Annotated in this window: 55 protein-coding genes and 3 tRNA genes (1 of these 58 only partly in view); 33 read left to right on the top strand and 25 right to left on the bottom strand. The window is 74.4% G+C overall.

Going from position 1 to position 56931, the window contains the following annotated elements:
• Positions 1–4: the final stretch of a ribonuclease Z gene (locus ACI795_RS16555; RefSeq protein WP_457076636.1), read on the top strand. Its footprint begins 917 nt before the window's first position; the window shows 4 of its 921 coding nt (coding positions 918–921); its start codon lies beyond the left edge, outside the window; the stop codon is at positions 2–4.
• Position 5: 1 nt separating this feature from the next.
• Here the strand turns inward: ACI795_RS16555 and ACI795_RS16550 are convergent.
• Positions 6–78 (bottom strand) — tRNA-Arg (locus ACI795_RS16550).
• A 236-nt stretch (positions 79–314) separates the two neighbouring features.
• Here ACI795_RS16550 and ACI795_RS16545 point away from each other — a divergent pair.
• The 3 genes from ACI795_RS16545 to ACI795_RS16535 all read left to right on the top strand — a co-directional run bounded on the left by ACI795_RS16545 (position 315) and on the right by ACI795_RS16535 (position 3463).
• A complete protein-coding gene (locus tag ACI795_RS16545; protein ID WP_457076635.1) occupies positions 315–839 on the top strand; it encodes a single-stranded DNA-binding protein in 525 nt (174 codons plus the stop codon).
• A 113-nt stretch (positions 840–952) separates the two neighbouring features.
• Positions 953–2623, top strand: a complete 1671-nt coding sequence (gene ettA / locus ACI795_RS16540) for an energy-dependent translational throttle protein EttA (protein WP_457076634.1) — start codon at positions 953–955, stop codon at positions 2621–2623.
• 219 nt (positions 2624–2842) lie between these two features.
• Positions 2843–3463: a maleylpyruvate isomerase family mycothiol-dependent enzyme gene (locus ACI795_RS16535; RefSeq protein WP_457076644.1), complete on the top strand. Its 621-nt coding sequence runs from the start codon at positions 2843–2845 to the stop codon at positions 3461–3463.
• A gap of 21 nt (positions 3464–3484) precedes the next feature.
• Here ACI795_RS16535 and ACI795_RS16530 read toward each other — a convergent pair whose 3' ends face one another.
• Positions 3485–3919, bottom strand: coding sequence for a protein-tyrosine phosphatase family protein (locus ACI795_RS16530; RefSeq protein ID WP_457076633.1), 435 nt, complete (start codon positions 3917–3919; stop codon positions 3485–3487).
• Positions 3920–4001: 82 nt separating this feature from the next.
• On the opposite strand from ACI795_RS16530, the gene ACI795_RS16525 reads away from it, so the two are divergent.
• The gene (locus ACI795_RS16525) at positions 4002–4406 is read left to right on the top strand and encodes an acyl-CoA thioesterase (RefSeq protein WP_457076632.1); all 405 of its coding nucleotides are present in this window, start codon (positions 4002–4004) and stop codon (positions 4404–4406) included.
• A gap of 36 nt (positions 4407–4442) precedes the next feature.
• On the opposite strand, the gene ACI795_RS16520 is transcribed toward ACI795_RS16525, so the two are convergent.
• From ACI795_RS16520 to ACI795_RS16490, 7 genes are all read right to left on the bottom strand, one after another.
• Positions 4443–4970 carry an MOSC domain-containing protein gene (locus tag ACI795_RS16520; protein WP_457076631.1) on the bottom strand — a complete coding sequence of 176 codons (528 nt, stop codon included), beginning with the start codon at positions 4968–4970 and terminating at the stop codon, positions 4443–4445.
• An 83-nt stretch (positions 4971–5053) separates the two neighbouring features.
• Positions 5054–5653: a biotin transporter BioY gene (locus tag ACI795_RS16515; RefSeq protein WP_457076629.1), complete on the bottom strand. Its 600-nt coding sequence runs from the start codon at positions 5651–5653 to the stop codon at positions 5054–5056.
• 87 nt (positions 5654–5740) lie between these two features.
• Positions 5741–7252, bottom strand: a complete 1512-nt coding sequence (locus ACI795_RS16510; RefSeq protein ID WP_457076628.1) for a glycoside hydrolase family 13 protein — start codon at positions 7250–7252, stop codon at positions 5741–5743.
• A gap of 104 nt (positions 7253–7356) precedes the next feature.
• Positions 7357–7791, bottom strand: a complete 435-nt coding sequence (locus ACI795_RS16505) for a globin (protein ID WP_457076627.1) — start codon at positions 7789–7791, stop codon at positions 7357–7359.
• Complete coding sequence (locus ACI795_RS16500; protein WP_457076626.1) at positions 7788–9041, bottom strand: MFS transporter; 1254 nt, start codon at positions 9039–9041, stop codon at positions 7788–7790. The genes ACI795_RS16505 and ACI795_RS16500 overlap by 4 nt, the downstream gene beginning before the upstream one ends.
• A gap of 65 nt (positions 9042–9106) precedes the next feature.
• Positions 9107–10123: a mechanosensitive ion channel family protein gene (locus tag ACI795_RS16495; protein WP_457076625.1), complete on the bottom strand. Its 1017-nt coding sequence runs from the start codon at positions 10121–10123 to the stop codon at positions 9107–9109.
• 75 nt (positions 10124–10198) lie between these two features.
• Positions 10199–12292 carry a prolyl oligopeptidase family serine peptidase gene (locus tag ACI795_RS16490; RefSeq protein WP_457076624.1) on the bottom strand — a complete coding sequence of 698 codons (2094 nt, stop codon included), beginning with the start codon at positions 12290–12292 and terminating at the stop codon, positions 10199–10201.
• A 132-nt stretch (positions 12293–12424) separates the two neighbouring features.
• Here ACI795_RS16490 and ACI795_RS16485 point away from each other — a divergent pair, with 132 nt between their 5' ends.
• On the top strand, positions 12425–13036 hold the full coding sequence (locus ACI795_RS16485; RefSeq protein WP_457076623.1) for an HNH endonuclease: 612 nt from the start codon (positions 12425–12427) through the stop codon (positions 13034–13036).
• Positions 13029–13910: an SCO6745 family protein gene (locus ACI795_RS16480; protein ID WP_457076622.1), complete on the top strand. Its 882-nt coding sequence runs from the start codon at positions 13029–13031 to the stop codon at positions 13908–13910. Before ACI795_RS16485 ends, ACI795_RS16480 begins: the two co-directional genes overlap by 8 nt.
• Here ACI795_RS16480 and kynU read toward each other — a convergent pair.
• A complete protein-coding gene (kynU, locus tag ACI795_RS16475) occupies positions 13880–15145 on the bottom strand; it encodes a kynureninase (protein ID WP_457076621.1) in 1266 nt (421 codons plus the stop codon). The genes ACI795_RS16480 and kynU overlap by 31 nt on opposite strands.
• Before the next feature lie 94 nt (positions 15146–15239).
• Between kynU and ACI795_RS16470 the strand changes: the two genes are divergently transcribed.
• The 3 genes from ACI795_RS16470 (at position 15240) to ACI795_RS16460 (ending at position 17631) form a co-directional block, all read left to right on the top strand.
• Complete coding sequence (locus tag ACI795_RS16470) at positions 15240–16688, top strand: amidase (RefSeq protein WP_457076620.1); 1449 nt, start codon at positions 15240–15242, stop codon at positions 16686–16688.
• A gap of 48 nt (positions 16689–16736) precedes the next feature.
• Positions 16737–17078, top strand: a complete 342-nt coding sequence (ctaJ, locus tag ACI795_RS16465) for an aa3-type cytochrome oxidase subunit CtaJ (protein ID WP_457076619.1) — start codon at positions 16737–16739, stop codon at positions 17076–17078.
• A gap of 73 nt (positions 17079–17151) precedes the next feature.
• Positions 17152–17631, top strand: a complete 480-nt coding sequence (locus ACI795_RS16460) for a DUF5130 family protein (protein WP_457076618.1) — start codon at positions 17152–17154, stop codon at positions 17629–17631.
• A gap of 237 nt (positions 17632–17868) precedes the next feature.
• Here the strand turns inward: ACI795_RS16460 and pepN are convergent, their stop codons facing one another.
• Positions 17869–20418 (bottom strand): aminopeptidase N, encoded by a 2550-nt coding sequence (gene pepN, locus ACI795_RS16455; RefSeq protein WP_457076617.1) that lies wholly within the window; start codon positions 20416–20418, stop codon positions 17869–17871.
• Positions 20419–20557: 139 nt separating this feature from the next.
• Here pepN and ACI795_RS16450 point away from each other — a divergent pair, with 139 nt between their 5' ends.
• Positions 20558–21223, top strand: a complete 666-nt coding sequence (locus ACI795_RS16450; RefSeq protein WP_457076616.1) for a mycothiol-dependent nitroreductase Rv2466c family protein — start codon at positions 20558–20560, stop codon at positions 21221–21223.
• Between the two features lie 103 nt (positions 21224–21326).
• Positions 21327–22094 (top strand): SDR family oxidoreductase, encoded by a 768-nt coding sequence (locus tag ACI795_RS16445; protein ID WP_457076615.1) that lies wholly within the window; start codon positions 21327–21329, stop codon positions 22092–22094.
• Here ACI795_RS16445 and ACI795_RS16440 read toward each other — a convergent pair.
• From ACI795_RS16440 to ACI795_RS16430, 3 genes are all read right to left on the bottom strand, one after another.
• Positions 22091–22858: an MBL fold metallo-hydrolase gene (locus ACI795_RS16440; protein ID WP_457076614.1), complete on the bottom strand. Its 768-nt coding sequence runs from the start codon at positions 22856–22858 to the stop codon at positions 22091–22093. The two genes, ACI795_RS16445 and ACI795_RS16440, sit on opposite strands and share 4 nt — an antisense overlap.
• A gap of 9 nt (positions 22859–22867) precedes the next feature.
• Positions 22868–24568, bottom strand: a complete 1701-nt coding sequence (locus ACI795_RS16435; protein WP_457076613.1) for a SpoIIE family protein phosphatase — start codon at positions 24566–24568, stop codon at positions 22868–22870.
• Between the two features lie 85 nt (positions 24569–24653).
• Entirely contained in the window at positions 24654–25370 is a 717-nt protein-coding gene (locus tag ACI795_RS16430) for a DUF429 domain-containing protein (RefSeq protein WP_457076612.1), read from the bottom strand.
• Between ACI795_RS16430 and ACI795_RS16425 the strand changes: the two genes are divergently transcribed.
• Together ACI795_RS16425 and ACI795_RS16420 are read left to right on the top strand one after the other, a co-directional pair.
• Complete coding sequence (locus ACI795_RS16425; RefSeq protein ID WP_457076611.1) at positions 25369–25854, top strand: ribose-5-phosphate isomerase; 486 nt, start codon at positions 25369–25371, stop codon at positions 25852–25854. The two genes, ACI795_RS16430 and ACI795_RS16425, sit on opposite strands and share 2 nt — an antisense overlap.
• 10 nt (positions 25855–25864) lie before the next feature.
• A complete protein-coding gene (locus ACI795_RS16420; RefSeq protein WP_457076610.1) occupies positions 25865–26455 on the top strand; it encodes a hypothetical protein in 591 nt (196 codons plus the stop codon).
• Positions 26456–26528: 73 nt separating this feature from the next.
• On the opposite strand, the gene ACI795_RS16415 is transcribed toward ACI795_RS16420, so the two are convergent.
• Positions 26529–27773, bottom strand: a complete 1245-nt coding sequence (locus ACI795_RS16415) for a GNAT family N-acetyltransferase (RefSeq protein ID WP_457076609.1) — start codon at positions 27771–27773, stop codon at positions 26529–26531.
• 9 nt (positions 27774–27782) lie between these two features.
• Positions 27783–28079: an MMPL family transporter gene (locus ACI795_RS16410; RefSeq protein ID WP_457076608.1), complete on the bottom strand. Its 297-nt coding sequence runs from the start codon at positions 28077–28079 to the stop codon at positions 27783–27785.
• A 169-nt stretch (positions 28080–28248) separates the two neighbouring features.
• Between ACI795_RS16410 and ACI795_RS16405 the strand changes: the two genes are divergently transcribed.
• Positions 28249–28563 (top strand): hypothetical protein, encoded by a 315-nt coding sequence (locus ACI795_RS16405; RefSeq protein WP_457076607.1) that lies wholly within the window; start codon positions 28249–28251, stop codon positions 28561–28563.
• Between the two features lie 17 nt (positions 28564–28580).
• Here the strand turns inward: ACI795_RS16405 and ACI795_RS16400 are convergent, their stop codons facing one another.
• Together ACI795_RS16400 and ACI795_RS16395 are read right to left on the bottom strand one after the other, a co-directional pair.
• Entirely contained in the window at positions 28581–29237 is a 657-nt protein-coding gene (locus tag ACI795_RS16400; protein WP_457076606.1) for a response regulator, read from the bottom strand.
• Positions 29234–30550, bottom strand: a complete 1317-nt coding sequence (locus ACI795_RS16395; protein ID WP_457076605.1) for a sensor histidine kinase — start codon at positions 30548–30550, stop codon at positions 29234–29236. Before ACI795_RS16395 ends, ACI795_RS16400 begins: the two co-directional genes overlap by 4 nt.
• 254 nt (positions 30551–30804) lie before the next feature.
• Between ACI795_RS16395 and ACI795_RS16390 the strand changes: the two genes are divergently transcribed.
• Together ACI795_RS16390 and ACI795_RS16385 are read left to right on the top strand one after the other, a co-directional pair.
• A complete protein-coding gene (locus tag ACI795_RS16390) occupies positions 30805–32562 on the top strand; it encodes a hypothetical protein (protein WP_457076604.1) in 1758 nt (585 codons plus the stop codon).
• A gap of 76 nt (positions 32563–32638) precedes the next feature.
• Positions 32639–33655, top strand: a complete 1017-nt coding sequence (locus ACI795_RS16385) for a sigma-70 family RNA polymerase sigma factor (protein ID WP_457076603.1) — start codon at positions 32639–32641, stop codon at positions 33653–33655.
• 103 nt (positions 33656–33758) lie between these two features.
• On the opposite strand, the gene ACI795_RS16380 is transcribed toward ACI795_RS16385, so the two are convergent.
• On the bottom strand, positions 33759–35963 hold the full coding sequence (locus ACI795_RS16380; RefSeq protein WP_457076602.1) for an MMPL family transporter: 2205 nt from the start codon (positions 35961–35963) through the stop codon (positions 33759–33761).
• A 136-nt stretch (positions 35964–36099) separates the two neighbouring features.
• Between ACI795_RS16380 and ACI795_RS16375 the strand changes: the two genes are divergently transcribed.
• Positions 36100–36714: a TetR/AcrR family transcriptional regulator gene (locus tag ACI795_RS16375; protein ID WP_457076601.1), complete on the top strand. Its 615-nt coding sequence runs from the start codon at positions 36100–36102 to the stop codon at positions 36712–36714.
• Positions 36715–36721: 7 nt separating this feature from the next.
• Here ACI795_RS16375 and ACI795_RS16370 read toward each other — a convergent pair.
• Positions 36722–36795: transfer RNA gene (locus ACI795_RS16370), tRNA-Gly, on the bottom strand.
• Between the two features lie 63 nt (positions 36796–36858).
• Between ACI795_RS16370 and ACI795_RS16365 the strand changes: the two genes are divergently transcribed.
• The 6 genes from ACI795_RS16365 to ACI795_RS16340 all read left to right on the top strand — a co-directional run bounded on the left by ACI795_RS16365 (position 36859) and on the right by ACI795_RS16340 (position 42666).
• Positions 36859–36932: transfer RNA gene (locus ACI795_RS16365), tRNA-Pro, on the top strand.
• Positions 36933–37020: 88 nt separating this feature from the next.
• Positions 37021–38460: a trigger factor gene (tig, locus tag ACI795_RS16360; RefSeq protein ID WP_457076600.1), complete on the top strand. Its 1440-nt coding sequence runs from the start codon at positions 37021–37023 to the stop codon at positions 38458–38460.
• 270 nt (positions 38461–38730) lie between these two features.
• Positions 38731–39372: an ATP-dependent Clp protease proteolytic subunit gene (locus tag ACI795_RS16355; protein WP_457076599.1), complete on the top strand. Its 642-nt coding sequence runs from the start codon at positions 38731–38733 to the stop codon at positions 39370–39372.
• Positions 39373–39389: 17 nt separating this feature from the next.
• Positions 39390–40019, top strand: coding sequence for an ATP-dependent Clp protease proteolytic subunit (locus ACI795_RS16350; RefSeq protein ID WP_457076598.1), 630 nt, complete (start codon positions 39390–39392; stop codon positions 40017–40019).
• A 315-nt stretch (positions 40020–40334) separates the two neighbouring features.
• Positions 40335–41606: an ATP-dependent Clp protease ATP-binding subunit ClpX gene (gene clpX, locus ACI795_RS16345; RefSeq protein ID WP_457076597.1), complete on the top strand. Its 1272-nt coding sequence runs from the start codon at positions 40335–40337 to the stop codon at positions 41604–41606.
• A gap of 148 nt (positions 41607–41754) precedes the next feature.
• Entirely contained in the window at positions 41755–42666 is a 912-nt protein-coding gene (locus ACI795_RS16340) for a DUF559 domain-containing protein (RefSeq protein WP_457076596.1), read from the top strand.
• Between the two features lie 42 nt (positions 42667–42708).
• On the opposite strand, the gene valS is transcribed toward ACI795_RS16340, so the two are convergent.
• On the bottom strand, positions 42709–45297 hold the full coding sequence (gene valS / locus ACI795_RS16335) for a valine--tRNA ligase (protein WP_457076595.1): 2589 nt from the start codon (positions 45295–45297) through the stop codon (positions 42709–42711).
• Positions 45298–45316: 19 nt separating this feature from the next.
• Here valS and folC point away from each other — a divergent pair, with 19 nt between their 5' ends.
• The 3 genes from folC to ACI795_RS16320 all read left to right on the top strand — a co-directional run bounded on the left by folC (position 45317) and on the right by ACI795_RS16320 (position 47458).
• Entirely contained in the window at positions 45317–46693 is a 1377-nt protein-coding gene (folC, locus tag ACI795_RS16330; protein ID WP_457076594.1) for a bifunctional tetrahydrofolate synthase/dihydrofolate synthase, read from the top strand.
• Entirely contained in the window at positions 46690–47058 is a 369-nt protein-coding gene (locus ACI795_RS16325; RefSeq protein ID WP_457076593.1) for a DUF4233 domain-containing protein, read from the top strand. The genes folC and ACI795_RS16325 overlap by 4 nt, the downstream gene beginning before the upstream one ends.
• Before the next feature lie 121 nt (positions 47059–47179).
• Complete coding sequence (locus ACI795_RS16320) at positions 47180–47458, top strand: hypothetical protein (protein ID WP_457076592.1); 279 nt, start codon at positions 47180–47182, stop codon at positions 47456–47458.
• Positions 47459–47515: 57 nt separating this feature from the next.
• On the opposite strand, the gene ACI795_RS16315 is transcribed toward ACI795_RS16320, so the two are convergent.
• Both ACI795_RS16315 and ACI795_RS16310 read right to left on the bottom strand, forming a co-directional pair.
• Complete coding sequence (locus ACI795_RS16315; RefSeq protein ID WP_457076591.1) at positions 47516–48058, bottom strand: Clp protease N-terminal domain-containing protein; 543 nt, start codon at positions 48056–48058, stop codon at positions 47516–47518.
• 1 nt (position 48059) lies between these two features.
• Positions 48060–48278 (bottom strand): helix-turn-helix domain-containing protein, encoded by a 219-nt coding sequence (locus ACI795_RS16310; protein ID WP_457076590.1) that lies wholly within the window; start codon positions 48276–48278, stop codon positions 48060–48062.
• 73 nt (positions 48279–48351) lie between these two features.
• Here ACI795_RS16310 and ndk point away from each other — a divergent pair, with 73 nt between their 5' ends.
• Positions 48352–48774: a nucleoside-diphosphate kinase gene (ndk, locus tag ACI795_RS16305; protein WP_153360659.1), complete on the top strand. Its 423-nt coding sequence runs from the start codon at positions 48352–48354 to the stop codon at positions 48772–48774.
• 77 nt (positions 48775–48851) lie between these two features.
• Here the strand turns inward: ndk and ACI795_RS16300 are convergent, their stop codons facing one another.
• Together ACI795_RS16300 and ACI795_RS16295 are read right to left on the bottom strand one after the other, a co-directional pair.
• Positions 48852–49355 (bottom strand): hypothetical protein, encoded by a 504-nt coding sequence (locus ACI795_RS16300; RefSeq protein WP_457076589.1) that lies wholly within the window; start codon positions 49353–49355, stop codon positions 48852–48854.
• Positions 49352–49618, bottom strand: coding sequence for a helix-turn-helix transcriptional regulator (locus ACI795_RS16295; protein WP_457076588.1), 267 nt, complete (start codon positions 49616–49618; stop codon positions 49352–49354). Before ACI795_RS16295 ends, ACI795_RS16300 begins: the two co-directional genes overlap by 4 nt.
• A gap of 169 nt (positions 49619–49787) precedes the next feature.
• Here ACI795_RS16295 and ACI795_RS16290 point away from each other — a divergent pair, with 169 nt between their 5' ends.
• From ACI795_RS16290 to rpmA, 5 genes are all read left to right on the top strand, one after another.
• A complete protein-coding gene (locus ACI795_RS16290) occupies positions 49788–51713 on the top strand; it encodes a TIGR03960 family B12-binding radical SAM protein (RefSeq protein ID WP_457076587.1) in 1926 nt (641 codons plus the stop codon).
• Positions 51713–52480: a TIGR03936 family radical SAM-associated protein gene (locus tag ACI795_RS16285; protein WP_457076585.1), complete on the top strand. Its 768-nt coding sequence runs from the start codon at positions 51713–51715 to the stop codon at positions 52478–52480. Before ACI795_RS16290 ends, ACI795_RS16285 begins: the two co-directional genes overlap by 1 nt.
• 264 nt (positions 52481–52744) lie before the next feature.
• Positions 52745–55975, top strand: coding sequence for an Rne/Rng family ribonuclease (locus ACI795_RS16280; protein WP_457076584.1), 3231 nt, complete (start codon positions 52745–52747; stop codon positions 55973–55975).
• 241 nt (positions 55976–56216) lie between these two features.
• Positions 56217–56528: a 50S ribosomal protein L21 gene (rplU, locus tag ACI795_RS16275; RefSeq protein ID WP_457076583.1), complete on the top strand. Its 312-nt coding sequence runs from the start codon at positions 56217–56219 to the stop codon at positions 56526–56528.
• 7 nt (positions 56529–56535) lie between these two features.
• Positions 56536–56802 carry a 50S ribosomal protein L27 gene (gene rpmA, locus ACI795_RS16270; protein ID WP_457076582.1) on the top strand — a complete coding sequence of 89 codons (267 nt, stop codon included), beginning with the start codon at positions 56536–56538 and terminating at the stop codon, positions 56800–56802.
• The last annotated feature ends 129 nt before the right edge of the window (positions 56803–56931 follow it).

The raw sequence follows: 56931 nt of genomic DNA, 5'->3' as shown, positions 1-56931 counted from the left end.
CTGAGCGCGCCCGGCAGGGATCGAACCTGCGACCAAGTGCTTAGAAGGCACCTGCTCTGTCCACTGAGCTACGGGCGCTCGCGCCCGATCATGACATCGCGGGCGCAGGACGAGGTGGGAACGTCGCCCGGATGCACCGCGGCGCCGCCGTAGCCGACGGTGGTCCCGCCCGCCGGCGGGCGTCCACAGCGGGGGGACGCGTCCACATCCCGGCCGGGGCCCTGTCCTGGGCTCGGTGTCCCCGCGACGGTGGGTGCACGCCGGCGGACCGCCGGCCGCGCCGCCCCGGCGCCCCGCCTCGCCCGAGGAGCACCGTGAAGGAAACCGAGCTCACCGTCGTCGGCAACGTCGTCAACTCCCCCCAGCGCAGCCGGCTGGCCAGTGGCGCCAGCGTCACCAACTTCCGGCTGGCCTCCACCTCCCGCCGGTTCGACCGGGAGAGCCAGACGTGGACCGACCACCGCACCCTCTTCCTCGACGTCGAGTGCTGGGGCGAGCTGGGCGGCAACGTCTCGCACACCCTCAGCAAGGGCGACCCGGTGATCGTGGTCGGCGAGCTGTACACCCACCGCTGGGAGTCCGAGCAGGGCCCGCGCAGCCGCTCGCAGCTGCGCGCCGAGGCGGTCGGACCCGACCTCTCCCGCGGCGTGGCCGAGTACCGGCGGACCCCGCGCCCGGCCGCGCCGGCCGGAACGGTCGAGGAGCCGCCGGCCGATCCCTACGCCGCCCGGTCCACCGATTACGCGCCCGAGGACTACGACGGGGGGCCGGTGGCGTTGGACGATGAGAGCGCCGACGAGCTCGGCGACGGCCGCCCGCTGGTCCCGTCGCTGACGTGAGCCTCCCGAACTGGGAGGATCGGCGCTGAGAACGCAGGTGGTGGGGCGGGCGACGGAGACCCCGGTGCCCGCCCTGCTCCCGATCGCGACCTGACGGAAGGCTCGACAGCCCAGTGGCCCAGTACATCTACTCCATGGTCCGTGCGCGCAAGGCGCACGGCGACAAGGTCATCCTCGACGACGTGACCCTGGCGTTCCTGCCCGGCGCGAAGATCGGCGTGGTCGGCCCCAACGGCGCCGGCAAGTCCACGGTCCTGAAGATCATGGCCGGCATGGAGACCGCCTCCAACGGCGAGACGGTGCTCGCGCCCGGGGCGACGGTGGGCATCCTCCAGCAGGAGCCCCCGCTCAACGAGGAGCTCGACGTGCGCGGCAACGTCGAGGAGGCCGTGAAGGACCTTCGCCAGGCGCTGACCCGCTTCGAGGAGGTCAGTGCGGCGATGGGCGAGCCCGACGCCGACTTCGACGCGCTGATGGCCGAGCAGGGCGAGCTCATGGAGGTCATCGAGAACGCCGACGGCTGGGAGCTCGACAACCGCATCGAGCAGGCCATGGACGCGCTGCGCTGCCCGCCCGGCGACGCCGACGTGAAGGTCCTCTCCGGTGGTGAGCGCCGCCGCGTGGCGCTGTGCAAGCTGCTGCTGGAGGCCCCCGACCTGCTGCTGCTCGACGAGCCCACCAACCACCTGGACGCCGAGAGCGTGGCGTGGCTGGAGCAGCACCTGGAGAAGTACGCCGGCACCGTCGTCGCCGTCACCCACGACCGGTACTTCCTGGACAACGTGGCCCAGTGGATCCTCGAGCTCGACCGCGGTCGGGCCTACCCCTACGAGGGCAACTACTCCACCTACCTGGAGACCAAGGCCACCCGGCTCAAGGTCGAGGGGGCCAAGGACGCCAAGCGCGCCAAGCGGCTGGCCGACGAGCTGGAGTGGGTGCGCTCGGGCGCCAAGGCCCGCCAGGCGAAGAGCAAGGCCCGGCTGGCCCGGTACGAGGAGATGGCCGCGGAGGCCGACAAGTTCCGCAAGCTCGACTTCGAGGAGATCCAGATCCCGCCGGGCCCGCGGCTGGGCAACGTCGTCATCGAGACCAACAACCTCGTCAAGGGCTTCGGCGACCGGGTGCTCATCGACGGGCTGTCCTTCACGCTGCCGCGCAACGGCATCGTCGGGGTCGTCGGGCCCAACGGCGTCGGCAAGACCACGCTGTTCAAGATGCTGGTCGACCAGGACAAGCCCGACGACGGCGAGATCAAGGTCGGCGAGACCGTCAAGATCAGCTACGTCGAGCAGAGCCGCAGCGGCATCGACGCCAACAAGAGCCTGTGGGAGGTCGTCTCCGACGGCCTGGACCACATCAAGGTCGGCAACGTCGAGATGCCCTCCCGGGCCTACGTCTCCGCGTTCGGGTTCAAGGGCCCGGACCAGCAGAAGAAGGCCGGCGTGCTCTCCGGTGGCGAGCGCAACCGGCTGAACCTGGCCCTGACCCTCAAGCAGGGCGGCAACCTGCTGCTGCTCGACGAGCCCACCAACGACCTGGACACCGAGACGCTCACCAGCCTGGAGGGCGCGCTGCTGGAGTTCCCCGGCTGCGCCGTGGTGGTCAGCCACGACCGGTGGTTCCTCGACCGCGTGGCGACGCACATCCTCGCCTACGAGGGCGACTCGAAGTGGTTCTGGTTCGAGGGCAACTTCGCCGACTACGAGAAGAACAAGGTCGAGCGGCTGGGCCCCGACGCGGCGCGTCCGCACCGGGCCACCTACCGCAAGCTCACCCGCGACTGAAAGAGGACCCCGTCCTCCTCACCCCTCGCCAGCTCGGGGCGAGCCTCGGGACGGGGCCGGGGGCCGTTCCAGCACGTCACCCGGCCGGTCGGAGCTCCTGCTCCGGCCGGCCGTCGCGGCTCCGGGGCCACGGACCCGACCGGGCCGGGCTGCCCTAGGGTCCGCGGCACCGTGTCGCGCCCGGCGACCGCGATCCGCAGCGTTGCTCCCGTGGACCTGATGCCGTTCGCCCGCGCCGAGCGTGAGGACCTGCTCGCGCTCCTGGTCACCCTGACGCCGGAGCAGTGGCGCGCGCCCTCGCTGTGCGCGGGCTGGTCGGTGCGCGACGTCGTCGCCCACGTGCTGAGCTACGAGGAGCTCTCCACGCGCCAGCTGGCCGCACGGTTCGTTCGCGGGCGTCTCGCCTTCGACCGGGTGAACGCCCTCAGCCTGCGGGAGTGCTCCACCCGGACTCCCGACGAGCTGGTCGAGCTCCTGCGCCGCCACCTCACGCCCACCGGGCTGACCGCGGGGATGCAGGGGGCGATCGCCCTCACCGACGGGCTCATCCACCAGCAGGACATCCGGCGGCCGCTCGGCCTGCCCCGGGTGATCCCGCCCGAGCGGCTCGTGCCGGCGTTGCGCACGGCCCTGTTCGCGCCCACCCTGCTCGGGGCCTGGCGCGCCCGCGGGGTGCGGCTGGTCGCCACCGACGTCGACTGGGCCTCCGGTCGCGGGCCGGAGGTGCGCGGCCCGGGGGAGGCGCTGCTGATGACCGTGGCCGGCCGTCGCGCCGCCCTCGGGGAGCTGTCCGGCCCCGGCTACGACCGCCTCGCCCGGCGGGCCACCCGGCGGCGCTGACCCGGGTCCCGGGAGGGGCGGTCAGCCGCTGGTGCCGAAACGGGCGACGAACCGGGCCTGGCCGCGGGTCTCCACCGCGTGCCGCCGGTAGTGACCGCGCACGTAGGCCACCGCCCGGGCGGCGGGCAGCCCGTCCAGCACGGCGAGGCAGGCCAGCGCCGTCCCGGTGCGCCCGGTGCCGCCGGCGCACGCAACCTCCACCCGCTCCGTCGCCGCCCGCTCCCACACCTCGCGCAGCGCCTGCTGCAGGTCACCGGGGGCGGCGGGCAACCGGAAGTCCGGCCAGCGGACCCAGCGGGTCTCCCACGGCACCGGGCACGGCGGCCGGCCGAGCAGGTAGACGCCGAAGCCCGGGACCGGACCGGCGGGCAGCGGCTGCCGCAGACCACGCCCGCGCACTCGGCGTCCCGAGGGCAGCACCAGCACGCCGGGCTCGGTGTCGCCCCACGGGTCCATGACGGCACCGTAGGCGGGGAGAGCGTCCACGGGAACCGGGTCCGTGCCCGGCGCCCGCGGGCGATGAGGCAGGGTGACCGCCGTGAGGCACACCGTCGCCGTCCCGATGCGCTGGTCGGACATGGACGCTTACCAGCACATCAACAACGTGGCCTTCCTCGGCTACTTCGAGATGGCCCGGGTGGACCTGTTCTTCGACCAGCCGACGCACGACGAGAAGACCGGGCTGCGCCGTGGGATCGTCGTCGCCAGCCACCAGATCACCTACAAGCGCCCGGTGGTCTACGGCGCCGAGCCGCTGCAGGTGCAGGTCTGGGTCTCCGGTGTCCGCGCGGCCTCCTTCACCTGCCACTACGAGCTGTTCGACCACGGGCAGCTCGCCGTCACCGGCAGCACGGTGCTGGTGCCCTTCGACTTCGCCCTCAACCGCCCGCGCCGGCTCACCCCGGGGGAGAAGACCTTCCTGGCCGCCCACCACGACGACTGACGCAGGCGTGCTCTCGGCACGGAGAGCACCCCTGCCTCAGTCGGGCAGGGGGACGGTGCGGGGGACCGGTCGGTCCGCGCCGGTGGGCGCCCCGCGACGGGCGGCCTCGGCGTCGTCCACCGGCCGGACGGCGGCGCCCTCGGTGACCACCCCGCCGGAGAACAGCGCCGCGTTGATCCCGCCCCGCGGGGCCAGCGCCTTCACCAGCCGCATCCCGGTCAGCCGTTCCAGGTGCGCGCACGGCGGGCACCGCTTGGTGCCGAACAGCAGCACGTCCCCGACCAGGAACCACCGCCCCACGAGCGCCGGCAGGTCGACGCCCCGGGTGACCAGGTTGCGCCGGGTCTGGCCGGGGGAGAGGTCGACACCGGCCTCGGCCGCCACCACCGCGACGTCGTCGGCGTCGATCAGCGTCACCTGCTTCTCCTGCACCGGGTACTGCGCCCAGGTCCCGCCCCCGGCGGCGTAGCGGTCCCCGGTGAGCCCGACGCCGGGCACCGCCGCCACCGACGCGCGGCGCACCATCGGCGCCGCGGCCTCCGGCGCCGTCCAGATCTCCAGCACCCTGCCCGGGCCCCGGACAGCAGACCGCCCCGGGCCGGTGCCCGCAGGGGGCACCGACCCGGGGCGGTCGGGGGGTGGCTCGGTCAGCGGCCGCGGCCCGCGGCGAGCCAGGCGCCGCGGAACACGAGCGCGGCGACCCCGGCCTTGACCACGCCACCGAGGATGAACGGGTAGAAACCGGCCGCCAGCGCCTGGTCGGCGGTCAGCCCGGCGCTGACCGCCAGCCACGGCACACCGACGGCGAACACCACGAGCTGCCCGGCCGCGAACAGCGGCAGGGCCTGCCAGATCTTCCGGTCGGCCCCGCGGCGGGCGGCCAGCCCGATCAGGAACGCGGCCGGGAGGAAGCCGACGACGTAGCCGCCGGTGGCCCCGAACACGACGTCGAACCCGCCGCTGGCCTCGGAGTAGAAGGGCAGCCCGACCAGCGCGCACAGCATGTACAGCGCCTGCACCGCCACGCCCCGCACCGGGCCGAGCGCGCCGGCGGTGAGCACGACGGCCAGCGTCTGGCCGGTGATCGGCACCGGGGACCCGGGGACCGGGACCGACACCTGCGCGAGGGCCGCGGTCAGCAGCACCCCCAGTGCGACGAGGACGACGTTGCGGGCCCGGCTGGCGGGCAGGAGGTCGGCGAGGACCAACCGACGGGACGGCAGCGCGGGCATCGAGGCGGTGGCCACGGGACCTCCTGGTGCGGTGGGAGGGGCCTGATCGCCCCGGATCGGGACGTGAGTCTGCCTTACCGCCGGCGCCGTGCGCTCGCCCGGTCAGGCCTGCAGCCAGACCGCCCCGTCGTCCGGGACGGCGCCGTCCGCGACCGGGGCGCTCGCCAGCAGCACCTGCCCCTCCGGCAGCGGCACCGGCGCACCGGAGAGGTTCACCAGGCAGACCAGCCCGCCCGAGCGGCGGAACGCCAGGCAGCCCTCGGGAGCGGGCAGCCACTCCAGCCCGTCGCCGGTGAACGCCGGGGAGCCCTGCCGCAGCCGCAGCGCCACCCGGTACAGCGACAGCATCGAGTCCGGGTCCTGCTCCTGCGCCTCGGCGGTCAGCGGCCCCCAGCCCTCCGGCATCGGCAGCCAGGTGTCGGCGGTCGAGGAGAACCCGTAGGGGGGCCGGTCGCCGGACCAGGGCACCGGCACCCGGCAGCCGTCGCGCCCGCGCTCGGTGCGCCCGGAGCGCTCCCAGATCGGGTCCTGCAGCACCTCGTCGGGCAGGTTGACGTCGGGCATGCCGAGCTCGTCGCCGTTGTAGACGTAGGCGACCCCGGGGAGGGCCAGCTGCAGCAGCGCCGCCGCCCGCGCCCGCCGGGTGCCCACCTCGCCGCCGCCGTAGCGGGTGACGTGCCGCGGCCGGTCGTGGTTGGACAGCACCCAGCACGCCGGCGCCGGGGTGGTGGCCACGGTGGCCAGCGAGTGCTCGACGGCGCTGCGCAGCTCCTCGGCGTCCCACTCGGCGGTGAGCAGCCGGAAGTTGAACGCCAGGTGCAGCTCGTCCGGGCGCAGGTACTGGGCCAGCCGCTCGTCGTCGAAGACCCACACCTCGCCGACGGCCATCCGGTCGGGGTACTCGTCGAGGACCGCCCGCACCCGGCGGTGCAGCTCGTGCACCTGGTCCTGGTCGAAGCGGAGGTCGCCCGGGCCGTCGTCGGCGAACAGACCGGTGTCCTCGGCCGGCACCATGTCGGGCAGGTCGGCCGGCTTGGCCATGCCGTGGGCGACGTCGATCCGGAAGCCGTCGACCCCGCGGTCGAGCCAGAACCGCAGCGTCTCCTCCAGGTCGGCGACGACCTCGGGGTTGGCGTGGTCCAGGTCGGGCTGCTCCGGTGCGAACAGGTGCAGGTACCACTGCCCGTCGGGCACCCGGGTCCAGGCCGGCCCGCCGAACACCGACGGCCAGTTGTTCGGCGGCTCCGCGCCGCCGGGCCCCCGGCCGTCGCGGAAGAAGTACCGGGCGCGGGCGGGGGAGCCGGGCGGGGCGGCCAGCGCCTCGGTGAACCACTCGTGGTCGTGCGAGCTGTGGTTGGGGACCAGGTCGATGGTCACCCGGATGCCGCGGTCGTGGGCGTCGGCCAGCAGGGCGTCGAAGGCCGCGAGGTCGCCGAACACCGGCTCGACGTCGCGCGGGTCGGCGACGTCGTACCCGTGGTCGTGCATGGGCGAGGGGTAGAACGGCGTGATCCACAGTGCGTCGACGCCCAGCTCGGCCAGGTAGGGAAGCCGGGACCGGATGCCGGCCAGGTCGCCCACGCCGTCGCCGGTCTCGTCGGCGAAACTGCGCACGTAGACCTGGTAGAAGACCGCCTCGCGCCACCAGTCGGCGTCGGGACGGGGGGACGTCGGGTGCTGGCTCAGCGGAGGCTCCTGGAACGGAGAGCGGGCGGGGCTCAGACGGTGGAGAGCGTGCCGCCGGCCTCGTCGGGCCAGCGGTTCTGCATGCTCCGTGCCGCCATGACCAGATAACCCCACAACGTCGCATCCTGCTCGTCGGTGAGCTCCAGGGAGTCGACGGCGTCGCGCATGTGCCGCAGCCACGCGTCCCGGGCCGCCTCGTCGACGGCGAAGGGCGCGTGCCGCATCCGCAGCCGGGGGTGGCCGCGGTTCTCCGAGTACGTCGTCGGACCGCCCCAGTACTGCTCCAGGAACATCCGCAGCCGGGTCTCGGCGCCCGCCCAGTCGTCGGCGGGGTACATCGGCCGCAGCACCGGGTCCTCGCGCACCCCGGCGTAGAACCGGGCGACGAGCGCCCGGAAGGTGGGTTCGCCGCCGACCTCGTCGTAGAAGGTGCGCGCCGAGGGCAGCGACCGGCTGGTCTCGCTCATGGCGTCGATCGTCCCTCAGCCGGGTCCTCGTGGGCCACGCGGCCGGCGTCGTCCCCGTCACGTCCGGGCCGGGTGCGGTGCAGGCCCACCAGCGGGCCGGCCAGGGCGACCAGCCCGACGGCCCCGAGCAGCGCGACCACGGTGCCCGGCGCGAGCACCTCGGCGCCGAGCCCGGCCAGCACGACGCCCAGGCCCTGCACGCCCGACAGCCCCGCGACCGCGACGCCGAAGGCCCGCCCGCGGTAGGCGCTCGGCACCGCCTGCACGAACGCCACGTTCAGCGGGATGCTGCTGGCTCCACCGACCCCCGCGACGAACAGCAGCGCCAGGACCACGGCGTAGGCCGCGGAGCCGGTGCCCAGCCACAGCGGCGTCAGCCCGGCCAGCAGCACGCCGGTCAGCGACAGCACCAGCAGCGGCACGAGCAGCCGGTCGCGCACGTGCGGCGGGCAGAAGCGCCCCACCAGCAGGCCGCCGAGGGCGGTGCCGGCCGGGTTGGCGGCGAGCAGCAGCCCGGCGGCCGCCGCGGTGCCCTGCAGCTGCAGCGCCCACGGGGTGGCGATCCCCTCCGGGGCGTTGATGAACAGCGCCCCCACCCACAGCACGGTCACGATCGCGAGCAGCCGCGGCGAGCCGGCGATGAAGCGCAGCCCGCCGGCGGTGTCCTGCCAGATCGACCCCACCGGTTCGTCGGCGGCCGGCGCGGCCCGGCGCCGCAGGCCGCGGGTCAGCCAGACCGCGGAGAGGGCGAAGGTGGCGGCGTCGATCAGCAGCGCCGCCGACGGGGAGAGCGCGGTGATCAGTGCGCCGCCCAGCAGGAAGCCGATCAGCTGGCTGGCCTGCGAGGCCACACCGGTCAGCGAGGTGCCCACCGCGTACCGGTCGCCCTCCAGGACGTCGGCCATCAGCGCCGAGCGGGCCGCCTCGAACGGTGGGGCGCACAGCGCCACGACCAGCAGCAGGCCCAGCAGCACCGGCAGCGGTGTGCCCGGGATCGCCATCGCGGCGACCAGCACGGCGCGGACGACGTCGCTGGCGATGAGCACCCGGTGCCGGGGGAACCGGTCGGCCAGCGCGGCCAGCACCGGCCCCACCAGCACCCAGGGCAGGTAGCTGATGGCGAAGGTGATCGCCGAGAGCAGGGCGGAGTCGGTGCGCTGGTAGACCAGCACGGTCAGCGCGACCCGGGCGAGCTCGTCGCCGATCGTGGACAGGGTGTAGGACCCGAACAGCGGCCGGAACTCGGCCACCGCGAAGACCTGGCCGAAGGTGGCCGGCCGGTCGGCGGGGGTGTCCCGGCCGGGACGCCGGCGGTTCAGCGGGTGCCCGCGCCCGGGCCGGCGCTCAACCCCAGCAGGGGGAGCGGGGTGCGGATGCCCTCGGCGGCGAAGCGCTCCTTGAGCCGCTGGCGCAGCTCGCGGGCGACCTGCCACTGGACGGCGTTGGTGGTGCGCACCTGGACGCGCATCACGACGCCCTCGGTGGAGATCTGCTCGACGCCGAGGGACTCCGGCTCACCGAGGAAGACCTCGGCCCACTCCTCCTCGGCGGCCATCCCCTCGGCGACCTCCAGCATCACCGCGCGGCAGCGCTCGAGGTCGGTGTCGTGCGCGACCGGCATGTCGATGACCACCTGGGCGAAGCCCTGGCTGCGGTTGCCCACCCGCAGCACCTCGCCGTTGCGCACGTACCAGACCACGCCGTTGATGTCGCGCAGCCGGGTGATGCGCAGCCCGACCGCCTCGACCGTGCCGCTGGCCTCGCCCAGGTCGACGACGTCCCCGACGCCGTACTGGTCCTCCAGGATGATCCCGATCCCGGCGATGAAGTCCTTGACCAGGTTCTGCGCGCCGAAGCCGAGCGCGACGCCGATGACACCGGCGCTGGCCAGGATCGGCGCCAGGTTGACCCCCAGCTCACCGAGCACGAGGACGACGGCGACGCCGAGCACCGCGAACGACGCGCAGCTGCGCAGCACCGACCCGATCGCCTCGGCCCGCTGGGTGCGCCGCGCGGCGATCAGCTCGACGCCGTCGGGGTCGGCCTGCCGGGCGCGGTTGCGCCACGGCCGCAGGACGGTCGGGACGGCGCCGGTGGCGGTGCGGTCGGTGAGCCGGTGGATCGCCCGGTTGAGCAGCAGCCGGACGACCGCGGCCACCAGCACGATCAGCAGGATCCGCGCCGGCCGGCCGACGATCGTGTCGGCGTTGGCGGCCAGCCAGTCCAGCCCGGTCCACTCCCACAGGCGCGCGCAGAGCGACCCGGCGTCCGCCGCGCAGCCGGGCGCCGGTGCTCCTGCGTCGGCCGCGGTGACCGTGGGTGTCCCGTTCATCGCGGTCAGTCTCGCAGGCCGGTTGTGCCCCGTCGATCACCCGGACGACGTCGTTCCGTGTGTCGTCCCCGCTGGTCAGCCGCCGGTGGGCGGTTCGGCGACCGGGGAGAGCCCGGTGTGCGCGGCCAGGAAGGCCAGCTGGTCGGCGGCCAGCCCCACGGTGCGGCTCACCGCGCGGGCACCGTGCCCGACCGACAGCTCACGCCGCAGCACGATCGGCGCCTCGGCGCTGGTCGCGTGCTGCAGCGCCGCGGCCAGCTTGCGCGCGTGCAACGGGTCGACCCGGGTGTCGGACTCGAACGTCGTGAACAGCACCGCGGGGTAGGCGGTGCCCTCGACCACCCGGTGGTAGGGCGAGTACCCCAGCAGCCAGCCCAGCTCCTCGGGGTCGGCGGCGGTGCCGTACTCGTCGTTCCAGGTGCGGCCCAGCCCGAAGAGCTCGTACCGGACCATGTCCAGCAGCGGCGCGCTGCAGACCACCGCGGCGACCAGGTCCGGGTGCTGGGTGGTCATCGCGCCGACCAGCAGCCCGCCGTTCGAGCCGCCCATCACCGACAGCTGCGCGGGCGTCGTCCAGCCGGCGACGATCAGGTGCTGGGCCGCGGCGGCGAAGTCGTCGAACACGTTCTGCTTGCGCTCGCGCATCCCGGCCCGGTGCCACTCCTCGCCGTGCTCGGAGCCTCCGCGCAGGTTCGCCACCACCCACACCCCGCCGGCGGCGACCCAGGACAGCGCCTGCGCGCTGTAGGCGGGGGTGAGCGAGACGTTGAAGCCGCCGTAGCCGTAGAGCACGGTCGGCCGCGGGGTGTCCGGCATGCCGGAGGGCGAGAGCACGAACAGGTGCACCGGGGTGCCGTCGGCCGAGGTCGCGTGCGCCTCCACCACCTGCACGGCCGGCACCTCACCGGCCACCGGCGCCTGCTCGTGCGTCGTCAGTGCGGTCGGCTCGGCGGCGTCCCAGCGCAGCACCGAGGGCGGCGTCGCGAAGTCGGTGTAGCCCACCCACGCCGTCGTCCCACCCTCCGGGTGCGCGCTGACGCCGGAGACGGACCCCGGGCGCAGGTCGGTCACCTCGGTCAGCCGGCCCGAGCCGTCCGCGGCCCACAGCGAGAGCCGGTCGGTCGCGTCGACGGCGTGCACCGCGAGCACCCGCAGGTCGCCGTCCGGCCCGTCGACCAGCGCGACGTCGGAGAGCACGCCGTCGTCGGACTGCCCGATGACCTCCCGCCAGGCCTCCGGCGCCCAGCTGGCCGGGTCGGCCGGGTCGGCGACGGCGAGCCGGCTGCGCGGGGCGTCCCGGTCGGTGTGCAGCCACAGCCGGCCGTCGCGGGCCACCCAGGCGGTCAGCTGCGCGTCGACGCCCACCTGCAGCGGCCGCAGCTGCCCGTCCCCGGCCAGGTCGGCGAGCCAGACGTCGTCCCGGGGCGCGGTGCCCACCGACGCCGAGACCACCAGCCAGCGGCCGTCGGCGCTGGTGCGCGCGCCGAAGTAGGTCGAGGGGTCGCTGCCCTCGCCGTGCACGAGCACGTCGGTGGCGGGGTCGGCGCCCACGCGGTGGCGCCAGACCCGGCGGTGGAACTGCTCCTCGCCCGCGGGCACCAGCTCCGGGGCAAGCCGGCGCACGTAGAACAGCTCGTCCCCGCCGGGGAGCCAGCCGACGGGGGAGTAGCGGCAACGGTCGATCGGCCCGTCGACGACCTCGCCGGTGGCGACGTCGAGCACGTACAGCTGCGACTCCTCGTCGCCGCCCACCGAGACCTGGTACGCCAGCCGGTCGCCCTCCCAGGACGGCGACCAGGCGTCCAGCGTGGTGGTGCCGGCGGGGTCCAGCGCCGTCGGGTCGACCAGCACGCGCACGCTGCCGTCGGGCTCGGTGACCCGCAGCACCGCGTGCTCCTGGCCGGGGTCGCGCCGGGTGGAGAACGCCCGGCCGCGGCGCCACACGGGGATGCCGACCGCACCGGCGTGCACCAGCTGGGCGAGCCGCTCGGCGAAGAACGGGCGCGCGGGCAGGCCGCCGAGCAGCTCTGCGGCGAGCCCGTCCTGGGCGGCCGCCCAGGCGGCGGTGCGACCGTCGGCGGGGTCCTCCAGCCACCGGTAGGGATCGGCGACCCGGTGACCGTGCAGGTCCTCGACCAGGTCCAGGCGGGGGGCGTCGGGGTAGCGCACACGGCGACGGTATCCGCCCGGACGGCGGCGCCCGAGGGGCCGCCGTCCGTTATCACACGCCGACAGGGCACTATGAGGCGACCCAGGGACTCTCGAAGCCGTCGGGAGCCCGTGGGCCCTCGGAGGTGTCCCGTGTCGATCACCGCACTCGGGTCGTCGTCCGTGCCCGCGCACCAGGGCCCGGCCACCGACCCCCTCCCCGGTCCGCGCGCGCCCGTGCCGGCGCAGGTCACGACCACTGCCACGCTGCTGTTGAACGCCACCTACGAGCCGTTGTGCGTGGTCTCCAGCCGTCGCGCGATCGTGCTGGTGCTGGCGGCCAAGGCAGAGGCCGTGGACGTCACCGAGGACCTCGTCCACGCCGAGCGGGTGGCCGTCGCCGTCCCGGTCGTCGTCCGGCTGACCCGCTACGTCCGGGTGCCCTACCCGGTGCAGGTGCCGCTGTCCCGCCGTGCGGTCTTCACCCGCGACGGCTCGACCTGCGTCTACTGCGGCGGGTCGGCCACCAGCATCGACCACGTCGTGCCGCGCAGCCGGGGCGGCACCCACACCTGGGACAACGTGGTCGCCGCCTGCCGCCGGTGCAACCACACCAAGGCCGACCGGTCGCTGGCGGAGATGGGCTGGACGCTGCCCTACCCGCCCCGGGCGCCCAGCGGCGCGGCCTGGCGGCTGCTCGGGCACCGCACGGTCGACCCCCGCTGGCGCACCTGGCTGGGCATGGCCGAGTCCGTCAGTGCATGAGACGGCCCGCCGGCTGTGGGCGCTCGGCGAGCCGTTCCACGCGCTGACCTACTTCGCCGAGGAGGCTCGCACCGCCTTCGGCCGGGCCGGGCTGCGCGGCTTCTGGTCCGGGTACTTCGCCGGGCGGGCGGCGCCGCTCGGCCCGGCCGGCCCGGAGCTGGTGACGGCCACGTTCGCGTCCTTCGCCCCGGCGTTCGTCGCCCGCCGGGTGCCGGCGGTGTGGACGGCGGTCACCCCGGCCGACGCGCTGGGCGCCCGCCTCGCCGGGGTGGACGCCGCCGTGCAGCGCGTGCTGCCCGGCTGGGCCGGCTCGGCCGAGGCCCGGGAGGCGGCTGGGCTCGCGCGGCGGGCGGCCGAGGCGGTCGACGCCCCGGGCCGGCCGCTGGCCGCTGGCAACTCCGCGCTGCCGTGGCCGGACGAGCCGCACCTGGTGCTGTGGCAGGCGCTGACCACGCTGCGCGAGCACCGCGGCGACGGGCACCTCGCGGTGCTGCTGCACCGCGGGCTGCTCGGCCTGCCGGCGCTGGTGCTCTCCGCGGTGGCGGGGGCGACGACGGCGGAGTGGCTGCAGCGGGCGCGCGGCTGGTCGCCGGAGGAGTGGGCGGCCGCCGCCGCGGAGCTCACGGGGCAGGGGCTGCTGGCCGGCGGCGCGCTGACCCCCGCCGGACGCGCGCTGCGGGACGACGTGGAGGCCGACACCGACCGGCTCGCGGCCGGACCGTGGCGGGCCCTCGGGGACGACGGCGCGCAGCGGCTGGCGGGGCTGCTGGCGCCGGTGCGCCGCGCCGTCGTCGCGGCGGGGGACTGGCCGGCCGGCAACCCGATCGGCGTCCCCGACCCGGGTCAGGTCACCCGCGCGCGCTCGGTCGGGTAGCCGGTCCAGCTCTCCTCGGCCAGCACGGTGCGCAGCCGGTCCATCGCGTCCCAGACGTCGACGAACCGGGTGTAGAGCGGCGCCGGCCCCAGCCGCAACCGGTCCGGCGTCCGGAAGTCGGGGACGACGCCGCGGTCGATCAGCGCCTGGGTGAGCTGCCAGGCGGCAGGGTGGGTGAGGCTGACGTGCACGCCGCGGCGGGCGCCGTCGCGGGGGCTGGCGACCGCGACGCCGTGCTCGGTGAGCTCCGCGTCGGCCAGCGCGACCACCAGGTCGGTGAGGGCCCGGCCCTTCGCCGCGATCCGGTCCACGCCGGCCTCCGCGGTGATCCGGGCGCCCACCTCCACCGCGGCCATCGCGAGCACCGGCGGGGTGCCGACGGCGAACCGGTCGATGCCCTCGGCCGGGTCGTAGGCCGGGCCCATGGCGAACTGGTCGCGGGCCCCGAACCAGCCCCAGATCGGCTGGCGCAGCTGCTCCTGCAGCTCCCGGCGGACGTAGAGGAACGCCGGCGCGCCCGGTCCGCCGTTGAGGTGCTTGTAGGTGCAGCCGACGGCGAGGTCGGCACCGGCGGCGGTCAGCTCGGCGGGCACCGCCCCGGCCCCGTGGCTGAGGTCCCACAGCACCAGCGCGCCGGCGTCCCGGGCCAGCCGGGTGACCGCCGCGACGTCGACCAGCGCCCCGGAGCGGTACGCCACCTGGGACAGCACGACGACCGCGACCCGCTCGTCGAGCGCCGCGGCGAGCACGTCGACGTCCAGCCCCTCGTCGATGTGCGCCTCGACCTCGCGGACCGCCATCCCGCGCTGGGCGGCCACCCCGGCGACGACGTAGCGGTCGGTGGGGAAGTCGTCGGCGCAGCAGACCAGCACGTCCCGCCCCGGGCGCGCGTCGGCGGCGGCGACCAGCAGCTTGTAGAGGTCGACGCTGGTGGTGTCGGAGACGAGCACCTCGCCCGGCCGGGCCCCCAGCACGCCCTCCGCGAGCAGGTCGCCGATCCGGCGGGCGTGCCCGACCCAGTCCGCCCACGAGCCGACCAGGCCGGCGCCCCACTCCTGCTCGACCACCCGGGCGACGGCGGCCGGGGTCTCCCGCGGCAGGCGGCCCAGGGAGTTGCCGTCGAGGTACAGCAGCCGGTCGGGGCCCTCGTCGTCGGTGCCGGTGAAGCGGGCCCGGAAGCCGGCCAGGGGGTCGGCGGCGTCGGCTGCGACGGCCGCGGAGCGGGAGAGGTCCACGGCCCGATCCTGCCCGCCCGCCCCCCTCCCGGGGCTTTCGGTACGGAAAGCCCGGGGGCTTTCGGTACCGAAAGCCCGGGGCTAGCGTCCGGCCGTGACCTCCGCGCGCGGGACGCAGCTGCACGACCTCACCGCCCTGGAGCAGGCGGCCGCCGTCCGGGCCCGGGAGGTGAGCCCCACCGAGCTGGTCGACTCCGCGCTGGCGCGGGTGGCGGCGCTCGACCCGGGGCTCGGTGCCTTCATCACGGTCACCCCCGAGCGGGCCCGGGCCGCCGCGGCCGCCGCGGACCGCACGGTGCTGGCCGGTGCCGAGCTGCCCCCGCTGTTCGGCGTCCCCACCGCCATCAAGGACCTGGCCAACACCGCCGGCGTGCGCACCACCTTCGGCTCCGCCCTGCTGGCCGACTTCGTGCCCGACGTCGACGACGCGGTCGTCACCGCCCTGTCCGCGGCCGGCACCATCAGCCTCGGGAAGACCAGCACCCCGGAGTTCGGCTTCCCCTGCTACACCGACAACGACCTGGTCGGGCCGGCCCGCTCCCCGTGGGACCCCGCGCTCCTGGCCGGCGGCTCCAGCGGCGGGGCGGCGGTGGCCGTCGCAGCCGGCATGGTGCCGTTCGCGCACGGCTCCGACGGCGGGGGCTCGATCCGGATCCCCGCGGGCATCAACGGGCTGGTGGGGGTCAAGCCCAGCCGCGGCCGGGTCAGCAACGCCCCGCTGGGCAGCGAGGCGACCGGGCTGGGGGTGCAGGGGCCGCTGGCCCGGACCGTCCGCGACGCCGCAGCCGTCCTCGACGCGATCGCCGGGCCGGTGCCCGGCGACCCGTACTGGGCCCCGCCACTGCCGCCGGGGGAGACCTTCCTCGGCGCCGCGGAGCGCCCGCCGGGCCGGCTGCGGATCGGCCGGTACCTGGACTCCGGCATGCCGGGCGCGGACCTCGACCCGCAGGTGCGGGCGGCGTTCGAGGACGCCTCCGCGCTGCTGGCCGACCTCGGCCACGAGGTCGAGGACCTGCCGGCCCCGCCGCTGACCGAGGGCGTGTTCCCCGCTTTCGAGGTGGTGTGGGCGCTGTCGGCCACCACCCTGCCGGTGGCCGAGTCGCAGACGCACCGGCTGCGTCCCCTCACCCGCTTCCTGCGCGAGCGCGGGCTGGCGCTGTCGGCCCGGGACGCGATGCAGGCGATGTTCACCCTGCGCGTCTTCGCCCGCCGGTTCATCCAGGCGACCAGCGCCTACGACGTCCTGCTGGCCCCGGTCTGCACGCTGCCACCCCGGCCGGTGGGCTGGTTCGACGGCCCCGCCGACGGGCTGGGCCCCGGCGAGGCGGACTTCGAGCGGCAGAAGCGGTACGCCGCGTTCCCCGCCGTCTACAACGTCACCGGGCAGCCGGCGCTCAGCGTGCCGCTGTGGTGGACCCCCGAGGGGCTCCCCATCGGCACGATGCTCGTCGGCCGTCCGGCGGACGAGGCGACCCTCCTGTCGCTCGCCGCGCAGCTGGAGGAAGCCCGTCCCTGGGCGCACCGCCACCCCGCCGTCTGGTGACCGCGCGGCTGCCGGGCCGCTGCCCGGGGCTCCCGGTAGATTGCGCCCATGCCCTGGTACGAGACCGTGCTGATCTACGGCGTGATCCCGCTCGTCGTCGTCCTGCTGTTCGCGCTCGCCACGCTGATCCCCGGCCGCAGCAAGGACCGGACGCGGTACAAGCCCGGCCAGCCCTGGGCGCACCAGCCCGTCTGGTACGAGCCGCACCCGGACGTCCCCGGTGTCCCCGGTGGGCACGGCGACGACGACCCCGCCGACCACGGCAGCAGCGGTGACCACGGCCGGCGTGGCCTGGGGGCCACCGCCGCGGCCCTGGCCATCGGCCAGCACCCGCACGAGGACGCCACCTCGCACCGCACGGCTGCCGGCGGCGCCCGGGGCACCTGGTGACCCCGTCCGTGGCCCGCTCCCGCCGTTCCCCCCGCCCCACCCATCCCGCCCTGCCGACCGGAGGCACCCGCTGATGTCGACGCAGCACCTCGACGCCGGCCCCAGCGCCAGCCAGGACACGATCAACACCTCGGTGGCCGAGCCGGGCCCCGGCCCGTTCAGCTACTCGGACCTGGCCCGCCTGGACGAGGCGCTGACCATGTCCTCCCGGGAGACCGGGCTGCGGTTCACCCTCTACGTCGGCGACCTGGGTGGCGACACCCGCGCCACCGCCGAGGGCCTGCACGCCCGCTCCGGCGGCGACCCCTCGATCGGGGTGCTGGTCGCGCTCTCGCCCGGCCAGCGGGTCGTGGAGATCGTCACCGGGTCGGCCGCGGCTCGCCGGCTGCCCGACCGCGCCTGTGCGCTCGCCGTGCTGGCGATGACCAACCGGCTCGGCTCCGGCGACCTGACGGGCGCGATCGTCAACGGCCTGCGGCAGATGTCCGACGCCGCGGGCCACCCGCACCGCCGTGAGGACCACGTTCCGCGCGGGATCGCCACCGGTCACTGAAGAAGGACCCCGCTGCCCCCCACGCCTCGCAGGCTCGGCGCGGGCCCCTGCAGCGGGGCCGTTCCAGCAGCTCGGTTGCCGACGCCTCGCAGGCTCGGCGCGGGCCCCTGCAGCGGGGCCGTTCCACCACCTCACCGCCAGCGGCCCAGAACTCCTCGAGTTCTGGGCCGCTGGCGTCAGGCCCCGCCCCGAGGCCCGGCCCGAGCGTGCGGGGGCTGAGGAGGGCGGGGTCCGCTCTCAGCCGGCGGCGGCGTCCCGGGCGCGGGCCCGCAGGGCGCGGGCCACGCCGTCGCGGCCCTCACTGACCAGCCGGCGCAGCGCCGCCGGGTGGCCGGCGTCGGCGAGCCACCGGTCGGCCGCGGCGACGGTCTGCGCCTCGACCACCTTCGGGAACAGGTACTCCACGGCGTTCTTGGCGATCTCGCCGGGCCGGCGGTCCCAGACGCCCCGGATGTCGGCGAAGTACCGCTCGACGTAGGGGCGGGTCAGCTCCTGCTGGGCCGGGTGCCAGAAGCCGGCGACCATCGCCTCGTGCACGGCGTTGGGGATCGACTCGTCGGTGAACGCCCGCTCCCAGGTCTCCGCCTTGGACTCGGCCGTGGGCCGCAGCGCCCGGGCGGTGGCGGCCCGGCGGGCACCGGTGGCGGTCGCGTCGCGCGCGGCCTCGGCGTCGATCTCGGCGTCACCGGCGGCGCCCATCGCCACCAGCCCGTGCAGGAACGCCCAGCGGGCGTCGGCGTCGACGGCCAGGCCCTCGACCACCCGCGAGCCGTCGAGCAGCCCGCGCAGCGCGGTGGCGTGCTCCTCGGTGCGGGCGGCAGCGGCCAGCGTGCGCGACCACTGCAGCTGCGCGTCGCTGCCGGGAGCGGCGCTGGCCAGCGACGCCATCGCCTTGTCGCCCAGCCGGGCCCAGCCGGTCGGCGCCCAGGCCGGATCGGCGTAGGAGGCCAGCGCGGTCTGCACCCGCGCCAGCAGCGACTGCACGACGCTGATCTCGGTCTCGGCGTCGATCCCGGTCAGCACCAGCTGCACCCAGTCGCGCGCCGCGCTCTCCCCGTCCCGGGTCATGTCCCACGCCGCCGACCAGCACAGCGCACGGGCCAGCGGGTCCGGGATCGCGCCGATCTGCTCGCGCAGGGTGGCGAGTGAGCGCTCGTCCAGCCGGAGCTTGGCGTAGGTGAGGTCGTCGTCGTTGACCAGCACCAGGTCGGCGGCCGGGTGGCCGACGAGCTCGGGCACCTCGGTGCGGGCGCCGTCGACGTCGAGCTCGACCCGGTGCGAGCGGGTGAGCCCGTCGGGACCGCTGGTGTAGAGGCCGACCGCCAGGCGGTGCCGCCGCAGCACCGGGTGCTCGGGCACCGCGGTCTGCTCGATGGCGAACGCGGAGTACCGGCCGGAGTCGTCGAGGGTGGACACCGGGCGCAGGGTGTTCACCTGGCTGGTCTGCAGCCACTGCGCCGACCAGTCGGACAGGTCGCGGCCCGAGGCCTCGGAGAGCTCGCTGAGCAGGTCGTCGAGGGTGGTGTTGCCGTACTCGTGCTTGCGGAAGTAGCGGCGCACCCCGGCCAGGAAGTCGTCCTGGCCGACGTAGGCCACCAGCTGCTTGAGCACCGAGGCGCCCTTGGCGTAGGTGATGCCGTCGAAGTTCACCTCGACCGCGGCGACGTCGACCATGTCGGCGGCGATCGGGTGGGTCGAGGGCAGCTGGTCCTGTGCGTAGGCCCAGCTCTTCTCGGTGTTGGCGAACGTCGTCCACGCGGTCGTGTACTCGGTGGCCTCGGCCTGGCACAGCGTGGAGATGTAGGTGGCGAAGGACTCGTTGAGCCACAGGTCGTCCCACCAGCGCATCGTCACCAGGTCGCCGAACCACATGTGCGCCAGCTCGTGCAGGATCGTCTCGGCCCGCCGCTCGTAGCGGGCGCGGCTGGTCTTGGACCGGAAGACGTAGTCCTCCAGGAAGGTGACGCAGCCGGCGTTCTCCATCGCCCCGGCGTTGAACTCCGGCACGAACAGCTGGTCGTACTTGTCGAAGGGGTACGGGTAGTCGAACACCCGGTGGTAGAAGTCGAACCCGGCCTTGGTGACGGCGAAGATCGCGTCGGCGTCCAGGTGCTGCGCCAGCGAGGCGCGGCAGTAGACCCCGAGCGGGATCCCGTCGTGCAGGTCGGTGACCCGGGCGTAGGGGCCGGCGACCAGGGCCACCAGGTAGGTGGAGATCCGCTTGGTCGGGGTGAAGTGCACCAGCTGGGAGCCGCCCTCGCCGGCCTCGATGGTGCGGTCGCCGGTGTTGCTGATGACCTGCCAGTCGAACGGCGCGGTCACGTGCACGGTGAAGGTCGCCTTGAGGTCGGGCTGGTCGAAGCAGGTGAACATCCGCTTCGCCTCGGCCGGCTCGAAGTGCGAGTACAGGTAGACCTGGCCGTCCTCCGGGTCGACGAAGCGGTGCAGCCCCTCGCCGGAGCGGGAGTACCGGCAGTCGGCGTCGACGACCAGCTCGTTGGTCTCGGCCAGGCCGGGCAGCGGGAGCCCGCCCTCGGGGGTGTAGGTGCTCACGTCGAGCTCGACGCCGTTGAGGGTGGCGGAGCGCACCCGGTCGGCGACGAGGTCGACGAAGGTGTCGGCGCCGGGTGTCCGGGCGGAGAAGCGGATGGTGGTGACCGAGCGGAAGGTCTCCTCGCCTGGGCGGCCGGCGCCGTCGGTCACGTCGAGGGCCAGGTCGTAGCTGGAGACCGACAGCAGTGCGGCGCGGGCCGCGGCGTCGTCACGAGTCAGATTGGGAACTGCCACGCCCGGAGCTTCCCACGGGGCACCGACGGTTCGCGCCCGGGTGCCGGTGGGAACAACTCGACCGCGGCCGGACTTGCTGGCGCGCGGAGGACCCCGCCACCTGGCCGGGGTCGACAGACGACCGGAGGGACCCCCACCGATGACCGAGGCAGTGCAGAGCGCCCCCGTGAAGGCACGCGTCGACTTCTGGTTCGACCCGCTGTGCCCGTGGGCCTGGCTGACCAGCCGCTGGGTGCTGGAGGCGGCCAAGGTGCGTGACATCGACCTGCACTGGCACGTGATGAGCCTGTCGGTGCTCAACCGCGGCCGGGACCTGCCGGAGGAGTACCAGGAGATGATGGCCAAGGCGATCGGCCCGGTACGGGTCGCGGTCGCCGCCGCGCAGCAGCACGGTGACGACGTGCTCGGTGACCTCTACACGGCCATGGGCACGCTGCGGCACCACGACGGCCTGGAGATCGACGAGATCGTCGCCCCGGCGCTGGAGCGGGTCGGGCTGCCGGCCGAGCTGGCCGAGGCCGCCGGGTCCACCGCGTACGACGAGGCGCTGGAGAAGAGCCACCACGCGGGCATGGACCCGGTCGGTGACGACGTCGGCACCCCGGTCATGCACATCGACGGGGTCGCCTTCTTCGGTCCGGTCATCAGCAAGGTGCCCACCGGCGAGGACGCCGGCAAGGCCTTCGACGGCGCCGTCCTGCTGGCCAACCTGCCCGACTTCTGGGAGCTCAAGCGCACCCGCACCGCCGGCCCGGACATGTCCTCGGTGCCCGCCGACGCCCTGGAGCTGCGCGGCACCCACTGATGGAGGACCCCCGTCCAGAGGCTCATCCCGCGCACACTCGGGACGAGCCTCTGGACGGGGGCCGTTCCAGGCCGTCACGTGCGGGATGCGGCATCCTGGGCGGGTGCCGCACCCCGTCCGTCAGCGGATCCTCATCACCGGCGCCAGCGCGGGTCTCGGCCAGGGCATGGCCCGGGAGTTCGCGGCCCGGGGCCGGGACCTGGTGCTGGTCGCCCGCCGGCTCGACCGGCTCACCGAGCTGCGCGACGAGCTCGTCGCGCAGCACCGCGGCATCCGGGTGGTGGTCGGGGAGCTGGACGTCGACGACCCGGACGCCGTCGCCGACGTCGTGCCCCGGCTGGCCGCCGAGCTGGGCGGGATCGACCGGTTCATCGCCAACGCCGGCCTGGGCAAGGGCGTCCCGGTGGGCACCGGGGGCGCCCGGCCGAACCGCCAGGTGCTGGTCACCAACGTGCTCGGCACGCACGCCTGCTGCGAGGCCGCGGTGGCGCTCTTCCGCGCCCAGGGCGCCGGCCACCTCGTGGTGATCTCCTCGGTGGCCGGGGTCCGGGGCATGGGTGGCACCCGCACGGCGTACGCCACCTCCAAGGCCGCCGACGCCGTGCTGGCCGAGGGCATCCGCGCCGACCTGCTCGGGAACCGGCGGACCCGCCCGATCCGGGTCACGACCATCCACCCGGGCTTCATCGAGACCGACATCAACGTCGGCCGCCGCGGCCCGTTCACCGTCGACCTCGCCACCGGTGTCACCGCCCTGACCGCGGCGATCGAGCGCGAACCGGTACGCGCCTACGTTCCCGAGTGGCCGTGGCGTCCGATCGCGGGCCTGCTGCGCGTACTGCCCCTGCCGGTCGTCCGGAAGCTCGCCTAGAGCCGGGTGCGGGCGGTGTCCCGGGTGGCCTCGTCGAAGGGCGCATCGGCGGCCGGGTCGGTCAGCCAGCGGGCCAGCCGGGCCAGCTCGTCGCGCTGGCCGGCGACGAACCCGGCGTCGACGACGGCTCCGTGCCCGGGCACCACCGGGCCGCGGACCAGCCCCAGCAGTGCGTCCAGGGTGGCCGGCCACTCCAGCGGGAAGGCGTCCTCCATCGCCGGGGGCCCGCTCTCCTCGACCAGGTCCCCGGCGAACACCACGTCGGCGACGGCGACGACGAGGTCGCCGTCGGTGTGCCCGCGGCCCAGGTGCCGCAGCGTGACCGGCCGCCCGCCGACGTCGAGCACGGCGACGTCGTCCACCAGGTTGTCCGGGACGTCGATCGGGGCGATGGCCACCAGCTCGGCCGCCGGGTCGCCGTCCTCCCGGAGCCCGGCGACGACGGCGGCGCGCTGGGCCTCACCGGTCGACGCCAGCCCCTCGGCGCAGCGCCGGTGCCCCCACACGGCTGCCGGGCGGAACGCGGCGTTGCCGAAGCAGTGGTCGTAGTGGTCGTGGGTGTTGACCACCGTCCACGGGTGCGGGGTGACCGCCCGCACCGCTTCGGCGAGGGCGCGGCCCTCGCCCAGGTGGCAGCGGGTGTCGACCACCAGGCAGGCGCCGTCCCCGACGACCAGCCCGCAGTTCAGGTCGAGGTCGGCGTGCCGCCGGACGAACACGCCGTCCCCGACCTCCCGCCACCCCGCGGGCCCGGCTGCAGCCATGGCCGTCCCTCAGCGGGCCGTGACCGGGACGGCGGCGTCGGGGGAGCGGCCGGTCCAGCGGACGGCCACCAGCGCCACGTCGTCGTCGGGGCGGCCGGCGACGAGCCGGTCGAGGACGGCGTCGCACAGCTCCGGCAGCGGCCGCCCGGCGAACTCGGTCAACGCCGCCCGCAGCCGGGCCACGCCCGCGTCGAGGTCGGTGCGCCGGTCCTCGACCAGCCCGTCGGTGAAGAAGAAGACCGTGGACCCGCGCTCCAGCGTGAGCACCGACTCCCGGCGGGGGGTGTCGTCGTCGACGCCGAGCAGCAGGTCGGCCCGCCAGTCGCCGAGCACGACGACCGAACCGTCGGGGTGGATCGCCAGCGGGGGGAGGTGCCCGGCGTTCGACCACCGGAGCCGGACGATGCCCCGCTCCCGCTCCCCGTCGTCCTGCTCGAACCGGGCGACCGCCGCCGTCGCCAGGGTGCCCAGCCCCAGCACCGCCATGGCGCGGTCCAGGCCGGCCAGCACCTCGGCGGGGCCGCCGTCGCTGTGGGTGGCGATGCCGCGGAGCAGGCTGCGCAGCTGGCCCATCGCGGCGGCGGCCCGCACGTCGTGGCCGGCGACGTCGCCGATGACCAGCATGGTCGTCCCGCCGGGCTGGACGAACGCGTCGTACCAGTCGCCGCCGACCTGCGCCGCCTCCACGGCGGGCAGGTACCGGACGGCGATCTCGGCGTACTCCGGTTCCGGCGGATCGGTGAGCAGGCTGCGCTGCAGCCCCTCGGCCAGCTTGGCCTGCTCGGTGAAGAGCCGGGCGTTCTCCACGGCGGTGCCGGCCCTACCGGCCACGTCGGCGGCGGCGCTCAGCTCGCGCGCCGTCCAGCCCGGCCGGCCGGTGTCCCGGTAGAGGCTCAGCAGGCCGATCGCCCGGCCACCGGACACCAGCGGCACCGAGGCCACCCAGCCCGGAGCGAGCTCGGTCACCAGCCGGCGGGCGGTGGTGGTGGTGACCAGCCGGGCCACCAGTGCCGCGATCGACTCGGCGCGGCCGTCCCCGACGGTGATGACCTCCCCGGTGGCCAGGGCCTGGTGGGCCGGCGCGTCCGGCGCGATCGCGGCGGCCCGGTGCCGGGCGTACCGCGCCGCGACCTGCTCCAGTCGCGGGTCGCGGTGCGCGACCGCGAGGTCCTGCAGCTGCCCACCGGGGGTCCGCGAGCTGACGATGCACCAGTCGGCCAGCCGGGGGACCAGCAGCCGGGCCAGCCGGTGGACGGCCTCGTCGACGTCCAGGGTCGCGCTGAGCGCGGCGGAGGTCTCGGTGAGCAGGTCCAGCAGCGCCTGCGCCTCGTCGGCGGTGGCGGCCGGCTGCTCACCGCCGCGCCGCTTGCTCTCGGTCACGTCCGCGAACGCCACGTCGAGCCCGTCGGGAACCGGACCCACGTCCAGGCGGTACCACATGTCCTGCGGCGGGTAGTACTGCTCGAAGACCACCCGCTCGCCGGTGGACATGGCGTGCCGGTAGGCGCGCTCCAGCTCGGTGCCAGGGGTGGCCGGGAACACCTCCCACTGGGTGCGTCCCAGCAGCTGGCTCCGCGGCACCTCGACCAGCTTCTCCGCCGCGGCGTTCGCGTAGACGAAGCGGAAGTCGCGGTCGAAGCAGACCAGGGCGGTGTCCGTGGTCTCCACCCAGCGCTGGGCCCGGTTCACGTCCTCCTGCTCCGCTGCCACGCCCACCCCCGTTCCCGTCGCCAGCGCTGGACCGGTCCCGATCATGGCCGATGCCGGACCGGATCGGGGGGGAGGGCGCCCCCGGTCACCAGCAGATCCGCATCGGGCGAGCTCGTGCGTCCCGCGACCCGTCGCCCACGCACTCGGCGGTGCCGGCGGCGATCCGCCGGGCCGACCAGGCGGCGGCGCAGGCGTCCAGCGCGTCGACCACCGGGACGCCGGCCGGCGCGCCGGCCAGCGCCTCCTCGAGGTCCATCACCGCGCGCAGGGCCCGCAGCCGCTGGACCGTGCCACGCGCGGTGCCCTTGCGGTCGGTCACGCCGCCGAGGCCCAGCCGGAAGGCCAGCTCGGGGTGCACCTCGACCACCCGGTCGGTGGGCGGGTCGCCGAGGGCGTCGTCCAGGGCGCGGATGGAGCGGACCAGCATGAAGGTCTGCGCGGACGGGGCCCGCCGGTCATCGGTCGCTGCCCGGGACAGCCGCCGGGCCTCCGCGTAGTCGTCCGTGGCCAGGACCGCGCGGACAGGGGAGGGGAAGACGGAACTGGCCGCGCCGGTGGCCCGCAGCAGGTCGCGGGCCGCCAGGTCACAGGCCCGGACGCCGTCGTCGGAGAGCCCGATCGGCATGTCGATGGCCACCACCGCGACATCCGGCACGGCGAGCACCGCCGCCGCGTCGTCCAGCACCTGCAGCTCCACTCCGCGCCCCTCGAGCAGCGCGCCGACCCACTTCCCGCGCCAGCCGTCGACCCCGAGCACCGCCACCGGGCCAGCCTGCCAGCAGTGCTGAGAAGATCGGTGCATGCGCGTCTTCCTGGGCACCGACCACGCCGGTCTCGAACTGAAGTCCCACCTGATGCAGGTGCTGGCCGACGAGGGCTTCGAGCCCGTCGACTGCGGGGCCTTCGACTACGACCCGCAGGACGACTACCCGCCGTTCTGCTTCGAGGTGGGGGAGCGGGTCGTCACTGAGCCGGGCACGCTCGGCGTGGTGATCGGGGGCTCGGGCAACGGCGAGCAGATCGCGGCGAACAAGGTGCCCGGGGTCCGGGCGGCGCTGGTGTGGAACGACAGCACCGCGAAGCTCGCCCGTCAGCACAACGACGCCAACGTGGTCTCCGTCGGCGGCCGGCAGCACACCGTCGAGGAGGCCACCGCGCTGGTGCTGACCTTCCTGCGCGAGCCGTTCAGCGGCGAGGAGCGGCACGCGCGCCGGATCGCGCTGCTCGCGGACTACGAGCGGGACCGGCACCGCCCGGCCGGCGGGCTGCCCACCCACACCCCGTGACGGCGACCCGGTGACCGGCGACGACCTGCGGGCCGCGGGCGCCGCGGTCGGGGAGCTGTTCACCCGGGTGCCCGACGGTGCGGCTCCGGTGCCGACCCTGGGCACCGACGTGGTCGGGGTCGCCGCGCACATCACCTCGTGCCTGACCTGGTACGCCGCCGACCTGGTGGCCGGGACCGACGAGGCGACCGCCTTCGACCTGGTGCGCCGGCCGGACGCGGGGCTGGCCGACGTCCTCACCCAGCTGCGCGCCGCCACGGAGGTGCTGGCCCGGGTGGTGGACGCCGCCGGCCCGGGCGAGCGGGGCTTCCACGACTGGGGCCTGGCCGACGCCTCGGGCTTCGCGGGGATGGGCTGCGCGGAGCTGCTGCTGCACGCCGGTGACGTCGCCCTGGACCGGGGGCTGGCGTGGGCACCCCCGCCGGCGCTGGCCGCCGCGACCCGGGCCCGGCTGTTCCCCTGGGCCCCGGAGGACGCCGACCCGTGGGCGGCGCTGCTGTGGGCCACCGGCCGGGGCGAGCTGCCCGGCCGGGAGCCGGTCACCTCCTGGCGCTGGCACTGCGCCCCCCTCGACGAGTGGGACGGCACCCAGCCCCGGTGAGGGTCTGGAACGGCCACCTCTCAGGGGCCCGCGCGCCGAGCGTGCGAGGCGTGGGAGGAGAGGTGGTCCTCCATCAGAAGTGGTCGGGGCACCAGGGCGCGGTCGGCCAGCCGAACGCCGTCGAGGCGGCGACGACCGCGCCGGGGCTGATCTCGGTCACCCGGCCGGCGCCCTGCAGCGCGGCCAGCGAGACCCCGCCCAGGTATGCCGCGGAGAGCGCCTCGACGTCGATCACCAGGTCGGGGTCGCGGTCGGTGCGGTCGCAGAAGGCACCGGCGGGGTGGCCCCACAGGTGCCAGCGCCCGTCGTTCCAGTCGCAGAACGGATCGCGCACCTCCAGCACCAGGTCGATCCGCGCCGGGTAGCGGCGGGCCGACAGCGCCGCGCCGACGTCGACCAGCCGCACCCACAGCGCGTCGACCGGGCGGGCGTGCCAGGCGCGCGGGTCGACCAGCAGGTGGCGCAGCGGGTCGTCGGCCGAGGCGTCGGGCGCCTCGACGGTGCGCACCAGGTCGACCGAGAGCAGGTACCGCCACAGCGCGGCGTAGGCGCTCGGGGTGGCGGCCCGGACCTCGGTGACGGTCAGCGTGCCCTCCGGCTCCCCGGCCGCGCTCCAGGCGGCCCGGACCCGGTACGTCGCGTAGCCGGTGACGGTGCCGTCGCCCTCGACGTGCAGCACGTGCTGGCGCGGCGGGCCGCCCTTGGTGTCCTCGGGGCGCTCGACCAGCCGGCGGTCCCACCAGCGGTCGTCGCGGGCCATGTTGCCCGGCACCCACCGCCGCAGCGCGTCGTGCAGCGGGACGGCGGCGGCGCGGAACTCCGCCTCGTCGACCAGGCGCAGGGTGCCGGTGCCGCAGTCGACGTCCGGCCGCAGCCGCAGGCGCTCGGTGGCGCCGGACCACCCGCCCCGCCAGGTGGCCGGGGCGTAGCCGAACCGGCCGTAGATCGGCGCCTCGGCGGCCCACAGCGCGGCGACCGGCTCGCGGCCGGCGGCGTGCACCTCGTCGAGCTGCCGGCGCATGATCGCGTTCAGCACGCCGCGGCGGCGGTGGGTGGGGGAGACGGTGATCCAGGTGATGCCCGCCGTCGGCACCGCCGCCCCGCCCGGCACCGTCATCTCCAGGCTCAAGATGCCGGAGGTGGCGGCGACCCGGTCGCCGTCGAACAGCGCCAGCGACCGGTCCAGCTCGGCGACGGGCGAGGGCTCGTCCAGGTACGGACCGCTGTGCTCCTCGGCGAAGGTGGTGCGCATCGACCGGGCGAAACCCGGCCACTCGTCGGCGGTGATGGGTCGCAGCTGGTCGGCCAGATCGGTCACGGGAGCTGTCTACCGGGCCGGGGTGACGATCCGCCAACCAGTTCCGCCCGACCGTCGGTGCACCGGTGCCGGCAGCCAGCGCAGCCAGCGCGGCACCCACCAGGTCCGCTCGCCCAGCGCCGCCATCGTGGCCGGCAGCAGCACTCCGCGGACCAGCGCCGCGTCGACCAGGACGGCGACCGCCAGGCCGACCCCCAGCTGCTTGAACTCCAGCATCGACAGCGTGGCGAAGATGCTGAACACCGCCACCATCACCACCGCGGCGCTGGTGACCACGCCGGCGGAGCGGGAGACGCCGGTGGGCACCGCCAGCCGCAGCGGGATGCCGACCTCAGCACTCGGCCGACCTCACCGGCGGGCGGCTCCTGGTGGGGACGGAGTGCCCCGGGCCGCAGCTGATGTGGACCTCGTCGACCGACCTGACCCTCCGGGTGCCCGCGGGCCTGCCGGTGCCGGGGAGGTGGTGGTCGAGGGCGTGACCGGGGAGCTGGCGCTGCACAGCGGCGCGGGCCGGGTGTCGGCGACCGGCGTCGACGCCGACGTGGTGGTGGCCGAGAGCTCCGCGGGGTCGGTGACCGTGTCGGCCGTCGCGCCCGTGACGCGGCTGACCGCGACGTCGAGCGCAGGCGCGGTGACCGTCGTCCTGCCCGACGACGGCACCCGCTACGACGTCCGGCCGTCGACGTCCGCCGGCAGCGTGGCCGTCGAGGTGCCGCAGGACCCGGCGTCGCCGCGGGTCGTGGAGGCCCGCAGCAGCGCGGGGGCCGTGACCGTCCGCACGGCGGGCTGACCCGCCGTGCGGACGGCTCAGCTGCGCAGGTAGGCCAGCGTCGCCATCACCCGGCGGTGCTGGTCCTCGTCCTGGGCCAGGCCGAGCTTGGCGAAGATGTGCTGGGTGTGCTTCTCCACCGCACCCTGGGTGACGACCAGCCGGCGGGCGATCGCGGCGTTGGAGTGCCCCTCGGCGATCAGCCCCAGCACCTCCCGCTCCCGCGGGGACAGCGACTGCACGGGGTCGTCCCGCCGGCGGCGGGCGAACAGCTGGGCGACCACCTGGGGGTCGAGGACGGTGCCGCCGGAGACGACGTCGTCCAGCGCGGTGAGGAACTGCTCGACCTGGGCCACCCGGTCCTTGAGCAGGTAGCCCACCCCGCCCGCACCGTCGGCGAGCAGCTCGTCGGCGTAGGCGACCTCGACGTACTGGCTGAGCACCAGCACCGCCGTCGACGGGACGACGCGGCGCGCCTCGACCGCGGCGCGCAGGCCCTCGTCGGTGTGCGTCGGGGGCATCCGGACGTCGACGACGGCGACGTCGGGCCGGTGCCCGACGACCGCGCGCACCAGGCTGGGCCCGTCGGCGACGGCGGCGACGACCTCGGCGCCGGCCTCCTCGAGCAGCCGGATCAGACCTTCGCGGAGCAGCACCGAGTCCTCGGCGAGGACGACGCGGCGGGGAGTGGTCATGGACACGGGAGGTCTCCGATCAGCCGGGTGGGTCCGCCGCGGGGGCTGTCCACCGCGAGCACGCCGTCCACCGCGCGCAGCCGGTCGGCGAGCCCGGCCAGCCCGTGACCGGGGGCGAGGACGGCCCCGCCGCGGCCGTCGTCCTCCACCTCGACGCGCAGCCGGCCGGCCTGGCGCACCACGGTCACCCGGGCGACGGTGGCCTCGCTGTGCTTGGCGGCGTTGGCCAGCGCCTCGCTGACCAGGAAGTAGGCGGAGTTCTCGACGGCCGGGGCGAGTCGCTGCCCGGGCGCGAGGTCGACGGCGAGCTCGACCGGCACCGGGGAGCGGGCGGCGACGGCAGCGAGCGCTGCGGCCAGCCCGCGGTCGGCGAGCACCGGTGGGGCGATGCCGCGGGACAGCGCGCGGAGCTCCTCGAGCGTCTCCCGGGTCTGCTCAGCCGCCTCCCGCAGGGTGGTCCGGGCGCCCGCCGGGTCGCGCTCGAGCATCCGCTCGGCCCGGTGCAGGTCCATGCTCAGCCGCACCAGCCGCTGCTGGGGGCCGTCGTGGATGTCCCGCTCCAGGCGGCGCAGCGCCACCGCCTCGGCGGCGACCGCGGCGTCCCGGCCCTGGCTCAGCCGGCCGATCTCCGCCTGCGCCTCGCCCCGCCAGGTGAGCAGGCCGCGGCCCAGCTGCGCCTCGGCGAGCGCACAGCCGCGGACGACGAAGGGCAGGGTGAGGGCGAACACCACGCCGATCGCGGTGTAGAGCAGCACCCGGTTGGTGGAGGTGTCGGCCAGTCCGAGGAGCTCGGGCAGCGTGTAGTTCTCCGGTTGGTCCGCCCCGCCGTAGGGGATCGACCAGTCCCATGTCATGGAGGTCAGACCGGCCAGTGCGATCGCCCACCAGACGACCGTCACGACGAAGACCGGGATCGACACGGTCATGTGCAGCACGGCGTGCAGGACGTCGAGCCAGGACTGCGGGTCGCGCAGCGGCGCGATCAGCCGACGAATCAGCGAGGCGTCCGCCTGTGTGCGCCGGTAGACCGGTCGGGGCAGCTCCCTCCGCAGGACGTCGGGCAGTTGCCTCCGCTCCACCGCCGCGAAGCCGCGGGCGACCAGCAGGGCCAGCACCAGGACCGGGAGCCCGACCCAGATGCCCAGGGTGACCACCCCGACGGTCAGCAGGGTGACCACCAGGACGAACGCGAGGATCGATAACCAGAAGTTGACCAGCACGTACCCGGTGTCGACGCCGAGCTGCCGCCACCAGCCGCGACGGGGGAGCCGGTCGGGCCGTCCGGCCGTGGCGACGGCGGTGTCGGTGATCATGCCGACCAGCCTGGTCGGCCTGCGGGCCCGCGCCGAGCCCGCAGGCTGGCCGTCGTACCTTCGGGCTGGCCCGACCTGTCCGTGTCCATCTCGGCGGCGATGATCCAGGCCGCCGGATCCGCAGTCCAGCACCGTCGCCGCTGTGGGCCGGGTGGGCGGGGGGCTCTAGTGTCGGGGCCACTGCCGACCGCAATCGTGCCCGCGCGCCGACGGGGACCCCGGTTCCCCGCCGCCACGGGTGCAGGAAGAAGGCCATGCGCCCCGCCGCCGCCGTCCCGTCCGCCGCCCTGGCCCTCGTCCTCCTCGCCGGGTGCACCGGCGGGGACGCCTCCGACGATCCAGCCGCCGAGGGCTCGGACGACGTCGCAGCGGCGGTCACCGCGGCGCCCGACGCGCCACGGACCCTGGTCACCGACGCCGACCCGGTCGCCTCCGCCGTCTCGACCAGCCGGGCGCTGTTCCGCAGCTCGCCCGTCGTCGTCCTCGCCGACGCGGACGACACCGCCGCGCAGCTGCTCGGCGCCTCGGCCGCGGTCGGCCTGGGCGTGCCGCTGCTCCTCGACGACGGGACCGGTGCCGACGACGTCCTCGCTCCGGAGCTGGACCGGCTCGGTGCCGAGACGGTGCTCGCCGTCGGCGACGCCTCGGTGGAGGGCGTCGACGACCTGCGCTCCGTGCCCGCTGACCCGGACGCCGTGGGCGAGGTGACGGGGCTGGACCTGGCGGGCGCCGAGCCGGTCGCCGCCGACGGCCGGGTCGCCGCCGTCGCCGCCCTGGACCCGGAGTCGATCGCCGCGCTGGAGCCGGCCGCCGAGGAGCCGGGGGCGGAGGAGCAGGCGGACGGCTCGGCCGCCCCCTCGTCGTCCTCGGCTGCGGCGTCGTCCTCCGCGGCGTCGTCCTCAGCGGCGTCGTCCTCCGCGGCGTCGTCCTCCGCGGCCGAGGAGACCGAGCTGCCCGACCCGCTGCCGGAGTTCGGCCGCGGTGAGCCGTTGGCGGACACCCTGGTGCTGACCAGCGGCGGCGCCGATGCCCTCGCCGGGGTCGCCACGGCACGGGCGGCCGGGACCGAGGTCCAGGTGCTCGAGGGCACCGACCCGCGGTCGTCGGCCGAGCTGGTCGACCGGCTGGCGGCCGAGCCGTCGGTCGTCGTCCTGGGCGCCGACCTCGGCGCCGAGCCGGGGCTGGAGTGGAAGCTGGACACCGCGGCCAGCGGCAGCCAGCTGCCCGGCGGCGGGCAGCTGCTGTTCCCGGAGCACACCCTCATCGCCCTCTACGGCATCCCGGGCAGCGGCGCGCTCGGTCTGCTGGGCGAGCAGGACCTGCCCGGCGCGATCGAGCGGGCGAAGCAGTACGCCGACGAGTACCGGCCGCTGGTCGACACCACCGTCGTGCCGACCTTCGAGATCATCGCCACGGTCGCCTCGGCGAGCGCCGGGCCGGACGGCAACTACTCCGCGGAGCAGGACGTCGAGACGCTGCGCCCGTGGGTCGAGGCCGCCGGTGAGGCGGGGCTCTACGTCGTGCTGGACCTGCAGCCGGGCCGCACCGACTTCCTCACCCAGGCCAAGCAGTACCAGCCGCTGCTGGAGCTGCCCTACGTCGGCCTGGCGCTGGACCCGGAGTGGCGGCTGGAGCCGAACGAGGTGCACCTGCGCCAGATCGGCCAGGTCGGCATCGACGAGGTCAACCAGGTCGTCACCTGGCTGGCCGACCTGACCCGGGAGAACGCGCTGCCGCAGAAGCTGCTGGTGCTGCACCAGTTCCAGGTGCGCATGATCATCGACCGGGAGCGGCTGGACACCTCCCGCGACGAGCTGGCGATCCTGGTGCACGTCGACGGGCAGGGCTCCCAGCCGGCCAAGCAGGACACCTGGGAGGTGCTGCACCGCAACGCCCCGGAGCCGCTCTACTGGGGCTGGAAGAACTTCATCGACGAGGACGTCCCGATGATCTCCCCCCGGGAGACCATCGAGCAGGTGCACCCGACGCCGGAGCTGGTCACCTACCAGTAGCGGTCGGCCCCTTGGTTCTGTCGGTGCTCCCCGGCAGGATCAGCCGCGAGCGTCCGACGAGGGCAGGAGCGGTGCGATGACCGGTGTGGTGGCCGAACAGACCAGCGCGGAGCAGGCGGCCGAACTCGAGCCACGCCTGGCCGAGCACCGCCGCGAGCTGACCGGGTACTGCTACCGGATGCTGGGCTCGTCCTTCGACGCCGAGGACGCGGTGCAGGAGACGATGGTCCGCGCCTGGCGCTCCCTGGACCGTCTCCAGGGGGCCGGCGCGCTGCGGTCCTGGCTCTACCGGATCGCCACCAACGTCTGCCTCGACGCCCTCGACGGGCGCAAGCGGCGCGCGCTGCCGGTCGACCTGTCCGGCGGTGAGCCGAGCCCGCCGGTGGTGGAGTCACTGGCCGGCGTGCTGCCCGACGGGGCGTGGATCCAGCCCGCGCTGGACCGCCAGGTGCTGCCGACCGGTGCCGACCCGGCCGAGCTCGCCGTGCAGCGGGAGTCGGTCAAGCTGGCGTTCATCGCCGCGCTGCAACACCTGCCGCCGAAGCAGCGGGCGGTGCTGATCCTGCGCGACGTGCTGCGCTGGCGGGCCGACGAGGTCGCCGGGCTGCTGGAGACGTCGGTCGCGGCGGCGAACAGCGCGCTGCAGCGGGCGCGGGCCACGCTCGCCGCGCACCGAGCCGCCGAGGAGCCCCCTGCTCCGGAGGTCGCCGCCGAGCACACCGAGCTGCTGGCCCGCTACCTCGACGCGTTCGAGCGCTACGACGTCGAGGCGCTGGTGGCGCTGCTGCACGAGGACGCGGTGATGGACATGCCGCCGTACGCCATGTGGCTGCGCGGCTCCGCCGACATCGCCACCTGGTACCTCGGCCCCGGCCACGGCTGCCGGGGTTCGCACGTGGTGCCGCTGGAGATGAACGGCAACCCGGCCTTCGCCCAGTGGCGGCCCAGCGGCCCGGGTGGGTCGTTCGAGCCGTGGGCGGTGCACGCCCTGGAGTTCCGGGACGGCCTGGTCGTGCGGACGACGGCGTTCCTCGGGCCGCGGTTGTTCGAGCTCTTCGGCCTGCCGCGGAACCCGGTGCCGGCCGGTCGATGAGTCGGCCGGCCGGCCGGGGTCGGTAGGGGGCTCGACCCTCCCGTGCGCCGTGGTCTGCTCGCTGGACGGCCGCACCACCCGGCGGCGCGGGTGGTGCGGCGCCTCAGCGCTGGGCAGGGACCAGCTCGTCCTCGGCGCCCGTCGAGGCACCCCGGCGCTCGAGGGCCGCGCCCTCGATGTCGACGTCGGGCAGGGCGCGGTCCAGCCAGCGCGGCAGGTACCAGGCGCGGCGGCCCAGCAGCGTCATCACCGCCGGCACGATGGCCATGCGCACGACGAAGGCGTCCACCAGCACGCCGAACGCGAGGGCGAAACCGATGCTCTTGATGGTCGCGTCGTGGCCGAGGATGAAGCCGCCGAACACCGAACCCATGATCAGTGCCGCAGCGGTCACCACCCGGGCCCCGTGGCGGAAGCCACCGATGACCGCCTCGCGCGGCTCCGCGCCGTGCACGTGCTCCTCCCGCATCCGGCTGACCAGGAAGACCTCGTAGTCCATGGCCAGCCCGAACAGCAGGCCGATGAGCAGGATCGGCAGGAAGCTCAGCACCGGGCCGGTCTGCTCGACGCCGAGCAGGTCGGCCAGCCAGCCCCACTGGAACACCGCCACCAGGGCGCCGAAGGTGGCGGCCAGGCTGAGCAGGAAGCCCAGCGTCGCCTTGATCGGCACCAGGATCGACCGGAAGGCGAGCATCAGCAGCAGAAACGCCAGCCCGACGACGACGGCGAGGAACACCGGGAGCGCGGCGGCGAGCTTCTCGGAGATGTCGATGCCCAGCGCCGTGTTGCCGGTGACCGCGAGCTCCGCGCCGGTGCGCGCGGTGAGGTCGGCGCGCAGGTCGCGGATGTCGCCGACGAGGTCCTCTGTCCCGGCCGTGGACGGTCCCTCGTCGGGGATGACCGAGAGGATCGCGGTGTCGCCGCTCGGGTTCGGGGTCGGCGGTGCCACGACGGCGACGCCGTCCAGCTCACCGACGGCGGCAGCCGTCTCGGCGAACGCGGCCTGCGGGTCCTCGGCACCGGTCGCGTCGACGACCACGGTCAGCGGGCCGTTGAAGCCCGGGCCGAAGCCCTCGGCGAGCAGGTCGTAGGCCTGGCGCTGGGTGGTCCCCGTACCGAGGTCGCCGTCGGTGGGCACCCCCAGGCGCAGGTCCAGGGCCGGCAGCGCGATGACACCGAGCCCCACCACGGCGGCCAGCAGGACCGCGACCGGGCGCCGGGTCACCGTGCGGGCCCAGCGGGTGCCGGCCGAGTCGCCGGCAGCCAGCGCCGTCTGCCGGCGGCGCAGCCCCGGGACCGCCCAGCGGTTGAACCCCTCCCCGGCGAACCCGAGCAGGGCGGGCACGAGGGTGAGGGCGACCAGGACGGCGACGCCGACCATGCCGGCGGCGACGAGGCCCATCGTGGTGAGGAACGGGATGCCGACGACGGTCAGCCCGGCGAGGGCGATCATGACCGTCAGGCCGGCGAAGACGACCGCGCTCCCCGCGGTGCCGACCGCCCGGCCGGCGGACTCCCGTGCCGGCACGCCGGTGGCGAGCTGCTCCTTGTGCCGGATGCTGATGAACAGCGCGTAGTCGATGCCCACGGCCAGACCGATCATCAGGCCGAGCGTCGGCGTGGTGGCGGTCAGGTCGACGACGGCGGAGAGCGCGAGCACGCCGGCCATGCCCGCGCCGACCCCGATCAGCGCGGTGAGCAGCGGGAGGCCGGCAGCCAGCAGCGAGCCGAAGGTGACGGCGAGGACGACGAGGGCGACCAGGACGCCGATCGCCTCTGCCGCGCCCTGCTCCGGGATCGCCTGGGTGGCCTCGCCGCCGAACTCGACCTGCAGGCCGGCGTCCTCGGGGGCCTCGGCGACGTCGAGCAGCTGGGCCCGCGCGTCGTCGGTGATCTCGTCGACCTGCACGCCGTAGGTGACGGTGGCGTAGGCGATCGAGCCGTCGGGGGAGACGCCCTGGGTCCGGAACGGGTCGCTGACCGCGGCCACCTGCTCGGCGTCGGCCGCCTCGGCGACCGCCTGCTGGATGGCGGCGGTGAGCTGCGGGTCGGTCACCGCGCCCCCCTCGGGGGCGGCGAACACGATGCGGGCGGTGGCTCCGCCGGCCCCGCCGCCGGGGAAACGCTCCTGGAGCGTCTCCAGCGCGGTGACCGACTCGACGCCCGGGATGGTCAGCTGCGCGTCGGCGTCGCGGCTGAAGGCGCCGGCCAGGCCCCCGAGCACGGCGAGCGCGAGGACCCAGGCGCCGAGGACGGTCCAGCGGCGGTGGAAGGCCCAGCGTCCGAGACGGTGGAGGAGGACGGCCACGGGTGCGCTCCAGGGGTTCGGGGGTCGACGCCGGGTGGCTCGGGTGTGCCACCTAGCCGTTCGGCAGGGAGACTACTAGCCGATCGGCTAGGTAAGGCATGAGTCCGATCACGTGGCCGGGAACTAGGCTGTGCTGGTGACGAGCGCGGGATCCCCGGGGAGTGTGACCGCCGAGGGCCGGTCGGCCGGTGCGCAACGGGTGCTCGACGCCGCGCTCGAGCTGTTCAGCGAGCACGGGTTCGAGGGGACCAGCCTCCAGGACATCGCTACTCGGCTGGGGGTCACCAAGGCGGCCGTCTACTACCACTTCCACACCAAGGACGAGATCCTGCTGGCTCTGGTGGAGCCGGCCTTCGAGGAGCTGTTCGCGCTGGCGGAGTCCGGCCTGCACGCCCAGCGCGGGCAGGGGGTGCAGATCGCCCGGTACGTGGACTACCTGCTGCGGCACCGCCGGGTCGCCGCGTACCTGACGCGGGACGCCACCGCGATGAGCCGTCCCGCCATGCTGGAGAAGGGGGCCCGGTTGCGCGGGCGGGTCGAGGCGATGCTGCTCGGGGGCGACGGGGACGCACTCGGGACGGTCTGGGGCGCGGCGACGCTGCAGGCGCTGGCCGGGGCGCTCATGGCTGCGCCACCGGAGGCGTCCGACGAGTGGCTGCGCGAGGAGCTCGCCGAGCTGGGCGCGCACCTGTCCGCCGGGTACCGGAAGGCCGTCCGTCGCCGTGACCGGTCGCGGAGCGAGGCTCCCTGAGCGGTCGTGGAGCGGGTGACCGGGATCGAACCGGCATGGCCAGCTTGGAAGGCTGGGGCTCTGCCATTGAGCTACACCCGCAGTGCACCTCGCGGTGCCCGCACAGGGTACCGGGTGGCCGGGGTGCCTACACTCAGGCGGCCACGGGGTGTGGCGCAGCTTGGTAGCGCACCCGCTTTGGGAGCGGGGGGCCGTGGGTTCAAATCCCGCCACCCCGACCGCCCGACGACGTCTCTAGACTCGGGGGAGTTGCGGCGCCGCCGGCGCCGCCCACCCGCCTGTCCCCATCACGAGGAGCGCTGCGCTGTGAAGAGCACCATCGAGAACCTGGGCCCGACCCGGGTCCGGCTCGCGATCGAGGTGCCGTGGAGCGACCTCGACCACGCCTTCGGCGAGGTCTACAAGGAGCTGCGCAACCAGGTCCGCATCCCCGGGTTCCGCCCGGGCAAGGTGCCCAACCGCGTGATCGACCAGCGGATCGGCCGTCCCGTCGTGCTGGAGCAGGTCGTCCAGCACGCCGTCCCGGAGGTCTACTCCGAGGCGATCCGGGAGAGCCAGATCCGCGTCATCGCCCAGCCCGAGGTCGAGGTCACCCGCCTCGAGGACGGCGAGCTGCTGGCCTTCACCGCCGAGGTGGACGTCGCCCCCGAGCTGGAGCTGCCCGCCCTGGACTCCCTCGCCGTCACCGTCGACGACGTCGAGGTCACCGACGAGGAGATCGAGCAGCAGATCTCCGTCATGCGCGAGCGGTTCGCCACCCTCACCGGTGTCGAGCGGGCCGCCGAGGACGGCGACTACGTCTCCATCGACCTCGAGGCGAAGCTGAACGGCGAGGTGCTCGAGGACGGCAGCACCACCGGCATGTCCTACGAGGTCGGCTCCGGCAACCTGATGAACGGCCTGGACGAGGCCGTCCGCGGGCTCTCCGCCGACGAGAGCGCCACCTTCACCACCCCGCTGCTCAACGGCCCGGACGCCGGCCAGGAGGCCGAGGTCACCGTCACGGTGCGCTCGGTCAAGGCCAAGGAGCTGCCGGAGCTGGACGACGAGTTCGCCTCGATCGCCAGCGAGTTCGACACCCTGGCCGAGCTGCAGGACGACGTCCGCACCCGGCTGAAGCGCACCAAGGTCCTGCAGCAGGGCGCCCAGGCCCGCGACAAGCTGGTCGAGCACCTGATCGAGTCCACCGAGGTCCCGGTGCCGGAGAAGCTGGTCGAGCAGGAGCTGGCCTTCCGTGCCCAGTCGATGGAGCGCGAGCTGCTCCAGGCCGGCATGGACTGGGACGCCTACTTCTCCGCCGCCGGCATCGAGGGCGGCCGCGAGGCCTACGACGCCGAGATGCGCGAGAACGTCGAGAAGGCCGTCAAGACCCAGTTCCTGCTGGACTCGATCGCCGACGCCCGTGAGGTCACCGTCGACAACGAGGACCTGTCGGCGCAGATCATGGCCCAGGCCCAGCGCAACCGGATGAGCCCGGAGCAGTACGCGCAGCAGCTGCAGCAGGGCAACAACATCGCCGAGTTCGTCGCCGACGTGCGCCGCACCAAGGCGCTGGCCCAGCTGCTCGAGCAGACCACGATCACCGACGCGTCGGGCAACGTGGTCGACCTCGAGGCGCTGCGCCCGACGACGGTGGCCGCCGGCGAGGCCGACACCACCGAGGCCGACACCACCGAGGCCGACACCGCCGAGGCCGACACCGCCGAGGCCGACGCCACCGACGACGAGGCTGCCGCCAAGGCCTGACCTCCACCGGTCGCCCAGCGCCGCCCGCACCCGCCCCGGGTGCGGGCGGCGCTGTCGTTCCCGCCGGGTCTGCTGCGCCCACGGCGAACACCGGCCCGGACCGGGAGGAAGGCGTCGGGGGTGCGCGTTAGGGTCGACGTGACACCGAGGCGGTCACCGCGTGACCACCGCCCGACACCCGTCGGCGGGGGCCGCGACCGCACCGAGACCACCGACCCACCCGTTCCACGAGCCCGACTGCACCGCAGTCCTACGGAGGTCACCGCACCCGTGAGCACCACAGACCCGAACCTGGCGAGCATGCCGCTGCTGCGTGCGGCCGCCGGGGGGATGAACCTCAACGACTCGGTCTACGAGCGCCTGCTGCGTGAGCGGATCATCTTCCTGGGCAGCCAGGTCGACGACGTGATCGCCAACCAGCTCGCCGCGCAGATGCTGCTGCTCTCCGCCGAGGACCCCACCCGCGACATCCACCTGTACATCAACTCGCCCGGTGGCTCGGTGACCGCCGGCATGGCGATCTTCGACACGATGCAGTTCATCGACTGTGACGTCGCCACCTACGCGATGGGCCTGGCCGCCTCGATGGGCCAGTTCCTTCTGACCGCGGGCACCAAGGGCAAGCGCTACTCGCTGCCGCACACGCGGATCCTGATGCACCAGCCCTCCGCCGGCGTCGGTGGCACCGCCTCCGACATCGCCATCCAGGCCGAGCTGTTCCGCAACACGAAGAAGCAGCTCAACGAGCTGCAGGCGCAGTTCACCGGGCAGACGGTCGAGCAGATCGAGAAGGACTCCGACCGCGACCGCTGGTTCACCGCGCAGGAGGCCCTCGAGTACGGCTTCGTCGACCACGTGGTGACCCGGGCCGCCAGCACCACGCAGACCGACAACCCGGTCACCGAGAACTGAACGGTCGGAGGACTGACATGAGCGACTTCCAGATGCCTTCGAGCCGGTACATCCTGCCCTCCTTCGTGGAGCGCACGAGCTACGGCATGAAGGAGAGCAACCCGTACAACAAGCTCTTCGAGGAGCGCATCATCTTCCTCGGGGTGCAGGTCGACGACGCGTCGGCGAACGACGTCATGGCCCAGCTGATCACGCTGGAGTCCAACGACCCCGACCGCGACATCACCATGTACATCAACTCGCCCGGTGGCTCGTTCACCGCGCTGACGGCGATCTACGACACGATGATGTTCGTCCGGCCCGACATCCAGACCGTCTGCATGGGCCAGGCCGCCTCCGCGGCCGCCGTCCTGCTCGCGGCCGGGACGCCGGGCAAGCGCCTGGCGCTGCCCTACTCCCGGGTGCTGATCCACCAGCCCTCCGGCGAGGCCGGCGGTCAGGTCACCGACCTGGAGATCCACGCCGCCGAGATCGAGCGGGTGCGGACCCAGATGGAGCAGATCCTGGCCCGGCACACCGGCCAGACCCAGGACCAGGTCCGCAAGGACATCGACCGGGACAAGATCCTCACGGCCGAGCAGGCCAAGGAGTACGGGATCGTGGACCAGGTCATCGCCAGCCGGAAGCTCAACGCGCTGCCGGCCTGATCGATCCGATCGGGGCGGGCCGGGGCCGCGCGTGTCGCGTCCCCGGCCCGTACCGTTCACCCAACCCGTGAGTCCGCTGGCGGCCTCACGGGGGAGCCGGGGCGGGTGTGGCGTAGCGGACGACCCGGGTGCGTTCCTCCTCCGGAACGTCACCCCAGCCGGGTAGGTTCAGCGAACGCCCGATCCCCGGTCCGCACCGTTCGGTCCGCACCGCAGGGACATGCAGGGCGCCCACCACATCGGGCGTCGACAGGGCACGACAACGCGTATCGGGGCAGCCACAGTGCCGTCCCACTCGAGGTGGAGGTCAGCCAGGTGGCACGTATCGGTGAGAGCGGCGACCTGCTCAAGTGCTCGTTCTGCGGGAAGAGCCAGAAGCAGGTCAAGAAGCTCATCGCTGGCCCCGGGGTCTACATCTGCGACGAGTGCATCGACCTCTGCAACGAGATCATCGAGGAGGAGCTCTCGGAGTCGTCGGACCTGAAGTTCGACGAGCTGCCGAAGCCCAAGGAGATCCACGACTTCCTCGAGCAGTACGTCATCGGCCAGGACAAGGCCAAGCGCACGCTGGCCGTGGCCGTCTACAACCACTACAAGCGCGTGCAGGCCGGTGGCGCGGGCACCCGCGACGACTCGGTCGAGCTGGCCAAGTCCAACATCCTGCTGATGGGCCCCACCGGGTGTGGCAAGACGCACCTGGCGCAGACCCTGGCCCGGATGCTCAACGTCCCCTTCGCGATCGCCGACGCCACCGCGCTGACCGAGGCCGGCTACGTCGGTGAGGACGTCGAGAACATCCTGCTGAAGCTGATCCAGGCGGCCGACTACGACGTCAAGCGCGCCGAGACCGGGATCATCTACATCGACGAGGTCGACAAGATCGCCCGCAAGAGCGAGAACCCGTCGATCACCCGCGACGTCTCCGGCGAGGGCGTGCAGCAGGCGCTGCTGAAGATCCTCGAGGGGACGACGGCGTCGGTGCCGCCGCAGGGTGGGCGCAAGCACCCGCACCAGGAGTTCATCCAGATCGACACCACCAACGTGCTGTTCATCGTGGGTGGCGCGTTCGCCGGGCTGGACCAGGTCATCGAGGCCCGCACCGGCAAGCAGGGCATCGGCTTCGGCGCCGAGGTCCGCGGCAAGGCCGAGATCGAGGAGGCCAACGCCTTCGCACAGGTCATGCCCGAGGACCTGATGAAGTTCGGGATGATCCCCGAGTTCATCGGCCGGCTCCCGGTGATCACCAGCGTGCAGAAGCTCGACCGTGAGGCCCTGATCAACATCCTCACCGAGCCGAAGAACGCCCTGGTGCGCCAGTACCGGCGGCTGTTCGAGCTCGACGGGGTGGAGCTGGAGTTCACCGACGACGCCCTCGAGGCGATCGCCGACCAGGCGATCCTGCGAGGCACCGGCGCGCGTGGGCTTCGGGCGATCATGGAGGAGGTCCTCCAGTCGGTCATGTACGACGTCCCCAGCCGGGAGGACGTCGCCACCGTCGTCGTCACCAAGGATGTCGTGCTGGAGCACGTGAACCCGACGATCGTGCCCCGCAAGCCCAGCCGCGCCCCCCGCGAGAAGAGCGCCTGACCCGCCGCCGGCCCCGGCCGGCCCCGAGCACGTGCGCAGAGGCCGGGTTCCCGCATCGGGAACCCGGCCTCTGCGCACGTTCTGAGGTCCCGTCCACAGATCGGGCGACCGCCTGCCCGTCCGGCTCACGAGGTCGCACGCTCATCCGGTGACGTGGGACGTCGAGGCGGTCGTGGGACCGCTGGGGTGGGCGACCCGCGAGGAGCTGGTCCGCCGGGTCCACCGCGGGACCGTGGACGCGTGGGTGGCCGCAGGGAAGCTGGTCCGCCTGGAGCCGGGCGTGTTCGCCACGCCGACGGCCGCAGGGCACTGGCGAACCCGGGTGGCGGCCGCAGCGCTCACCCGGCGGGCCGTGGTCAGCCACGCCTCGGCCCTCGCGCTCTGGGACCTGGTGCCCCCGCCCCCGGGACCGGTGCACCTCACCGTCGAGGGCACCCGCAGCGGCCGCGGGTCGGCCGGCGTCCGGGTGCACCGCGGGAGCGGTCTGCCCGATGCGGTCCGCCGGGTCCACGGCATCCCGGTCGCCTGCGCGGAGCGGGCGGTCATCGACACCTGGGGCGCGCCGGGGCCGGTACGGCGGGCAGTGGTCCGCGCCGCGGCGATCGACGCCGTCCGCCGGCGACTGTGCCGGCCGGAGGACCTGGCGTGGGAGCTGGCCCGGCGCCCACGACTGCGCGACCGCGCCGAGCTCGCGCACCTGATCGCACTCCTGCGTCAGGGCTGCCGCAGCGAGCTGGAGGTCTGGGGCTGCCTGCGCGTCCTGCAGCAGCCGGGCATGCCCGCCTTCACCCAGCAGCGGCTCGTCGTCGTGGCGGGGGAGCGGTTCCTGCTCGACGCGGCCTACGAGGAGGCCATGCTCGCTGTCGAGCTCGACGGTGCCGCGTGGCACGGGTCCCGGCGCCAGCGGGAGCGGGACATCCGTCGCGACGCGCTGGTCGCGACCCTGGGGTGGCAGACGCTGCGGTACGGCTACGCCCGCCTGACCACCGAGCCGGAGGCCTGCCAGCAGAACATCCTCGCGACCTACCAGACGCGGCTACGGCTGCTCGGTGGGCGCTGAGGCCGGGTTCCCGCCCTCAGGACCCGGCCTCAGCGCACGTCGTCAGGCGTCCGGGAGTTCCGCGAGGACGACGTCGACGCGCAGCGAGTCCCCGCCGGCGACGATCGACAGCTCCGTGATCCGGCCGGCGTCGGCGAGGTCGGCCCGCGCCGCCTCGATCGCGGCGACCCGGGCCGCGGGCGCGGTCACCGTCGTCGTCGCGACGTCGGCGCGCATCGAGGCCTTCGCGTCGGACTTCGCCTTCCGGACGGCAGACAGCACCTCCGCCGCCGCGGTGACCACGGCCGGGTCACCGCCGGTCGGCAGCTCCGGCGCGGCCGGCCACAGCGCGCGGTGCACCGAGCCGGTCTGCCACCAGGACCAGACCTCCTCGGTGACGAACGGCAGTACCGGCGCGAACAGCCGCAGCTGGACCGACAGCGCGATCGCCAGCGTGGCCTGCGCGGACACCGCGGCGTCCCCGGTTCCGTAGGCGCGGGACTTCACCAGCTCCACGTAGTCGTCGCAGAACGACCAGAAGAACGCCTCGGTGACCTCGAGGGCCCGGGTGTAGTTGTAGGCCTCCATCGCCGCGGAGGCCTCGTCGACCACCGCCGCCAGCGCGGCCAGCAGCCCGCGGTCGATCGGCTCGGTGACCTGCTCGGCGGTGAGCGCCGTGGAGGCACCCAGGCCCAGCACGAACTTGCCGACGTTGAGCAGCTTCATGGCCAGCCGGCGGCCGACCTTCATCTGCGCCTCGTCGAACGGGGAGTCGGCACCCGGCCGCGCCCCGGCGGCACGCCAGCGCACCGCGTCGGTCCCGTAGCGCTCCAGCACGTCGATCGGGGTGGTGGCGTTCCCCTTGGACTTCGACATCTTCTTGCGGTCGGGGTCGACCACGAAGCCGGAGATGGTGGCGTGCGTCCACGGCACCGTGCCGTGCTCGTAGTGCGCGCGGACGACGGTGGAGAAGAGCCAGGTCCGGATGATGTCGTGTGCCTGCGGCCGCTGGTCCATCGGGAAGACGTGCGCGAAGAGCTCCGGGTCGGTGTCCCAGCCCGAGGCGACCTGCGGCGACAGCGACGAGGTGGCCCAGGTGTCCATCACGTCGGGGTCGGCCATGAAGCCGCCGGGCTTGCCGCGCTGGTCCTCGGTGAAGCCCTCGGGGACGTCGGAGGAGGGGTCGACCGGCAGCGCGGACTCCGGCGCCAGGATCGGGGCGGAGTAGTCCGGCTCGCCCTCGTCGTCCAGGCGGTACCAGACCGGGAACGGCACGCCGAAGAACCGCTGCCGGCTGATCAGCCAGTCACCGTTGAGGCCCTCGACCCAGTTCTCGTAGCGGTGCCGCATGTGCTCGGGCACCCACTGGATCTCCCGGCCGCGGGCGATGAGCGCCTCGCGCAGGTCGGCGTCCCGGCCGCCGTTGCGGATGTACCACTGCCGCGTGGTGACGATCTCCAGCGGGCGCTCGCCCTTCTCGAAGAACTTCACCGGGTGGGTGATCGGCTTCGGGTCGCCGACCAGGTCGCCGGACTCGCGCAGCAGCTCCACGACCCGCTGCTGCGCGCTGAAGGCGGTCTTGCCGGCCAGCTCGGCGTAGACGTCGGCGGGGACGTCGGCCGGCGGCTCGGCGACGAAGCGGCCGTCCCAGCCGATGACGGCGCGGGTGGGCAGCTGGAGCTCGCGCCACCAGGTGACGTCGTTGAGGTCGCCGAAGGTGCAGATCATCGCGATGCCCGAGCCCTTGTCCGGCTCGGCGAGTCGGTGGGCGACCACCGGCACCTCGACGCCGAACAGCGGCGTCGTCACCGTCTTGCCGAACAGCGGCTGGTACCGCTCGTCGTCGGGGTGGGCGACCAGCGCGACGCACGCCGGCAGCAGCTCGGGGCGGGTGGTCTCGATGAAGACCGGGTCACCGGACGGCCCGGTGAAGCCGATGCGGTGGTAGGCGCCGGGGCGCTCCCGGTCCTCCAGCTCGGCCTGCGCGACCGCGGTGCGGAAGGTGACGTCCCAGAGGGTCGGCGCCTCCTGGGCGTAGGCCTCACCGCGGGCGAGGTTGTGCAGGAACATCCGCTGCGCGGTGGCCCGGGAGGTCTCGGAGATCGTCCGGTACACGTTCGACCAGTCGACCGACAGGCCCACCCGCCGCCACAGCTTGGCGAACTCCTCCTCGTCCTCGGCCGTCAGCCGCTCGCAGAGCTCGACGAAGTTGCGCCGGGAGATCGGCTGCTGGTCCTTGCCGGGCTTGGCCGGGGGCTCGAACGCCGGGTCGTAGGGGAGCGAGGGGTCGCAGCGGACGCCGTAGTAGTTCTGCACCCGCCGCTCGGTCGGCAGGCCGTTGTCGTCCCAGCCCATCGGGTAGAAGACGTGCTTGCCGCGCATCCGCTGGTACCGGGCGACGATGTCGGTGTGCGTGTAGCTGAACACGTGCCCGACGTGCAGTGAGCCGCTGGCCGTCGGCGGCGGGGTGTCGATGGCGTACGTCTGCGCGCGGGGGGCGGCGAGCGCGGCGGCCCGGTCGAAGGCGTAGGTGTCGCCCTCGGCCCAGCGGGCGACCCACTTCGCCTCGAGTCCCTCCAGGGTGGGCTTGTCGGGTACACCGACGGTCGCTCCCGGAGCGGTGCTGTCCAGGGCTGAGGTGTCGGCTGCCATGACTGGCATCCTAAGAGCGATGAGCACCTCCATTTCCCCAGGGCAGGCGGCCGGGGACCCAGAGCTGGCCCGGGTCGAGCAGGCGCTGCTGGCGCGCTGGCCGGAGAACCGGCTCGAGCCGTCGCTGACCCGCATCACCGCGCTGGTCGACCTGCTCGGTTCGCCGCACCGCGCGTTCCCGGTCGTCCAGGTCACCGGCACCAACGGCAAGACGACGACGGCGCGGATGGTCGACGAGCTGCTGCGCGGCTTCGGCCTGCGCGTGGGCCGGTTCACCAGCCCGCACCTGGAGACGGTGCGCGAGCGGATCGTCATCGACGGGGAGCCGATCAGCGCCGAGCGCTTCGTCGAGGTGTACGACGACATCGCGCCCTACGTGCAGATGGTCGACGCCGGCGGGGACGTGCCGATGTCGTTCTTCGAGGTGACGGTCGCCCTGGCCTACGCCGCGTTCGCCGAGACCCCGGTCGACGTCGCCGTCGTCGAGGTGGGCATGGGTGGCACCTGGGACGCCACGAACGTCGTCGACGCGCGGGTCGCCGTCGTCACGCCGGTCTCCCTGGACCACGCCGAGTACCTGGGCCCCGACGTCGCCACGATCGCCACGGAGAAGTCCGGGATCATCAAGGCCGACTCGGTCGCGGTGCTGGCCCACCAGCCGGCCGGTGCCCTGGAGGCCCTGGTCCGCCGGGCGATCGAGGTCGAGGCCACCGTCGCCCGCGAGGGCACCGAGTTCGGCGTGCTGGAGCGGCGGGTGGCCGTCGGTGGGCAGCAGGTGCGCCTGCAGGGCCTCGGCGGGGAGTACGACGAGGTGTTCCTGCCGTTGTTCGGGGCGCACCAGGCGCAGAACGCCGCCGTGGCGTTGGCCGCGGTCGAGGCGTTCCTGGGTGCCGGTGCGGCCAGCGGACCCATCGCCCAGGACGTCGTCCGCGAGGCCTTCGCCGGCGTGCGGTCGCCGGGCCGGCTCGAGCGCGTGCGCACCTCGCCGACCGTGCTCATCGACGCCGCGCACAACCCGGCGGGGATGGCCGCGACGGCCGACGCGGTGCGCGAGTCCTTCGACTTCACCCGGCTGGTCGGCGTGGTCGGGTGCGTCGTCGGCAAGGACGTGAGCGGGATCCTCGAGGCGCTCGAGCCGCTGTGCGCCGAGCTGGTCGTCACCCAGAACAGCTCCGCCCGCGCCATGCCCGCCGACGAGCTGGGGGCGCTGGCCGTCGACGTCTTCGGCGCCGACCGGGTCAGCGTCCACCCGCGGCTGACCGAGGCGCTCGAGTCGGCGATCGAACTCGCCGAGGCCGGGCCGGACGACGCGCTGGGCGGCTCCGGCGTGCTGGTCACCGGCAGCGTGATCACCGCCGGTGAGGCCCGCACGCTGCTCGCCGGCCGGCGGGCATGACCGCTCCCGATCCGGTTCGCGCGGGGAAGGCGCTGGGCGGCGCGGCCGCGGCGATCCTGTTCCTGGAGGGGATCGCGGTGCTGTTCGTGCCGCGCGCGTTCGCGCCCACCGAGGGTGGGCTCTCCGGCGTCGGCCTGTGGTCGGTGCTGGCTCTCGCGCTGGTGCTGGTCCTCGCCAGCGGGCTGCAGCGTCGTCCGCAGGGGCTGCTGATCGGCACCGTGCTGCAGGTGCCGCTGCTGCTGACCGGGCTGCTCGGGGGCGCGATGTGGTTCGTCGGCGGGGTCTTCCTGCTCATCTGGCTCTACCTGCTGCAGATCCGCAAGGAGCTGCTGGGCACCGCGTTCGGTCCGCCGCCGGCCGGCTGAGCTCACCCGATCGGGCGAGTGGCCGCACGCTCGACGCGAGAAGTGCGCGAAGCTCGCCGTGACCAACGGTGCAGAGGTGATCACGCTCTGCTGAAACACCGCTGGGGACGGGGGAGAGGTCATGGCAGACCACAGGAGTTGCTGCGGGGGCAGCCACGACGTGCCCGGGCGCAAGGCGCGACGCAGCACCACGGACGAGCCGGTGATCGGCCCGGCCGGGCCGATCAGCACGACGATCGTCGACTACGCCGCGCGCGTCCGCTTCCGGCTGCCCGAGGACGCCGTCGAGCGCCGGGCCCAGCAGCTGCACGCCCGCAACAGCTACGACTGCTGGAACGGGCTCAGCGAGAAGGACCAGGAGCTGTGGCGGCACATGGCCCGGATGGACCTCGCCGGCTGAGACCTCGCCGGCTGAGACCTTGCCGGCTGAGGCCTTGCCGGCTGAGACCTGCTCCCGTCACGCCGCCTCGGTGGCGTCGACCCGGTCCTGCACGGCCGCCGCGGTGGTGCCCAGCTCCGCCAGCACTGCCTGGACCAGCGGGTCGCCCACGTCCAGGACGCCGAACAGGACGTCGCCGCTGTCGATGCCACGGCCCCGGGTGGGGCGCAGGCGTCGTCGGGCACCGACCACGTGCCGGAGGGCCTGCTCCAGCGCGCGCTTGCTGCCCTCGGCGAAGGGGAGGTGGCCGCCGCTCTCCCGGCCCGGGTCCAGTGCACCGGGGCCGAACCGTGCCTCCACGGTGGCCCGCACCTGGTCCAGGTCGACGCCGAGCGCGGCCAGTGCCGCCGGGTCGAGCGGATCGGCGGCGGTGGTGACCGCGGTGGTCAGGCGTGCGGGATCGATCCCCGCGGCGGCGAGGGCGTCGGCGCCCCGTCCGCTCCCGGAGCGGACGGCCAGCAGCAGGTGCACCGGTTCGATCCGGTCCGCCCGCAGGTCGCGGGCCTCCTGCTGGGCGCGGACGACGACCTGGCGGGCCTCGTCGGTGAAGCGCTCGAACACGTCAGCGGTCCCTTCTCGAGGTGGCGTGCTTCTTGTGGACGGCCTGCCGGCTGACGCCGAGGGCCTCGGCGATCTGCTGCCACGACCAGCCCCGGTCGCGGGCGCTGGCCACCTGGAGCGTCTCCAGGCGGTCGGCGAGCTCGCGCAGGGCGCGGATGGCGCGCAGCCCGGTCGCCGGGTCGTCGGCCGCGGCGGCCGCGGTGACGTCGGTGGTGGACACGCCTGTCAATTTAGGTTGACGACCGGGGGCTGTCAACCGGAGTTGACGGACGTCGTCCCGTACGCTCCCGCCCGTGTCTGCACCCACCGCTGAGCGCACTCTCGTCCTGGTCAAGCCCGACGGCGTGGCCCGCGGCCTGGTCGGCCAGGTGATCGCCCGGCTCGAGGCCAAGGGCCTGCGCCTGGTCGCCGCCGAGCTGCGCACGCTGACCGCCGAGGTCGCCGAGACCCACTACGCCGAGCACCGCGAGCGGCCGTTCTTCGGCTCGCTGGTGGAGTTCATCACCAGCGCTCCGCTGATGGCCCTGGTCGTCGAGGGCCCGCGGGCCATCGAGGCCTTCCGCGCGCTGGCCGGCGCGACCGACCCGGTCAAGGCCGGCCCCGGCACCATCCGCGGCGACTTCGCCCTCGAGGTCCAGGCGAACATCGTGCACGGCTCGGACTCGCCCGAGTCGGCCGCGCGCGAGATCGCACTGTTCTTCCCCCAGCTGGGCTGACGACCCGCCGGGCCGGCGACGTGCACCCCGGGGGCTGACCCCGGGGTGCGCGGCGATCCGGCGGGGGAGTGGGCGGCTCAGTCCTCCGTGCCGGGCTCCTCGGGGGAGGTCCACGCCAGGTGCCAGTAGGTCAGCAGACCGCTGGTGAACCAGAGCAGGAAGCCGAGGCAGAGCGCCAGTTCGACGTGGTCGGTGAGGGTGACGAGCGTGACCGCTCCCGAGAACGCCGCGAACGTCAGCGCCGCGCTCGGCCACGCCATCGCGTTGTGCGACCGCTCGCCGAGTCGCCGCTGGTGCTCGTCGAGCGACCGCTTGTCCCGGTCGAGGACGCCGCGGATGCCCAGGCTCAGGACCGAGTGCAGCGGGATGAACGAGAGCATGCCGATCGACCAGGCGGCGAAGAACCACGTCGACCACCCCTCACCGGTCCCCGCGGCGGCGAGGGTGGCGGCGATCAGGGCCACGAGCAGTGCCGCTTGGGCGACGACCGCCCGCCGGCGGACCCGTGGGCGTCGGGCCCACGCGTAGCGCTCGTCCTCGAACGTGCGGGCGAGGTGGGTCGGGGTCGGCGACTGTGTCATGACGTCCTCCTGAGGAGTTCCTGGCTGAGCGAGGGCAGGGGCTCGAGGGAGAAGACCGCCTCGACCGGCAGGTCGAAGTAGCGGGCGATGCGCAGCGCCAGAGCCAGGGACGGGCTGTACTCGCCGCGCTCCACGTAGCCGATGGTCTGCGGGTGCACGCCGACGGCCTCCGCCAGTTCCTTCCGGCTCACGCCCCGGTCGGCGCGCAGCACGCCGATGCGGTCGTACACCTTGTCCGCTTCGCTCCGCGGTTGTCGTCCCATGCCACGGAACATAGCATTATTGCTATCTAGCGAGCAATGAATCATGGTCTTCGTCTTGAGTGGCGACGTCCGGGTGCCGACGCGCAGGTCCCGCCGCGCGGGGTCGGCGCGGCCGCCCACCCGCCGGAGGGGGGAGCTGGTGCGCGGTGGCGGCTACCCTGGGCAGGTCATGACTGGTGAGTCCCTGTACCCCCGCCTCGAGCCCCTGCTGGCCCAGGTCCAGAAGCCGATCCAGTACGTCGGCGGTGAGCTCAACGCCCAGGTGAAGCCCTGGGACGACGTCGCCGTCCACTGGGCGCTGATGTACCCCGACGCCTATGAGGTCGGCCTGCCCAACCAGGGCCTCATGATCCTCTACGAGGTGCTCAACGAGCGCGCCGACGCCCTGGCCGAGCGCACCTACGCCGTCTGGCCCGACCTGGCCGCGCTGATGCGCGAGCACGGCGTCGGTCAGTTCACCGTGGACAGCCACCGCGCGGTGCGCGACTTCGACCTGCTGGGCGTCAGCTTCGCCACCGAGCTGGGGTACACCAACCTGCTCGAGGCCCTCGACCTCGCCGGGGTCCCGCTGCACGCGGTCGACCGCGACGAGACCCACCCGGTCGTCGTCGCCGGCGGGCATGCCGCCTTCAACCCCGAGCCGGTCAGCGACTTCGTCGACTGTGCGGTGCTCGGCGACGGCGAGCAGGTCGTCGGTGACATCACCGACGTCGTCGCCGCCTGGAAGGCCCAGGGCCGCCCGGGCGGCCGCGTCGAGCTGCTGGCCCGGCTGGCCCGGGTCGACGGCGTCTACGTGCCCCGCTTCTACGCGGTCACCTACGGCGCCGACGGCACGATCGCCGAGGTGCTGCGCACCCGGGACGACGTCCCGGCGCGGGTCGGCAAGCGCACCGTGATGGACCTGGACGAGTGGCCCTACCCGAAGCAGCCGCTGGTGCCGCTCGCCGAGAGCGTGCACGAGCGGATGAGCGTGGAGATCTTCCGCGGCTGCACCCGGGGCTGCCGGTTCTGCCAGGCGGGCATGATCACCCGCCCGGTTCGTGAGCGGACGATCACCGGCATCGGCTCGATGGTCGACGCCGGGCTGAAGGCCACCGGCTACGAGGAGGTGGGCCTGCTCTCGCTGAGCTCCGCCGACCACTCCGAGATCGGCCAGCTGGCCACCGAGCTCGCCGACCGGTACGAGGGCACCAACACCGGCCTGAGCCTGCCCAGCACCCGGGTCGACGCGTTCAACGTGACCCTGGCCAACGAGCTGTCCCGCAACGGCCGCCGCTCCGGGCTGACCTTCGCCCCCGAGGGCGGCAGCGAGCGGATCCGCCGGGTGATCAACAAGACCGTGTCCAAGGAGGACCTGGTCCGCACGGTCACCACCGCCTACGCCAACGGCTGGCGGCAGGTGAAGCTGTACTTCATGTGCGGTCTGCCCACCGAGACCGACGAGGACGTGCTGGAGATCGCGGAGCTCGCGGTCGAGGTCATCCGGGCCGGCCGCGAGGCCAGCGGCAGCAAGGACATCCGCTGCACGGTCTCCATCGGTGGCTTCGTGCCCAAGCCGCACACGCCCTTCCAGTGGGCGGGGCAGGCCAGCGCCGAGACGATCGACCACCGGCTCAAGGTGCTGCGCGAGGCGATCAACGCCGACCGCCGCATCGGCCGCTCCATCGGCCTGCGCTACCACGACGGCAAGCCCGGCGTGATCGAGGGGCTGCTGTCGCGCGGCGACCGCCGGGTCGGCCGGGTCATCGAGCGGGTCTGGCGCGAGGGCGGCCACTTCGACGGCTGGAGCGAGCACTTCTCCTTCGAACGGTGGACGACGGCCGCGGCCGAGGAGCTCGCCCCGTTCGGCGTCGACCTCGACTGGTACACCACCCGCGAGCGCACCGAGCACGAGGTGCTGCCCTGGGACCACCTGGACTCCGGCCTGGACAAGGAGTGGCTCTGGGAGGACTGGCAGGAGGCGATCTCCGAGGAGGAGGTCGGCGACTGCCGGTGGACCGGCTGCTACGACTGCGGTGTCTGCCCGACGATGGGCACCGAGATCCAGATCGGCCCGACCGGGCGCAGCCTGCTCCCGCTCACGGTCGTCCGGTAGTGGCCCGCCAGCCCGACGGCCCGCCCCCACCGCCGACCGTGCAGAAGCTGCGGCTGCGCTACACCAAGCGCGGGCCGCTGCGCTTCGCCTCCCACCGTGACCTGGCCCGCGCGCTCGAGCGCGCGCTGCGCCGGGCCCAGGTGCCGATGGCGTTCTCCGCGGGGTTCAGCCCGCACCCCAAGATCTCCTACATGGGTGCGGCGCCCACGGGGGCGGCGTCGGAGGCCGAGTACGTGGAGATCGGCCTCTCCCAGCGCCGTGACCCGGAGCAGGTCCGCGCCGCCCTCGACGCGTCGCTGCCCCCCGGCATCGACGTGCTGGAGTGCGTCGAGGCGGGGGAGGGGACCGGTTCCCTCGCCGACCGGCTCGACGCGACGCGCTGGCGGGTCGACCTGCCCGGGGTGACCCCCGAGGAGCTGTCGGTGGCCGTCGCAGAGCTGCTCGCGCGGGAGACCGTGACGGTCACCAAGCGGGCCAAGACCGGCACCAAGGACGTCGACGTCCGGGCCGCCGTGGTCCGCGCGTCGGTGGCGGGCGACACAGGTTGTGCCATACTGCAGGTGGTCGTACGGCAGCTCACGCCGACCGTGCGACCGGACGACGTGATGGCTGCCCTGGCTGTCGTCGCCGACCTGCACCCGCCGTCGCCCCCACGGGCCGTGCGTGAGGCGCAGGGCCGGCTCGACGAGAGTGGTGACGTCGCCGACCCGCTCGGCCCAGATCGTGCGGTGCGTTCCTGCTGCCAGGAGGAGCGCGCGCAGGTCTGAACCGGCGGGACCGGGTGCCGGACGCCGTCTGCGACACGTCTGCCAGCCGTGGCGCGACCCAAGAGCTCTGCACCACCGCACCACCCGCGATCCTGCTGCACCACCGGGCCCCAGCCGCACCGGCCGGGGCGCGACCAGACTTCGCGGGCCGGCCGACCCCGCCGCACCTCGGTGTGGCCGCCCGACCCGCCCAACCCGCGTTCCTGCGCGGCCGCCAGTCGGAGACGATCGGCGCCCGGGAGCGCACCAGGAGGCGAGCCCTTCGTGGCCGACCGCATCGACGAGAACGACAGCACCACCGAGGCAGCGGAGGTCCAGCCGACCGCCGCTCCGCCGGGCCCCGGCCCGGTCGACGAGGCCGAGGTGGTGACCGAGCAGGAGTCCCCGGCCGAGGAGGCCGAGGAGGAGTCGCCGGCCGAGGACGAGACCGTCCAGGACGCGGCGGCCGAGGCCGCTGAGCCGGCGTCCCGGCCGGCCGAGGACCCCGAGCACGAGGCCCCCCGTTTCGGCGCCCAGTTCAGCTCCCCGGAGCCCACCGCGGTCACCGCGCGGCCCCGTCGCCGGGCCACTCGCCCGGCGCTGGCCGCCGACCCCGACTCGGTGGCCCCGCCGCCGGCGGCCCCGCCCGTGGCGCCCGCCTTCGTCAGCTTCATGGCACCGCCCGAGCCCGAGGCCGTCGCGCCGCGCCGGCGCAGCCGCCGGACCGAGGCGGAGTCCCCGGCGGACCCGGAGCCCGCCACTCAGTCCGAGCGTGACGAGCGGCCGGCCGCGCCGGCGCGTCGCTCGCGCAAGCGCCGGCCCGCCGACGGCGAGGACGGCACGCCCGACGTCGAGGACGTCGCCGTGCTGGCCGCGGCGGAGGAGCAGGCCGAGCGCTCCGACGACGAGCAGGACACCGACGAGCGCGACCGGGACGACCGGGACGGCGACGACCGGGACGACGACGGTGGCGCCGGCAGCAGCCGGCGGCGTCGCCGGGGTCGCCGTGGCCGTGGCCGTGGCCGGTCCGGGGACGACTCCGGCGACACCGACGAGGACACGGGCGAGCAGACCGCCGGGGAGTCCCGCGGCGACGGTGCGCAGGACACCGACGACACCGAGGAGTCCGGCGGGTCCGACGACGCGGACGACTCCGACGACGCCGAGGGCGGCAGCGGGTCCAGCACCCGTCGCCGGCGGCGGCGCCGTCGGCGCGGCAGCAGTGGCGACGCCGGTGACGACGCGGCCGAGGACGCCGACGACCGCCCCGAGCGGGCCGGCCGCAACGGCCGGGTCAGCAGCGAGGACGACGTCAAGGGCGTGGCCGGCTCGACCAGGCTGGAGGCCAAGCGGCAGCGCCGCCGGGAGGGTCGTGACGGTGGCCGCCGCCGCGCGCCGATCCTCACCGAGTCGGAGTTCCTCGCCCGCCGCGAGGCCGTCGACCGGGCCATGGTCATCCGGCAGTCCGGTGAGCGGACCCAGATCGCCGTCCTGGAGGACGACGTCCTGGTCGAGCACTACGTCACCCAGGCGCAGGCGACCTCCTTCGCCGGCAACGTCTACCTCGGCCGGGTGCAGAACGTGCTGCCCAGCATGGAGGCGGCGTTCGTCGACATCGGCAAGGGGCGCAACGCCGTCCTGTACGCCGGTGAGGTCAACTGGGACGCCGCGGGCCTGACCGGCAAGTCGCGCTCGATCGAGACTGCGCTGAAGTCCGGCGACAAGGTCCTGGTGCAGGTCACGAAGGACCCGATCGGCCACAAGGGCGCCCGGCTGACCCAGCAGGTGAACCTGCCCGGCCGGTTCCTGGTCTACGTGCCCGGCGGGTCGATGACCGGCATCAGCCGGAAGCTGCCGGACAAGGAGCGCACCCGGCTCAAGGACATCTTGAAGAAGATCGTCCCCGAGGACGCCGGTGTGATCATCCGGACCGCGGCGGAGGGCGCCTCGGAGGAGGAGCTCACCCGCGACGTGGCCCGGCTGCAGGCGCAGTGGGAGGTCATCCAGACCAAGGCGCAGTCGACCAGCAGCGCGCCGACGCTGCTCTACGGCGAGCCGGACCTCGCCATCCGGGTGATCCGCGACGTCTTCAACGAGGACTTCAAGCGGCTGGTCGTGCAGGGCGACGACGCCTGGGACACCGTCGAGGCCTACGTCGCGCACGTCTCCCCGGAGCTGTCCGAGCGGCTGCAGCGCTACACCGGCACCGGCGACGTCTTCCGGGACCTCCGGATCGACGAGCAGCTGGCCAAGGCCCTCGACCGCAAGGTGTGGCTGCCCTCGGGTGGCTCGCTGGTCATCGACCGCACCGAGGCGATGACCGTCGTCGACGTCAACACCGGGAAGTTCACCGGCTCGGGCGGCAACCTGGAGCAGACGGTCACCCGGAACAACATCGAGGCCGCCGAGGAGATCGTCCGCCAGCTCCGGCTGCGCGACATCGGCGGGATCATCGTCATCGACTTCATCGACATGGTCCTGGAGAGCAACCGCGACCTGGTGCTGCGGCGGCTCACCGAGTGCCTGGGACGCGACCGCACCAAGCACCAGGTCGCCGAGGTCACCTCGCTGGGCCTGGTGCAGATGACCCGCAAGCGGGTCGGCCAGGGGCTGCTGGAGGTCTTCTCCGAGCCGTGCGAGCACTGCCGTGGGCGAGGCGTCCTGGTGCACACCGACCCGGTCGACGAGAAGCGTCGTGGCGGTGGCGGCAACGGCGGTGGCAACGGGCAGGGCAACAGTGGCGGCAACGGGAACGGGCGCAACCGCGACCAGCACCGGGGCGACAGCGCCGGCAAGGACAACGCCGGCAAGGACAACGCCGGGAAGGACAACGCCAAGGACGCCGGCCGGAGCTCGGCCAAGGAGCTCTCCGGCAAGGACGCCGACGCCTCCGCCGAGCGGGTGCAGGCGAACGACGCCCCCGCCACGTCCGGTGGCACCGACGAGCAGGGCGGCGAGTCCGGGTCCGAGGGCCGCAGCGGCCGGCGCAGCCGGGGACGGCGGGGGCGTGGGCAGTCCGGGGAGGCCCGGGCCGCCGAGGACGCCGCGGTGCTCGCCGCCGCTGGTCCGGATGCGGAGTCCGGTGTGGTGCCGGCCGACCAGCCCGCAGCGGCCGCCCCGGGGACGCCGGAGGAGCCGGTGCCGGCCGGTGCGGACGCTCCCGTGGTGGCGGAGGAGCCGACCGAGGCCGCGAGCCCGGTGGCGCCTCCCGCCGTGATCGCGGCTCCGGCGGCGCAGGGCGCCGGGGAGGCGGCCACGCCGGACACGCTGCTGGCCGGCCGTGTCGCCGAGACCCCGCCGGCTCCGGCCGTCGGGCAGGACGAGGTGCCGGCCGGCGAGGAGTCCCGGCCGGTGGCCCCCGATGCGCCGGTGCCGACGGTGGTCGTCGCCCCGCAGCCGGTGGCCGAGCCGGCGGCTGCCGCCGCGGACCCCGCTCCCGAGGCGGCTGCCCCGGCGGTGGCCCGGCCGCGGCGTCGCCGGGCGGCGTCCCGCCCGGCCGGCCCGCCGGCCTCGTGACGGACCCCCGTGCGGGGCTCCACCGCGAGTGAGCTCGCGGTGGAGCCCCGCACGGGGGCCGTGTTCGACCCGGACGCCCGGGCTCGGGTACGCTGGTCGGGTTGCCGCTGCGCGACGGCACGTCGAGTGCCTCGCGCATCACCTCAACAGAGGTCGGCGACCCGTCCAGCACCTGGCCACCGTGCCGGTGTGCGCGCAGGACACAGTGCTGGACAATTGAGAACCGATCGAGGAGTCAGTGGTGTACGCAGTCGTCAAGGCCGGTGGAGCGCAGCACAAGGTGGGTGTCGGTGACACGCTCACCGTCAACCGCCTCGCCGGAGAGGCCGGTGACACGATCACCCTTCCGGCCCTGCTGCTGGTCGACGGCGACACCGTCACCTCCGACGCGCAGGCGCTGGCCGGCGTGACCGTGACCGGCGAGATCGTCGAGCACGGCAAGGGTCCGAAGATCAAGATCCACAAGTTCAAGAACAAGACCGGGTACCACAAGCGGCAGGGGCACCGTCAGCCCCTGACCAGCGTCGTGGTCCGCGACATCACGAAGGGCTGACGACGACATGGCACACAAGAAGGGCGCCTCGTCCTCCCGCAACGGCCGCGACTCGAACGCCCAGCGCCTGGGCGTGAAGCGGTTCGGCGGCCAGGTCGTCAAGGCCGGCGAGATCATCGTCCGCCAGCGCGGCACCCACTTCCACCCGGGTCTGGGCGTCGGCCGCGGCAAGGACGACACGCTGTTCGCCCTCGAGCCGGGCGCGGTGACCTTCGGCCACCGTCGGGGTCGCCGGGTCGTCTCGGTCTCCGCGGTCGAGACCGCCGGGGTCTGAGCACCGACAGCTCTCGAACCACTCGCACCACCCGGGGGGGGGGGGGGGGGGGGGGGGGGGGGGGGGGGGGGGGGGGGGCGGCGGGGCGGGGCGCGGCGGCGCGCGGCGGGCGGGGCGCGACCGGGGCGA

The sequence above is a fragment of the Modestobacter sp. SYSU DS0290 genome (assembly GCF_054050955.1).
This window is presented reverse-complemented; position numbering and strand designations above follow the sequence as displayed.

What these genes read in the sequence shown, in the direction of transcription:
- ACI795_RS16505 (WP_457076627.1), bottom strand. Translation starts at nt 7,791, where the DNA reads ATGAGCGAGACCAGCCGGTCGCTGCCCTCGGCGCGCACCTTCTACGAC.
- ACI795_RS16530 (WP_457076633.1), bottom strand. Translation starts at nt 3,919, where the DNA reads ATGGACCCGTGGGGCGACACCGAGCCCGGCGTGCTGGTGCTGCCCTCG.
- ACI795_RS16450 (WP_457076616.1), top strand. Translation starts at nt 20,558, where the DNA reads ATGACCGAGGCAGTGCAGAGCGCCCCCGTGAAGGCACGCGTCGACTTC.
- ACI795_RS16430 (WP_457076612.1), bottom strand. Translation starts at nt 25,370, where the DNA reads ATGCACCGATCTTCTCAGCACTGCTGGCAGGCTGGCCCGGTGGCGGTG.
- valS (WP_457076595.1), bottom strand. Translation starts at nt 45,297, where the DNA reads ATGGCAGCCGACACCTCAGCCCTGGACAGCACCGCTCCGGGAGCGACC.
- ACI795_RS16535 (WP_457076644.1), top strand. Translation starts at nt 2,843, where the DNA reads ATGCCGTTCGCCCGCGCCGAGCGTGAGGACCTGCTCGCGCTCCTGGTC.
- ACI795_RS16390 (WP_457076604.1), top strand. Translation starts at nt 30,805, where the DNA reads ATGCGCCCCGCCGCCGCCGTCCCGTCCGCCGCCCTGGCCCTCGTCCTC.
- ACI795_RS16395 (WP_457076605.1), bottom strand. Translation starts at nt 30,550, where the DNA reads ATGATCACCGACACCGCCGTCGCCACGGCCGGACGGCCCGACCGGCTC.
- ACI795_RS16495 (WP_457076625.1), bottom strand. Translation starts at nt 10,123, where the DNA reads ATGAACGGGACACCCACGGTCACCGCGGCCGACGCAGGAGCACCGGCG.
- ACI795_RS16385 (WP_457076603.1), top strand. Translation starts at nt 32,639, where the DNA reads ATGACCGGTGTGGTGGCCGAACAGACCAGCGCGGAGCAGGCGGCCGAA.
- ACI795_RS16325 (WP_457076593.1), top strand. Translation starts at nt 46,690, where the DNA reads ATGACCGCTCCCGATCCGGTTCGCGCGGGGAAGGCGCTGGGCGGCGCG.
- folC (WP_457076594.1), top strand. Translation starts at nt 45,317, where the DNA reads ATGAGCACCTCCATTTCCCCAGGGCAGGCGGCCGGGGACCCAGAGCTG.
- rpmA (WP_457076582.1), top strand. Translation starts at nt 56,536, where the DNA reads ATGGCACACAAGAAGGGCGCCTCGTCCTCCCGCAACGGCCGCGACTCG.
- ctaJ (WP_457076619.1), top strand. Translation starts at nt 16,737, where the DNA reads ATGCCCTGGTACGAGACCGTGCTGATCTACGGCGTGATCCCGCTCGTC.
- ACI795_RS16290 (WP_457076587.1), top strand. Translation starts at nt 49,788, where the DNA reads ATGACTGGTGAGTCCCTGTACCCCCGCCTCGAGCCCCTGCTGGCCCAG.
- ACI795_RS16350 (WP_457076598.1), top strand. Translation starts at nt 39,390, where the DNA reads ATGAGCGACTTCCAGATGCCTTCGAGCCGGTACATCCTGCCCTCCTTC.
- ACI795_RS16320 (WP_457076592.1), top strand. Translation starts at nt 47,180, where the DNA reads ATGGCAGACCACAGGAGTTGCTGCGGGGGCAGCCACGACGTGCCCGGG.
- ACI795_RS16295 (WP_457076588.1), bottom strand. Translation starts at nt 49,618, where the DNA reads ATGGGACGACAACCGCGGAGCGAAGCGGACAAGGTGTACGACCGCATC.
- ACI795_RS16440 (WP_457076614.1), bottom strand. Translation starts at nt 22,858, where the DNA reads ATGGCTGCAGCCGGGCCCGCGGGGTGGCGGGAGGTCGGGGACGGCGTG.
- ACI795_RS16300 (WP_457076589.1), bottom strand. Translation starts at nt 49,355, where the DNA reads ATGACACAGTCGCCGACCCCGACCCACCTCGCCCGCACGTTCGAGGAC.
- ACI795_RS16425 (WP_457076611.1), top strand. Translation starts at nt 25,369, where the DNA reads ATGCGCGTCTTCCTGGGCACCGACCACGCCGGTCTCGAACTGAAGTCC.
- ACI795_RS16460 (WP_457076618.1), top strand. Translation starts at nt 17,152, where the DNA reads ATGTCGACGCAGCACCTCGACGCCGGCCCCAGCGCCAGCCAGGACACG.
- ACI795_RS16400 (WP_457076606.1), bottom strand. Translation starts at nt 29,237, where the DNA reads ATGACCACTCCCCGCCGCGTCGTCCTCGCCGAGGACTCGGTGCTGCTC.